The organism is Pseudomonas sp. MIACH (assembly GCF_001269925.1).
In the GTDB taxonomy this organism is placed as follows: Bacteria; Pseudomonadota; Gammaproteobacteria; order Pseudomonadales; family Pseudomonadaceae; genus Aquipseudomonas.
The window spans coordinates 1-44,155 of sequence record NZ_LHVO01000041.1 but is presented as its reverse complement, the minus strand read 5'-3'; the positions used below and the strand labels follow the sequence as shown (position 1 = coordinate 44,155).

Sequence of the window (44,155 nt, the reverse complement as noted above, 5' to 3'; positions counted from 1 at the left end):
TGGCACAGGGAGTGCTAAAGGGACCTGTCGACACCCGCTCGACTGCGTCTACCCTAAGGAAAAAAAACATGAATATCCCTATTGAAGCCTTAGCTAACCTCGTTGGCAGCTCGCCTCAATTCATGCTTCACCTGACAGACGACCAGCATAAAAAACTCAAGCGCTTCATCCAAAAACGCGTACTCAACCCGGAAGATGCGGATGATCTTCTGCAAGTGACGTACCTGGAAGCCTGGCGCAACCGCGAGCGCTTCTGCGGTAACGCCTCGCCCAGCACCTGGATGTGTGGCATTGCACAGAACCTGATCCGCAATCACTTCAGGCGCATGTATGCCAAACCCGTGCATTGTGAATTTGATGAGTCGTTGTGGCATGGCCAGGAAGAAAACAACAACCTGGATTGGGAGTTTGAGATCAACCGCCGCCTGGAGAACACCCTGAGCGCCATCGACCACCTGCCGACGGAAATGCGCAAGACCATGTACGCCTCGCTGGAAACCGACGGTAGCTACCAGGACACCGCCGACGTATTGGACATCCCCATCGGCACCGTTCGCTCAAGGCTGTCGCGAGCACGCGAACAACTCAAGCGCGCCACTCATAACCCATTTCAACCGTAAATCTGGCTGACGAGCCAAGTGTTGGGCGACAGGGATATCCGCCCAACCGGTATCAGTCCTTCTTCGTGGATGGCAGCAAGATCGCCAATAACCCCACCCGCAAAACCACACATCCGCTCGAAACACCACGGGCGATCAATCCAGCGCCAGCAGGATCAACGGGCAGGTTCGCCCGGTGGTTGAGGGATTGCTTGAAGCCATGGGCATCACTTCACAGGAGAAGTGAATCAGCCACCACTCGTCGCCCAACCCACTCGTTTCCGTTAAACAATTGAAAGCGTAGATAAAAATTCAAAATAAATGCTTGACGCATTCCCGTTCTACGCGAATAATGCGCGCCACTTGGCTACATAGCTCAGTTGGTTAGAGCATAGCATTCATAATGCTGGGGTCCGGGGTTCAAGTCCCTGTGTAGCCACCAAGTACTAAAAACGGCTTACCGAAAGGTAGGCCGTTTTTTTATGCCTCGAAAAAAGTACCTGGGGCATACTCGCAGCCCCCACTCCCTTGATACAGAACCGAGCCCCATAGGACATCCCTTCATGAGCCTTGATGTGTTCGCAATCATCATGCTGGGCGCTGCGCTGCATGCCACTTGGAATGCCGTGGTCAAGGGTGGTGACGACAAGCTGCTGACCACGTGCATGATCGCGCTCATGGCATCGCTGATCGCATCGACGGTCATTCCGTTTCTGGAACTGCCGGCCAAGGAAAGTTGGCCCTTCATCGGCGCGTCGGTGATTTTGCAGGTGGTGTATTTCGTGCTGGTCGCCTCGACTTACCGCATTGCCGACATGAGCCAGACCTACCCGATCATGCGGGGCACCGCGCCGTTGCTGGTGGCGACGGCGAGCGTGGGGCTGTTGTCCGAATCCCTGTCCTCATTTGCCTGGCTCGGCATTGCCGTCATCTGCATTGGCATTCTGAGCATGGCTGCAACCCCTGGTGCCGGTCAGCGAAAAGGAACGTTCCTTGCGCTGGTCAACGCCGCTGTCATCGCCGGCTACACCCTGATCGATGGCGTGGGCGTACGCAAATCCGACGCCCCGGCGGCGTATACGTTGTGGATATTCCTGCTCACCGGCATTGCGCTTGCCGCATGGGCATTTGCCGCCAGACGGCGCGAGTTTTACCGCTATCTGGCGCGCCACTGGCGCCCTGGCGTGATCGGCGGCTTCGGCACCGTCGTGTCCTACGGCCTGGCGCTTTGGGCAATGACGGCGGCACCGATCGCCACGGTTTCAGCGCTCCGGGAAACGTCGATTCTGTTTGGCGTGGTGATCTCGGCGCTGGTGCTCAAAGAGCAACTGACCCGTCGCCGTATCGTAGCGGCGTGCATCATTGCCGGCGGGGCGATGGTGTTGCGACTGGGCTGATGCGCCGGTCGAGCCCATGACATGCCCGGCAGGACTGCTCTCCAAACAAATCCCCCGCCACCCTATCAAATGAGAGCATTTCTCATTAGTATGCCTGCTATTCGCGCAATGCCGCATCAGGGTATCGGGGCCATGGAGACAGGGACGCCAGGGGATCAGGAAAAACTCAGCGCCGTTTTTATCGGGCAGCGCAGTGCGTTAATCCGTATGCTGTCGCGCGTCGTCGGCTGTTCGAGCCAGGCGGAGGACCTGGCCCAGGAAACCTACCTGAAGGTGGCGAAAGCGCTGTACACCCGCCCTATCGAACACCTGAAGCCGTTTCTTTATCAAACCGCGCAGTACCTGGCCTTTGATCATCTGCGCAGTGTGCGCAGTAAAAGGCGCTATGAGTGCCATCTGGCCGAAAGCCTGGTTGTCGAGGTGCCCACCACGGCCCCCGGACCGGAGAGCCAGGCCCAGGACCAACAGCAACTGCTGCAGTTTCAACAGGTGCTCGCTACCTTGCCCAAACGCCAGCAACAAATCCTGGTACTGCATCGACTGCATGACCTGTCCCAAAGCGAGATCGCCCAACGCCTGCAGGTGTCGTTGAGCACGGTGGAAAAAGATCTGCGCCACGCCCTCACTGCCTGCGTCAAGCAAACGACCTACCATGATTGATCGTGCCGACACCCCCGATGCCATACGTAAGCAGGCGACCGACTGGTTCGCCCAGCGCGATGAGACGGTGCGCAACCCCATCACCCGCCAGCGCTTTGAGCAGTGGCGCGATGCGGATCCCCGGCACGCCACGGCGTATGCGGAACTGGCCGCGATGTGGGAAAGCCGCGCCTTCGAGCAAGCCTTGAAAAACCTCGCCGGCGACCTGGAATTGCCCCCTGCCCCGCAAGCCGTCACGCACCGCAAGACACGCTTTATGGCCGCCGCCGCTGCCGTGCTGATCACGCTGGGCATCGGCTGGATGGCTGATGTGCCGATACGCCTGCAGGCTGACCACATGACCGACGTCGCACAGCTGGAACGCTTTGACCTGGAGGACGGCTCGCACATCGTGCTGGGCAGCCACAGCGCAATCAGCATCGCCTTCGACGGCGCCCATCGCCGCATCAAGCTGCTGCGCGGCGAGCTCTACGTCGAAGCCGCCCATGACTCAGAGCGCCCTCTTAGCATCGAAACCGCCGAGGCCAGCGTCACCGTGGTCGGCACACAATTCAGCGTCAGCCAGCGCGACGCGGGCGTCACCGTCGCCGTGCGCCAAGGTCAGGTGCGATTCGCCAACCGCAAGGGTGAACAGAGCCTGTTGCAGGCGGGCAACTGGCAACAGCTGCTGGGTGGGCATCTGCAACCGCTGTCCTTGGACGGCGGTGAACGACAGATGGCCTGGATCAACGGACGGCTGTCGTTCCAGAACGCGCCGCTGGCGCAGGTATTGGCAGAGATCCGCCGCTATTACCCCGCACCGATCCTGCTCTTGAACGATACCGCCGCCGGTGAGCGGGTCAGCGGCAATTACCAACTGGATAACCCCCAGGCGATTGTGCAGGCATTGAGTAAAGTTACTTCCACACGGGTCCAGCGCCTGCCTGGCGGCATCCTGGTGATTCGCTGACACAGAGCCCCTGACACCGTCGAAAAAAGTTTTACGGCTTTCGAAGCTTCAACCCGTCAAGAATTTTGCCTTTGCAAATCATTCCTATTTCTAACGGGGCTCACATGCACTTTCCAGCACTCAATCCGACCCATGCCCGTAGCATTCTTGCGCTCGCCATCTGCCTGGCGTGCAGCACTGCGGTTGCCGTGGAACCGGCGGACAAGCCGGCCACTCGTGAAGCCGCCGATACCCGCAGCTTTGCCATTGCGCGTCAGTCGCTGGTCAATGCCCTGGATCAATTGAGTGTGCAGAGCGGGCTGCAAATTGCCTATGCGGCTGACCTGGCCCAAGGCGTCGAATCGCCTGGCGTCAGCGGCCGCATGACCGCCCTGGAGGCGCTGGCCCGGTTGCTCAAAGGCACGCCCCTGAGCTTCGAGCGCAATGGCCCTGATGCAGTCATGCTGACCCGCACCGAACAACCCGGCGCGGCCTTGCAACTGGGCACCACCACCGTCATCAGCAACCAGTTGGGCACCGTCACCGAAGGCACCGGCTCCTACACCCCGGGCACCATCGCCACGGCCACGCGCCTGGTGCTGACCCCGCGCGAAACGCCGCAGTCCATCAGCGTCGTCACGCGCCAGCACATGGATGACTTCGCCCTCGACAGTGTCGACGACGTGATGCGCCATACCCCTGGCATTACCGTGTCGGCCTACGACACCGACCGCAGCAATTACTACTCGCGTGGTTTTTCGATCAACAATTTCCAGTACGACGGTATCCCCTCGGCCGTGCGCAACGTGGCCTATTCGGCGGGCAACACCCTGAGCGACATGGCGATCTACGACCGGGTCGAAGTGCTCAAGGGCGCCTCCGGCCTGCTCAGCGGCGCCGGTTCCCTGGGCGGCACCATCAACTTGGTGCGCAAGAAACCTACGTCGGAATTTCTCGGACATATCACTACGGCGGCGGGCACCTGGGATCACTACCGCACGGAAGTGGACGTCAGCGGCCCGCTGACCGAAACCGGCAATGTGCGTGGGCGTGCCGTGGCGGCCTATCAGGACAACAAATCGTGGGTCGATCGCTACTCGAACAAAAGCTCAGTGTTCTACGGCATTCTCGAGTTCGACCTGTCACCCGACACCTTGCTCACCGTGGGCGCCGATTATCAGGACAGCAAACCCAAAGGCTCCACCTGGTCCGGCAGCTTCCCGCTGTTCAACTATGCCGGCGAATTGAACGATGCCAAGCGCTCCTTCAGCAATGCCACTGACTGGAGCAGTTGGCAGCAATACACCCGCACGGTGTTCGCCAACCTGGAGCACGACCTCGGCAACGGCTGGGTGACCAAACTGCAACTGGACCACAAGCTCAACGGCTACGACGCCCAGATGGGTGCGATCCAGTTCTACCAGCCGGCGGCGGACGGCACTGCCAATATCAACGCCCAGCGCTACAAGGGCGAAACCACCAGCGACTCGGCCGACCTGTATATCAGCGGCCCGTTCAACGTTCTCGGCCGTGAACATGACCTGGTGGTCGGTGGGTCCATCAGCACCGCCCACTGGAAGGGCAAGGGTTATTGGGACGAAACCTTCCCCACGGCCAACCTGGTCGACTACTTCAACTGGCACGGCAACCTGGCCAAGCCCGACTGGGGCGTAGCCTCCCAAGTCACCGACGACACCATTCGCCAGACCGGCATGTACGTCACCACCCGCTGGAACCTCACCGACGACCTGAAACTGTTGCTCGGCGGGCGCGTGGTCGACTACACCCTGACCGGCAGCACCGACACCTACCGTGAAACCGGACGCTTCATTCCCTATGCCGGGGCCATCTATGACCTCACGGACAACTTGTCGGCGTATGTCAGCTACACCGATGTCTTCATGCCCCAGGAAAGCTACAACCTCGACCGTAACCGCAAGCTGATTGACCCGGACGAAGGCGAGAACTATGAAGTGGGCCTCAAGGGTGAGTTCCTCGACGGGCGCCTGAACGCCAGTCTGGCGTACTTCGAGGTCAAGGAAAGCAACCGCTCCCTGCCCGACGATGCGTACAACAACCAGACCCCGACGCCGCCCAACTTTGCCTTCAAGGGCACCGACGCGACGACCAAGGGCTACGAACTGGAACTGTCCGGCGAAATCGCCCCCGGCTGGCAGTTGCAGGGTGGCTACACCCACAAAGTGGTGCGCGACGATGCTGGCAAAAAAGTCTCCACCTTCGAGCCCGAGGATCAGGTGAGCATGTTCACGATCTACAAGCTCAAGGGCGAGCTGGACAAAGTCAGCGTCGGCGGTGGCCTGCGCTGGCAGAACACGGTGTGGCAGGACATCTACAACAGCCCCAGGAACACGACCGAGAAATTCTCCCAGGAGGCCTACTGGGTGGTGGACTTGATGACGCGCTACCAATTCACGAAAAACCTGTCGACCACGCTGAACCTCAATAACGTGTTCGATAAGCCCTATTACACCAACGTGGGTTTCTACAACTCCGCCATCTACGGCGCACCGCGTCACTTCATGCTGACCACGCGTTGGGACTTCTGATTGCCTGAGTCACACGGCCTATCCTGGGGTAGGCCGCTTTTGACGCCCTCCCTTGCCACTGTTAGTGTCCAGCCTCCCCCACGCACGGAGTGCTTCACGGTGAAACTGGACATCTACCAAGTCGACGCCTTCAGCCAACATGCCTTCGGTGGCAACCCTGCCGCGGTGTGCCCGCTCACCGAGTGGCTGCCCGACGAGCAACTGCAGCATATCGCTGCCGAAAACAACCTCTCCGAAACCGCCTACTTCGTGCCCCGCGATGGGTTCTACGAGTTGCGCTGGTTTACCCCGCAAGTCGAAGTCGACCTGTGCGGCCATGCCACGCTGGCGACGGCCTGGGTGCTGATTCACGCGCTGGCGGACGCACCGCAGGTGCTGCGCTTTGCCACCCGCAGCGGCGAGCTACGGGTGACGCGCAATGGCGATGAACTGGCGATGGATTTCCCCGCCCGGCAACCACAGCGCTGCGAACCGCCCGCCGGAATGTTGAGTGCCCTGGGGATCGAGAGCGCCGACGTGTTCAGCACCGATGACTACATCGTGCTGGTGGATGACGAAGCCCAGGTCGCCGCGCTGACGCCTGACTTTGCGCGGCTCAAGGGCCTGCCCAAACGCGGGATTGCAGTCACCGCCAAGAGCACCCGGTTTGATTTTATTTCACGCTGGTTCGGGCCGAATGTGGGGGTCGATGAAGACCCGGTCACCGGCTCGGCACACACCTCGCTGGCACCGTTCTGGGCCGAGCGCCTGGGCAAATCGCACTTGTCGGCTGAGCAAGGGGGCCAGCGCAAGGGCCAGTTGCACTGCGAACTGCAGGGCGACCGCGTGATTATTTCCGGCAAGGCAGTGCTGTACATGCAAGGCACGATTTACCTGTAAACCGCAGTGCCCCAAGGACAACAGATCATTCGCAAAATGAACGGAGTTCAGCACGTGTTTTCGATTTCCCGTCGCCAACTGTCGCTCGTGGCGGCAGCCCTGACCCTGGCTGCCTGCCATACCCCGGCCACCCAACAACCACCGGCACCGGAGCTGGGCTCGGGCTATCGCACCGACCTCAGCACCCGCCATGCCGAGCGCCATATGGCCGCCGCCGCCAACCCGCTGGCGGCCGAAGCCGGGCGCGAGATGTTGCGCCAAGGCGGGTCGGCGATTGACGCCGCGATTGCGATGCAGGCGGTGTTGACCCTGGTGGAACCGCAATCCTCCGGCATTGGCGGCGGCGCGTTCATCATGCTCTGGGATGGGAAAAACGTGCACGCCTATGACGGCCGCGAAACGGCGCCAGCGGGGGCGACCGAGCGATTGTTCCTGAACCCCAACGGCACGCCGATGGCCTTTACCGACGCGCAGATCGGCGGGCGCTCGGTGGGCACGCCAGGGGTGCTGCGGGCCTTGGAAATGGCTCATAAAAACACCGGCCGCCTGCAATGGGCCAAGCTGTTTGAGCCCGCGATTCGCTTGTCGGAGCAGGGCTTCGCGATTTCACCGCGCTTGCACAGCCTGATCGCCGCTGACCGCTTTATCGCGCAATCGCCGGAGATGGCGGCCTACTTTCTGAATGCCGATGGCACGCCCAAAGCCACCGGTACACGGCTGAAAAACCCGGCGCTGGCCGCTGTATTCAAACGCATTGCCAAGGAAGGGCCGGACGCCCTGTACCACGGGCCGATTGCCGATGAGATTGCGCGCAAGGTACAGGGCAACCGCAATGCCGGCAGCCTGACTCAAGCCGACCTCAAGGACTACGCCGCCAAGGAGCGCACGCCGCTGTGCACCGATTACAAACGCTGGAAAGTCTGCGGCATGCCGCCGCCGTCCTCAGGCGGGATTGCGGTCGCGCAGATTCTCGGCACATTGCAGGCCTTGGAAGCCCGCGACCCGCACCTGGCCATCGCGCCGATGACACCGATAAAAAGCGCCTCGCCTGCCGGGCTTGAGCCCACGCCCGAGGCCGTGCACCTGCTCGCCGAAGCCGGTCGCCTGGCTTTTGCCGACCGCGCGCTGTACGTGGCCGATGCGGACTTCACACCGGTGCCGGTGGCCGGCCTCGTGGCCCCGAACTACCTGGCACAGCGTGCCACGCTGATCGGCGAGCGCAGCCTGGGCATCGCTAAGCCAGGCCGACCGGCCGGTATTCAAGTCGCGTACGCACCGGACCGTTCGCCGCTGCGAATCTCCACGTCACAAGTCGTGGCCGTAGATGACTTGGGCGGCGCCGTGTCGATGACCACCACGGTAGAAGCCGCGTTTGGCGCCCATGTGATGGTCCAGGGCTTTTTGCTCAATAACCAGATGACCGACTTCTCATTCATCCCCGAAGAAAACGGCCAGCCGGTCGCCAACCGCGTGCAACCCGGCAAACGCCCGCGCTCGGCCATGGCGCCGACCCTGGTGTTCGACCGCGAGAGCGGTGAGTTGCTGGCCACGGTCGGTTCGCCGGGCGGCTCGCAAATCATCGAGTACGTGAGCAAATCTTTGGTGGCGATGCTCGATTGGAACCTCGACCCGCAAGCCGCCATCAACCTGCCCAACTTCGGCAGCCGCAATGGGGCTACCGAGTTGGAAGCCGGCTTGTTCAGCCCGGGTCTGAAACAGGCGCTGCAGGACAAGGGCCATGAGCTGAGCGAGATCGACATGACCAGCGGCGTCCAGGCGATTGTTCTCAAACGGGACGCCCAGGGTAAGGTGTCGCTGAGCGGCGGCGCCGACCCTCGGCGTGAAGGCGAAGCGCTCGGCGACTGACTTTATTGAACGGAGGTGATCCCTTGCATCAGGCTGAAAATCTCGCTGCCATTCCTGGCATCGACCACGGTTTCTGTTCGATCAATGACCCGCTGCGCCCGGATGAGCCGTTCATCTGCAAGCAAGTGCACAGCGCCTCGGTGATTGAATGGCAGGCGGGACAGGTGACCAATACGATCGAGGCCGATGCAGTGTCGACGCATCGCGCTCACCCGATTGCGGTGATCACCGCAGATTGCCTGCCCATTCTGTTCGCGTCGAAAACCGGCGAACGGGTAGCCGCAGTCCATGGCGGCTGGAAGGGGCTGCAACGCGGGATTATCGCCAACGTCATGCAGCACTTTGCCGCCGAGGGGATTGCAGCCGACCAACTGCAAGTGGCTATCGGCCCATCGATCAAGCCGTGCTGTTATGAAGTGAGCGAAGGGTTTATCGCCGACTTCCAGAGTGACCAAGGGCACCTGTGGCAACACGCCCAGGCACCGTGGAGCTTCGTGCAACCGGCACCGCTGCGGTCCCCCGAAATTACTCCGCCCCATGCACGACAAGCAGGCAGTGCGTGGCTTGACTTGAGCGGGTATGGGTTGTTGCTGCTGCAAGCGGCGGGTGTCAAGCGTGAGCAGATCGAAGTGAGCGAGGTGTGCACCTACTGCACGTCGCCGACGTTTGCCAGCTACCGCAGAAGGACGCATCAGCCGGAGGAAGCGAAGACGTTGATTTATTCGTGGATTGCTCGCACAGACTAATAGGAGAAGGCCTACAACACTCTTTCTCAAATCCTCTACATGTCTTCAGATCGCAAAATGCCATGTCATTTTTTGCGATAAACCCCTTCTTGAGCGGCGCCTTTTCACCTGCGATTTTCTGGCCCGCACTTTCTTGCCAGGGGCTACGTCAAAGACGTAGAATTTCTCGTGTTAACGATCATAGAATCTCCATTGTTCAGCAAACTATGGCCTGACTATTGGAGCGAAGATGAAAAGGGTATTTTCGTGGCGTTTCTTGCCAGCCATCCCGATGCCGGAAATGTTATTCCTGGCTCGGGCGGTTGCCGAAAAGTACGCTGGTGCTTGGAGGGCCAGGGCAAAAGAGGGGCTGTGCGAATCATCTATACCACTCAGTTGGCTTGCGGAGAAGTAGTAGTCCTACTGATTTACGGCAAGGGCGCTACGGAGAATATTCCAGCGCACATCCTGTACAAAATTGCGAAGGAGATGAACCATGCCTCTCACTGATAAACAACTGCAGGAACGTGACGCCAAACGCAATATCGGCGAAGAATTACTGAGCGCTATTCAGGATGTTAAAGCAGGACGCTATGGCGCCGTGCAACAGATCGAAATCACTCAAGCTGCCGAAGCAAGAAGCAAGACAGGACTGTCGCAACCCAAATTTGCCGAGCTTTTGGGGGTTTCGGTAAGAACCCTTCAAGAGTGGGAACAGGGGCGTCGTTCCCCCTCCGGCGCAGCACGCTCACTGCTGCATATTGCGGCCATAAGACCAGACGTTTTTCGGGAAGTCCTCAGTAACGCCTGATGGCGTTACTGGCCACTCCCTGAGGATCAACGGCTGATCTTCAACCCCTTCCGCCCCGCATGCCGCTCCAACGCCAGCTCAATCAACCGGCTCACCAGCTCGCTGTAGCTCATGCCCGCTGCCTGCCACAGCTTTGGGTACATGCTGATGCGAGTGAAGCCGGGCAGTGAGTTGATTTCGTTGATCAGCACTTCGCCGTCGTCGGTCAAGAACACATCGACCCGCGCCAACCCTGCGCAGCCCAACACCTCAAACGCCTCAAGGGCCAAGCGGCGAATCCGCTCACTGGCTTCATGGCTGATATCAGCCGGCACCACCACTTGAGCCGCCTGGCCGTCGATGTATTTGCTGTCGTAGGAGTAGAAACCGCTGCTCACCACGATCTCGCCGCAGCCGCTGGCGACCGGGTTTTCGTTACCCAGCACGGCGCATTCTATTTCGCGGCCGCGCACGGCGGATTCCACCAGTACCTTTTGATCAAACCCCAGGGCCAGTTCAACCGCGGCGTGGTACTCAGCCTCGTTGCTAACCTTGCTCACACCCACCGAAGAACCCTGGTTGGCCGGTTTGACGAACATCGGCAGGCCGAGTTTATTCACCGCTGTTTCAAAGGAAGTACGCGCGGCGTTGTTGCGGGTCAGGGTGATGAACGGGGTCACGGCAATACCGGCATCACGCAGCAGGCGTTTGCTGATGTCCTTGTCCATGCACACTGCCGAGCCGAGCACGTCGGAGCCGACGAAAGGCAGGTCAGCCATGCGCAGCAGGCCTTGCAGGCAGCCGTCTTCGCCGAGGGTGCCGTGGACGATGGGGAAGATCACATCGATGTGTGCCAGCAGGCCGTTGCCGGAGGTTTCCACCACCTGCTGGCTGGCCTTGCCGGGCACCACCGCCAGTTCGCGATTGGATTGGTTAAGGGCGATGAGTGCCGGGTTTTCCTGGTTGATCAGGAAGTTCGAGGTGTCATTGAGGTGCCAGTGGCCGGCCTTGTCGATGCCGATCAGGACTGGCTCGAAGCGTGTGCGGTCGAGTGCATCGACAATATTGCGCGCCGACTGCAACGAGACTTCGTGCTCAGCCGAACGACCACCAAAAATAATCCCTATCCGCACCTTGCTCATGACTCGGCCTCACTGTTGAAAGTAAGGCTTCTTACCACGGGCGGTCAGCGATTCGCTACCAGGTGTGCGCCGAACAACACGTAGCAACCGCCGGCAAAACGGTCGAGCCATTTGCGCGAGCGGCTGTAGAGGTTGGCCATGTGCGCACTGGAAAACACCAGGGCCACGCAGGAATACCAGCTGAACGACAGGGTGGCCATGGTGATCACCGCCAGGGTCAGCAGCATCGGCGACGGCGACGGCGGCATGGTGGAGGCGAAGATGGTGGCGACGAACAACGCGGCCTTGGGGTTGGACAGGTTGCCCAGCAACCCCAGGCGCCAGGCGGAAAACAACGAGCGGCGCGCTTCGTCCGGCAACAGGCTCTGGCCCATCGCCGGTGCCGAGCGCTTGAACAGTTTCAGCCCCAGGTAAATCAGGTAGCAGCCGCCGATGATCTTGAACGCCAGGTACAACATGGGGGCGGCGGTAAACAGCGATTTGATGCCCAGGCCACCCGCCAGCCCCCACATGATCGTGCCAGTGGACACGCCCGCCGAAGCCACCACGCCATGGCGGCGCGAACAACTGGCAGCCAACTGTGCCGTGTTGAAGAAGTTAGGCCCAGGCGTCACCACTGCCACCGTCCACAGCAGGGCCAGCGAGATCAGGGGAGCCACGTAGGCGGGGTTGATAAATTCCATTAGGAAACTCCATCAGCGCGGGGCACGAGCCAGGAGCATAGACCTCGCCCACCGCCTGCACAATCGTACAAGACCCCGGCAGACAAGGGATGCAGACTGGGTTAACGTATTTCCCTCTCTTCTTGTGACAAGCCGCCATGGGCAAACCGACCCGCAACTTCGACTGGCTGCACCGTGCCCCGCATGCCAGCGGCCTGGACCGTATCGAGGCGTACTTTGCAGGCTTTGCCTTCGACCCGCATCGCCATGACACCTACGCCATCGGGCGTACCTTGTCTGGCGTGCAGAGTTTTCACTATCGCGGCGACATGATCCACAGCCTGCCCGGCACGACCATGGTGCTTCATCCCGATGAGACCCACGACGGCCACGCCGGCAGTGACGAAGGTTTCAAGTACCGGATGATTTACGTGGAGCCGGCGCTGATCCAGCAGATTATCGGCGGCAAGCCGTTGCCGTTTATCCCCGGTGGCTTATCCACTGACCCAAGGCTGTTCCGCGCCAGCGAAGTACTGCTGCAGAACCTCGATCATCCGATTGACCCGTTGCAGGAGCAGGACGCGATGTTCGACCTGGCCCACGCGCTGAGCAACGCCGCGGGCGCCATCGTCAGCCGCAAGGCTTTCGATTACGTCGCCGCCGAGCGCGCCCGTGAATTTATCCACAGCGCCCTGGGCCGCAGCATCACCCTGGACGAAATCGCTGAGCACGCCGGCCGTGACCGCTGGGCCTTGTCGCGGGATTTTCGTCTGCTGTTCGGCACCAGCCCCTACCGCTACCTGACGATGCGCCGTCTGGACCTGGTGCGCAGCCTGTTGGCGCAGGGACAGTCGCTGGTGGACGCGGCGCTGATCGCCGGCTTCACCGACCAGAGCCATATGACCCGGCAGTTTCGCAGCACCTACGGCATGCCGCCGTCGCGTTGGGTGAAGATGCTCGGGCGTTGAGTACGCTTATAGCAAGCGCCCATCAATGGGCTCGCCGATGGTGAGGAAATGCCCTCCCGCCACATGGTGCAAAGTCCGTAACTCATCATGCCCTTCGAAGTGCCAGTGGCCTTCGCTGAACACGCGCTCGTCGGCATAGGCCGCGACGACTTCGCCGAGGAACAGGTCATAAGTCTGCTGGTTGTGGGGCTCGGGCAGCAGGCGGCATTCCAGCCAGGCTACGCAGTCTTCCAGCAAGGGCGCGTCTGTGTGTTCACCGTTGAAGGTTTGCAGGCCATACGCAGCGAACTTGTCACGCTCGGTGCCGGTGGTATTGCCGACCGTCTGCACCAGGTCGGCCTGGGCCGCACAGGGCACCTGCAGCACGAAGGTGCCGGCACCTTCCAGCAATTGGCGCGTCCAGGTGGACTTGTCCAGCACCACCGCGACTTTGGGCGGTTCGAAATCCAGTGGCATGGCCCAGGCGGCGGCCATGATATTGCGTTGGCCGTTGTGGGCTGCGCTGACCAGCACAGTTGGACCGTGATTGAGCAAACGGTAGGCCTTTGGCAGCGGGACGGGGCGACAGTGGGCTGGATTCATGGAGGATAGGCTCTTCAAACGAAAAACCTACGATACCTCAAGCATGAGTCCTATGGATCAGCTCGACAGTTGGTTAACGAATCGCCCTACGCGTTGAGCACCAGCACATTTAACCGCCGTTATTTCGACACACGCCCATGACTTGGTACTCCAAGGTAGTGAGCTTGCCGCTGGAGTCTTCATAGGTCATGCGCGAAGGCACGGTATTGCACGCGCGGATCGGCGGCGTCACGTTGACCACCTTGGCAATGTCCAGCTTCATCCCATAGCGATACGCCTGCACTTGGGGCACCGGCTTGCCGTTTCTCACGGCGTAATCGGCCATGGCCTTTTCATTGCGCTCCATCATCAGGGCAAAGGTGCGATCACCGCCGCCTTCGGCCAATGCACCGAAAGACAGGACGGCCGTTAATACACCCAGAGCGGTTTTATAAAAGTTCATCAACTATTCCTCGACTGAAAGTTCAGTGCCGAGACTAACGAACGAACCCTGACGCGATGTTCACCAGAACATTACTTATTTGTTAGGTGGCCGTAAGTTTCCAAAATTGTAATGTTCACGCCACCCAATCGTTATCCACGGTTTGCAACTATCAGCCCGGGCCAGATCAATAAGAACGCTCACTTCCATAAGAAGCTGATAACTGCCAATACCGAGGAGCGAAATATGCATATCCGTTATTACACCCTTCCCCTTTCTCTGATCGCCACATTGCCCCTGGCAGCCGTGGCCACGGAAGACAAACCTGAAGGGTTTATCGAAGGCAGCAGCCTGAACGTGCTGGCACGCAATTTTTACTTCAATCGCGATGACCGCAAGGGCCAATCCAGCCCTACCGGTAATGGCTATTCCGAAGCCTGGGTCCAGGGGCTGATCGGCAAATTCGAATCCGGCTTTACCCAGGGCACCGTGGGGTTTGGCCTGGACGCCTTCGCCATGGTCGGCGTGAAGCTCGACTCGGGCACCGGCCGCAGCGGCGGCAAGGGCTCGTTCGGCGTGCTGCCGGTGGACAGCAACAATCATCCCGAAGACAACTACAGCAAGGTCGGCGGCGCGGCGAAACTGCGCGTATTGGACACGGTAATCAAGGCCGGCGACGTGTTCCCAGTGACGCCTGTGGTGGCCTACGGCGATTCGCGAGTGTTGCCGGAAAGCTTCCGTGGCGTGACCCTGCAGAACACCAGCCTGGAGGGCCTGACCTTGCAGGGCGGGCGTTTGAGCGGCATGAGCCAACCCAACGAAAGCGGCATGAACAAAGGGTTCGCAACGTTTTACGCCGGCCCGGTCGATTCACCTTGGATCGGCTACTTCGGCGGCGACTACACCGTGAACAAACACCTCAGCCTGAGCCTGTACAGCAGCCGTCTCAAGGACGCCTGGAACCAGTACTACGTCGGCAGCGCCGCCAGTTACCCGCTGAACGAAGACGTCTCGCTGTTCGGCGACGTCAACTACTACAAGGCTGTGGACGAAGGCAAAAAACTGCTGGGTGAATTCGATAACAACATCTGGAGCGCCCGGCTCGGCGTGAAGGTCGGCGCCCACAGCCTGGCGGTGTCGCACCAGCGCAACAACGGCGATGACGACTTCGATTACCTGCGTCAGTCGGACTCGATCTTTCTCAACAACTCGATCCAGTACAACGACTTCAACTCGCCCAAGGAGCGCTCATGGATGCTGCGCTACGACCTCGACATGCAGCCGTTCGGCATTCCCGGCCTGTCATTCATGACTCGCTACGGCAAGGGCACCGGCGCCGACTACAGCAATGCCAACGCGGTGTATATGCGCCGCGATGCCGCCGGCGATCCGCTCACCGACCAGCGCCGCTGGGAACGGGATATCGAAGCCAAGTACGTGGTGCAAAGTGGCAACTTGAAGGATTTATCGCTGCGACTGCGCCAGGCTACCGTGCGCTCAAGTGCGTTTGAGTCCGACCTTGACGAAGTTCGCGTCATTATCGAATACCCCTTGGCGATTCTTTAACACGTACTGACATTTACTTGCCGATACCGTACATCTCTTCACAGGTTGAAGTCTGTCAGAACTGTAATATCGGCCTCACCTTCTCGTTAAGTTGTCTTTTTTATACTGCACATCGAACACATCTCATCTCTGCAGCTGTTGTGTAGCTCCTTTGGAACAGAGATGAATTTTTACGCCCCAGCCGGGGCGTTTTTTTTGTGTGCACGGTCAGTGACGAATCGTCGCACCGGCCTGACGCGGCTTGACCCTAAAGCTACTTCAGGATTCAGAGTTTTCCTACAGCCTACCCAAGCCTCTATGAGGCCCTCTCCTTTCGTTTTTCTTGAAGGTAAATCCCCATGCGTATCCTTGTGGTTGAGGACGAGCAGAAAACCGCCGATTACTTGCAGCAAGGCCTGACCGAAAGTGGCTACGTCGTCGATTGCGCCGCCAGCGGTATCGATGGCCTGCACCTGGCCCGGCAGCACACCTACGAACTGGTGATCCTCGACGTGAACCTGCCCAACACCGACGGCTGGGAAGTACTGGAACAACTGCGCCGGGACGGCAACCAGCGCGTGATGATGCTGACCGCACGCGGCCGCCTGGCCGACAAGATCAAGGGCCTGGACATGGGCGCCGATGATTACCTGGTCAAGCCATTCGAATTCCCCGAGCTACTGGCCCGCGTGCGCACCTTGCTGCGGCGCAGCGAACATATCCCGCTGCCGGACGTGCTGCGCGTCTCGGACCTGGAGTTGGACCCGCGTCGTCATCGCGCCTATCGCGGCAACCGACGTATCGACTTGACCACCAAGGAGTTCGCCCTGCTGCACGTGTTGATGCGCCAGGCCGGCGAGGTGATGACCCGCACGCAGATCATCTCGCTGGTGTGGGACATGAATTTCGACTGCGACACCAACGTGGTGGAAGTCTCCATCAGCCGCCTGCGCGGCAAGGTCGATGACCAGAGCGAGGTCAAGCTGATCCACACCATTCGCGGCGTGGGTTATGTGCTGGAGGCGCGCCAATGAGGACCAGCAGCCTGTCGATGCGCCTGGGGCTGACGGTCAGCCTGATGGGCGCCGGGCTGGTCGTGCTGTTGGCGACCCTGGCCTACCTGGCCTTGACCCATGAGCTGGAAAAACTCGCGCGCAAAGGCCTGGAAAGCAAGATGGAACAGATCCAGCACAGCCTGGCGCTGGGCCTGGACACACACGGAATCAAAGCCCGCCCGCACTCGTTGCTGGACCTGGTGATGGGCCATGACAACTTCTACCTGACCATCGTCGGCACCGCGCCCGATAACGCCGTGCTGCTCAGTGTCGGCGCCAAACCCCAGGAACCGTTACTGACCGACTTTTCCCCCCGGGAAACCCTCGGTTACCTCAACTGGGAAGACCAGGACGGCAACCAGGTACTCAGCGCCTCCAGCCTGATGCGCCTGGCCAGCGGCGAGCGCGTGCGCGTGTTGCTGTCGCTGGATCGCCAGGATGACCAGGCGCTGCTCAGTGCCTACCTGCGCGCCACCCTCATCGCCCTGCCGATGCTGTTGATCCTGATCGGCATGGGCGCCTGGTGGCTGGTACAACGCGGGTTGGCGCCGTTGAAGCAGTTCAGCCATGTCGCGGCCCAAGTGACGACCCAGGACCTGACCCACCGCTTATCCATCGACAACCTGCCCAAGGAGCTGGGCGAGTTGGCGCAAGGCATCAACGTCATGCTGAATCGCCTGGACGCCGGGGTGCAGCAGTTGTCGCAGTTCTCCGACGACCTCGCCCACGAACTGCGCGCGCCGTTGACCAACCTGATGGGCAAGGCCCAGGTGACCCTGTCCCGCGAACGGCCCTCGGAGGAATACAAGGCAGGGCTGGAATCCTGCACCGAGGAAATGGAGCGCCTGTCACGCATCGTTTCCGACATGTTGTTCCTGGCCCAGGTCAGCCATCCGGCGGCACGGGCCGGGTTTGACGCGGTGTCGCTGGGCGCGGAAGCACAACGGGTGATGGAACTGTTTGCGCTGAGCGCCGAAGACAAACACGTGAACCTCAACCTGCGCGGCGACGCCTGGGTGACGGGTGATCGCCTGATGATCCAGCGGGCCATTTCCAATTTGCTGTCCAATGCCATCCGCCACACGCCCGAAGGCTCCAGCGTGCTGCTGCTGGTGGAGACCTACGACCAGAGCGTGGCGTTGTCGGTGGGCAACCCCGGGCGTGGCATCGAAGCGCACCACCTGCCGCACCTGTTCGAACGTTTCTACCGCGCCGACAGCAGCCGTACCCGCGCCGAAGGTGGCACCGGGCTGGGGCTGGCCATTGTGCAGTCGATCATGCACCTGCATCAGGGGCACGCCGACGTCAGCAGCCAGCCAGGCCGGTTTACACGGTTCAGCCTGGTATTTCCTCTTCCTTGCGATGGGCCCACTGGTACAGCGCCGGCAGCACCAGCAAGGTCAGCAACGTAGAAGAAATGATCCCGCCGATCACCACCGTCGCCAACGGACGCTGCACTTCGGCGCCGGTGCCGGTGGCCAGGGCCATGGGGATAAAACCGAGGGAGGCCACCAGTGCGGTCATCAATACCGGGCGCAAACGGGTCAGCGCGCCTTCGTGGATGGCTACCGACAGTGAACGCCCTTCCTCGCGCAGGTTGCGGATGAACGCAATCATCACCAGGCCGTTGAGCACCGCCACGCCGGACAAGGCGATAAAGCCTACGCCTGCGGAGATCGACAGCGGAATATCGCGCAGCCACAGCGCCATGATCCCACCCGTCAACGCGAACGGAATCCCGGTAAACACCAGCAGCCCGTCCTTGAGGTTGTTGAACATCATGAACAACAACCCGAACACCAGCAGCAAGGCCACCGGCACCACGATTTGCAAACGCTCGGAGGCTTCCTTCAGTTGTTCGAACTGGCCGCCCCACGTGGTCCAGTAACCCGCTGGCACTTTCACTTGCGCCGTGAGCGCAGCCTCGGCCTCTTCCACGAACGAACCAATATCCCGCCCGCGCACGTTGGCACTGACGATCACCAGGCGCTTGCCGTTCTCGCGGCTGATCTGGTTCGGACCGAGCACCAGGTCCAGGCTGGCGACCTGGGACAAGGCAATAAACCCCAACTGCCCCGCCGCATTCCCGGCCAGCGCCGGCACCGGAATCAACAGCCGCGACAAGCCGTCGATGTCAGTACGCAGCGCGTCGGACAAGCGCACGACCATGTCGAAACGGCGGTCACCTTCATACAGCGTACCGGCCTGGCGCCCACCGACGGCGACGGCAATGGTGTCCTGCACATCGCCGACATTCAGGCCAAAGCGCGCGGCCTTGTCACGGTCGATATTGATGGTCAGCACCGGCAGGCCGGACGTCTGTTCGACCTTGACTTCCGAAGCGCCATCGAGGCCTTGCAGGGTCTCGGCAATTTCTGCGGCGGTGGTGTTGAGCACCGCCATGTCGTCACCAAATACCTTCACCGCCACATCACTGCGCACCCCGGAAATCAGCTCGTTGAAACGCAGCTGGATCGGTTGCGACAACTCGTACGCACTGCCCGGCACAATCGCACTGGCGCGCTGGATATCGGCGATCAGGGTGTCGCGGGATTTGTTCGGATCCGGCCATTGCGCCTTCGGTTTGAGCATCACGTAGCTGTCGGAAATATTCGGCGGCATCGGGTCGGAGGCGATTTCCGCCGTGCCGGTACGTGCAAATACCCGCTCGATTTCCGGCACCTGGGCCATCAAGGTTTTTTCCAGTTGCTGCTGCATCTGCACCGATTGCGTCAGGCTGGTGCCGGGCACGCGCAGGGCCTGTTGGGCGAAGTCGCCCTCGCTGAGGCTGGGGATAAACTCACTGCCCATGCGGCTGGCCACCACGCCCGAGGCGACAATGGTCAGCACGGCCAGACCGAACACCAGCGGCCGGCGGGTCATCACCCAATCCAGCACCGGCGCGTAGGCTCGGCGCGCGGTGCGCATCACCAGGTTTTCTTCTTCCTTGACCTTGCCGGTGACGAACAGCGCAATCGCCGCCGGCACGAAGGTCACCGACAGAATCATCGCCCCCAGCAGCGCGATCACCACGGTAAAGGCCATGGGGTGGAACATCTTCCCGGCTACACCGGTGAGGGCGAAGATCGGCAGGTACACGACCATGATGATCAACTGCCCGAAGATCAGTGCACGCCGCGCTTCCTTGGCCGCCGCGAACACCTCGTGCAGGCGCTCGCTGCGGGTCAGCAAGCGACCATAGCGCTGCTGCGCATGGGCCAGGCGGCGGATAGCGTTCTCGACGATCACCACCGCGCCGTCGACGATAATGCCAAAGTCCAGCGCGCCGAGGCTCATCAGGTTGGCGCTGACTTTGTTGGTGAACATGCCGGTAAAGGTGAACAACATCGCCAGGGGAATCACCATCGCGGTGATCAGCGCCGCGCGGATATTGCCGAGGAACAGGAACAACACCGCGACCACCAGCAGCGCACCTTCGAAGAGGTTTTTCTTCACGGTGGCAATGGCTTTTTCGACGAGGTTGGTGCGGTCGTAGACGGTAACCGCCACCACGCCTTCGGGCAGCGAGCGGTTGATTTGCTCAAGCCGGGAAGCCACCGCCTGGGACACGGTGCGGCTGTTTTCTCCGATCAACATAAACACCGTACCCAGCACCACTTCGCGGCCGTTTTCCGTGGCGGCGCCGGTCCGCAACTCTCGGCCGATCTCGACCTGGGCGACATTGCGCACGCGGATCGGCGTGCCGTCGGACGTGGTGATGACGATATTGGCGATGTCGTCGATGGACGCCACCTGGCCCGGCGCGCGGATCAATAATTGCTCGCCGCTGCGCTCGATGTACCCGGCGCCGACGTTGGCGTTGTTGCGCTCCAGCGCCGTGACCAGATCGTTCAAGGTCAGGTTGTAGGCCGCCAAGCGTTTGGGGTCGGGGGCGATCTGGTATTCCTTGGCGAAGCCGCCGATGGTGTTGATCTCGGCCACACCGGGCACGTTGCGCAGTTGCGGCTTGATGATCCAGTCCTGGATCACCCGCAGGTCGGTCGGCGTGTAGGGCGTTCCGTCGTCCTTGCGTGCGCCCTCTTCGGCCTCCACGGTCCACAGGAAAATTTCCCCGAGGCCGGTGGAAATCGGCCCCATCGCGGTTTCGATCCCCGTCGGCAATTGCTCGCGGGCCACCTGCAGGCGCTCGTTGACCAACTGGCGGGCGAAGAACAGGTCGGTGCCGTCCTTGAAGATCACCGTCACCTGGGACAAGCCGGAGCGCGACAGTGAGCGGGTCTGCTGCAGGCCGGGCAAGCCGGCCATCGCGGTTTCGATGGGAAAGGTGATGCGCTGCTCGGTTTCCAGCGGCGAAAAACCGGCCGCCGCCGAGTTGATCTGCACCTGCACATTGGTGATGTCGGGCACCGCGTCGATGGGCAGTTTCTGATAGCTGGCAATGCCGACACCGGCCATCAACAGCACCGCCAGCAGCACGATGATGCGCTGCTCAATGGCGAATTGGATAAGGCGCTCAAACATGAGAAATCACTCGCAGGATCAATGGGCGTGCTCGGCCGAGCCCTTGCCCAACTCGGACTTGAGGATGAAGCTGCCGGTGGTGGCCACCTGGGCACCGGCCTCCAGGCCTTGGCGCACTTCGACGTAGCCGTTTTCACTGGCGCCCAGTTCGAGATGGCGGGTGATAAAACCGTCTGGGGTGCGTACGAATACCGACGGTTTTTCCTCGACGGTCTGGATCGCCGTGTGCGGCACGGTGACCTTGGCCTGGTAGGTGTCGGTGGCCAGTTGCACGGTGACAAACAGCCCAGGGCGCCAGGCGTCGTCAGGGTTGGGCACGGTCACGCGTACGGTGGCGGTGCGCGTTTGCTCGCCGAGCAAATTGCCAACATAGGCCACGGTGCCCTGCACGTCGGTGCCCATTTCCGTGGAGCTGACTTTCACCGGTTTGCCGAGGCGGACCTTGTTCAAATCCTTGGGGAATACGCCGAAGGTGACCCACACCTGTGACAGGTCAGAAAGCGTGAAAGCATTGCTGGTCTCGCTCACTACCTCGCCGACACCGAGGTGTTTTTCCACCACCACGCCGGCAAACGGCGCTCGCAGTTCGTAACGATTGCCGCCGACCAGCACGGTGTTGCCACTGATAGCTGTCATCTTTTGGCGGGCATTGTTCAGCGCGATTTCGGCTTCTTGCAGGGTTTGGCGCGCCAGCAGGTAATCCTGTTCGGCGGAGATCTTGTCCTGCCACAACTGGCGTTCACGCTGGAAGGTGATACGCGCCAGTTCAACCCGACGCTCGCTGGCCGCCAGCTCACTGCGCTGGTCAGAAATCTGCTGGCTGGCGATCACGGCGAGCAGTTCGCCCTTCTTCACGGCCTGGCCAAGATTGACCTTCACCGACTCCACCACACCGGCCGCGCGCGGGACGATATGCGAGGTGCGGTCTTCGTCGAAACGCACCTCCCCCGGCAGCGTCAGCAATGTACTGATCGACCGGGGTTGAGCCTCGGCGAGTTCGATGCCGGCGGCCTGGATTTGTTGTTCAGTCAGCTCGAGCGTGCCTTCTTCTTCCTCGGCGTTGGCCACGCCGGACAGCATCAGGCCCAAGGCGACGGCAAGCGCCACGCCGTGTCGTTTGTTCATAAGGCACTCCAGAAAAAATCAAAATCGGGCGAGGTCGCCGTAAATCCGTTCGATGCGCAGCCAGGCGTCGGTGGCCTGGGCGGTGGCTGCGAGGTATTGGGTGCGCGCCGCGATCAGGGTGCGCTGGGCGTCGAGCACGTCGAGGAAGTTGAACTTGCCCATCTCGAAGCCGCGAGTGGCGCTGTCCACCGCGCTTTGGGCGGCGGGCAGGATCTGCTGGTTGAATGCGCGCACTTCGGTATTCGCGGTTTGCCACAGGTCCAGGGCCTGGCGCGTTTCGGTACGCAGGCGCAATTCGGCAGCGTTGCGCTGGTCGCGGGCCTGATCGGCACGGCGCGTGGCGGCAAGTACGTTGCCCTGGTTGCGGTTGAACAACGGAATCGGCATCGATACGCCGACCAGGTTCACCCGCTCGCGCACACTGGCGTCGTACTGACTGCCAATCGACACATCCAGGTCGGGAATACGCTGGGCTTTTTCCAGGCCCACGCTGGCTTCGTTCTGCGCGATCTGCAGTTCGGCCAGGCGCAGTTCGACGGTCTGTTCAAGGCGCGCCAACAGTTGCGTGGCGGACGGCAACGGCGGTGTGGAGTGGCTTGGCGTGGCGACGGCCTGGAAGTCGGTCGCCGCGCTGCCGGTACTGGCGGCCAGGCGGCGATAGGCGTCGGTGAGGCCCATTTGCGCGCGGTTGAATTCGAGGCGGATCTCCGAGAGCTGCACCTGGGCCCGCGTGGCTTCCACTGGTGAGGATTTGCCGGCAGTGACACGACCGTTGGCGACCACCAGCCCGCGCTCGGCCAAGGCCAGGGAGCGCTGGGCCAGGTCGAGACGTTCCTGGGCGCGCAGGGCACCGTAGTAGCCGTCGATCACCTCGGCGCGCAACGTGTTGCGGCGCTGTTCCAGGGTCAGTGCCGCGGCGTCCTGGGCCCGCGTCGCCACGTCAATGCGGGCTCCACGCTTGCCACCCAGTTCCAGGGTCTGGCTTAGCTTGAGGGTGGTGGTGCGCGTATCGCGACGTGTGTCTTCGGCATCCCAGGACGCCACCGGATTGGGGATCAGCCCGGCCTGCTGCCGACCGCCCTCGGCGATCTCGATTTCCCATTGCGCCGCCGCCAGGTCGGGATTGTGGGCGAAGGCAGTTTGCAGGGCAGCGTCGAGGGTAAGGGTTTGCACCTGGGCAACGCTGGCGGCGCTCCACAACAGCGTCACCCCCAGCAGCGTTCTAACGGAAATTGCCATAACGAGAGTTCCACGCCCATAAAGTAAAAGCCGGGAGAATGTAGCGTTCGCGACTTATCAGAGCGGTGGAGCAAAGATTACAAATCCGACAGCAATGGCTCTGCGGCGGGCGTTATCAGGTATGCTTTTGGGCTAGGAAACAAAAAGAAACAATTTCCCCAACCTGTTCGATAAGGAGTCCCGCCTTGGCGTTATCGACTGCCGCGTGGATGGTTCACGACACCCGCCTCATGCTCTGCGTACTGCTGGCCATCGCCAGCATCATTGTGCTGATCAGCGCGACCAAGTTGCCGCCATTCCTGTCGATCCTGATCGGCACCTTTATCGCCGGGGTCGGCGCCGGGCTGCCAGCGGAAGAGGTGGCCAAGGCCTTCAGCAAGGGCGCCGGGGCGATCCTCGGTGAAGCCGGGATCATCATTGCCCTGGGCTCGATGCTGGGTGCGCTGATGGCGGAATCCGGCGCGGCCGACCGCATCGCCACCACCCTGCTCGGGCTGGGCAAGGGCAAGTCGTTGCCATGGGTGATGGCGCTGGTGGCGATGGTGATCGGCCTGCCGCTGTTCTTCGAAGTGGGCCTGGTGATGATGGTGCCGATCATCTTTGTGATGGCCAAACGTTCGAACCAGCCGCTGTTGAAAATCGCCATCCCGGCGCTGGCGGGCATGACCACCTTGCACGCCTTGATGCCACCGCACCCAGGGCCGCTGATTGCGGTGGGCGCGTTGCACGCCGACCTGGGCCTGACCATGTTGCTGGGCTTTTGCCTGGCGGTGCCGGCGGTGATACTCGCCGGGCCGCTCTATGGCAACTGGCTGTCCAAGCGCCTGCATGTGGATGAGCCGGCCGACATCGGCGCGCTGTTCAGCGCCCCGCCCAAGGCCCCGCGCCAGCCGAGCTTTGGCGTGTCATTGCTGATCATTCTGTTGCCGGTGATTCTGATGCTCGGCAGCACCTTGGCCAAAGTCGCGCTGCCAGCGGAAAGCAGCGTGGGCCTGACCCTGAGATTCCTCGGCGAACCGCTGATCGCCCTGGGCCTGGCGGTGATCGCCGCCGTGATCTGCCTGGGCTGGGCCGCCGGCATGCCACGCGCCGAAGTCGGCAACACCCTGCGCAAGGCCCTCGCGCCCATCGCCGTGTTGCTGCTGACCATCGGCGCCGGCGGCGGCCTCAAGCAAACCCTGCTCGACGCTGGCGTCAGCCAGACCATCAGCAAAGTCGCCGAAGGCGCGCACATGCCGTACCTGCTGCTGGCCTGGTTGATCGCCGTGGCGCTGCGCCAAGCCACGGGCTCGGCCACGGTCGCCACCACCACGACCGCCGGCATCCTCGCGCCCATGATGGCCGGGTTGGCGGCGACGCAAAGCTCACTGGTGGCGCTGGCGATCGGCGCCGGCTCGGTGTTCTTCTGCCACGTCAATGATGCGGGGTTCTGGATGGTGCGCGAGTACTTTGGCTTGCAGCTGAAGCAGACGATTTGGGTGTGGTCGGTGTTGCAGACGATTGTTTCGGTGGTCGGGTTGGTCGGTACGCTGGTGCTGTGGCACTTCTTGACCTGATCTTCAGGCGGCCAAGGTGTGGCGCTTACCAAACAGCGCCACACTCGCCACCCCCACCGCGCCCATTACCACGCAATAGCCCACGCAAATCCAGGGGCTGGTCGGCATCAGCGCGATCAGCATCAGCGGCGTGGTACTTGCCCACAGTGCATAGGCGATGTTGTAGGTGAAGGAAATGCCCGACACCCGCACCTGCGCCGGAAACAGGCCGACCATCACCGACGGCACCGCGCCCACCACCCCGCAACTCAAGCCCGCCACCGCATACGCCGCGCCGAGCCAGATGCCGCCGCTGATCAGGCTGGCGTACAGCAGGAAAATACCCACCGGCAGCAGCAGGCTATAGACCAGCACCGCGCGCCAGGCGCCGATGCGGTCCACCAGCAGGCCGGCGAGGACGCAGCCGATATTCAGGAAGACGATGCCCAGGGCGCTCAAGGCAAAGGTGTGGCTGGGGCTCATGCCGAAGGTTTTCTGCATCATGGTCGGGGTGATGACCACCAGCACCACCACGGCGGAGGTGAGCACGCAGGTGAGGATCATCGCCGGCAGCAGCACGGCGCGATGGTCACGCAGTACGGTGCGCAGCGGCATCTCGGCGGCGGCCTGGCGTCGGGCCTGCATTTCGAGGAATACCGGGGTCTCGCTGAGCCAGCGCCGCAGCCACACACCGATCACGCCGAACACACCGCCGAGCAGGAAGGGCAAGCGCCAGGCGTAGTCGAGGATTTCGGCCGGGGTGAAGACTTGCGCCAGCAGCGTGGCGGTGAGGGCACCGAGCAGGTAGCCGAAGGTCAGGCCCGCTTGCAGGAAGCCCAAGGCGTAGCCACGGTGATTGCGTGGCGCGTGTTCGGCGACGAAGGTCCAGGCGCTGGGCACTTCACCGCCCACCGCCGCACCTTGCAGCACGCGCAGCGCCAGCAGGATCAGCGGTGCGAAATAACCGATCTGTGCGTAGGTGGGCATGATCCCGATCAGCAGGCAGGGTAAGGCCATCATCAGGATGCTCAGGCTGAACACGCGCTTGCGCCCCAGGTGATCGGCGAAGTGCGCCATGAGGATGCCGCCCAGCGGGCGCGCGAGGTAACCGGTGACGAAGATGCCGAAGCTTTGCAGCAGGCGCAGCCACTCGGGCATTTCCGGCGGGAAGAACAGTTGGCTGAGGGTCAGCGCGAAGAACACGAAGATAATGAAGTCGTAGATTTCCAAGGCTCCGCCCAAGGCGGCCAGACCCAGGGTTTTATAGTCGGAACGGGAAAAACGCTGCGCCTGTGGAACAGAGGTGGCAGTCATGTTGAGGCTCGGCAGACAAACAAAATGGCATGCAGGTTATGAGCTGAGCCGGTTGATGGCAATCGCGGCAGATATATTTGTTTTCCTCATGGATCGATGAAGATAACTGCATTCCCATATCAATGGCCGTAGCGGAACATGCCGGAAAATTGCCGACACCATAATAAATACAAGAGGAAAGACTCGTGGCCGATGCTATCGAAGAAAGCCGCTATGCCCGATTTGCCCTGCGCTGCTCGAACTTTGCCGAGCGTTGGTTCCCCGACTCCTGGGTGTTCGCCGCCCTCGCCGTGATCATCGTCGCCGTGGCGACCCTGGGCATGGGCGCCGCGCCGACCGAATCCGCCAAGGCATTTGGCGACGGTTTCTGGAGCCTGATCCCGTTCACCATGCAGATGGCCTTTGTGGTGATCGGTGGTTATGTGGTCGCCAGCTCGCCGCCGGCGGTCAAGCTGATCGACCGCCTGGCGCGTATCCCGAAGAACGGCCGCTCCGCCGTGGCGTGGGTCGCATTGATCTCCATGTTGGCGTCATTGCTCAACTGGGGCTTGTCCCTGGTGTTCGGCGGCTTGCTGGTGCGTGCGCTGGCCCGTCGTACGGATTTGCGCATGGACTACCGTGCTGCGGGTGCGGCGGCCTACCTGGGACTGGGCGCGGTGTGGGCGCTGGGGTTGTCGTCATCAGCCGCACAATTGCAGGCCAACCCAGCCAGCTTGCCGCCGTCGATCCTGTCGATCACCGGGGTGATCCCGTTTACCGACACCATCTTCCTGTGGCAATCCGGCGTGCTGTTGCTGGCGCTGATCGTGGTGTCTCTGATCATCGCCTACGCCACCGCGCCCGGCCCCAACAGCGCCCGTGACGCCAAGGCCTGTGGCGTCGACCCGGCCTTCAACCTGCCCAAGCTGCAAGCACCGAGCCGCCCCGGCGAATGGCTGGAACACAGCCCGTTGCTGACCATTCTGCTGGCATTGCTGGCGGCGGGCTGGTTGTTCCATGAGTTCTCGACCAAGCCGGCGATCAGCGCGATTTCGGGACTGAACACCTACAACTTCCTGTTCATCATGGTCGGCGCCCTGCTGCACTGGCGCCCGCGCAGCTTCCTCGATGCGGTGGCCCGTGCAGTGCCGACCACCACCGGCGTGCTGATCCAGTTCCCGCTTTACGGCTCGATTGCGGCACTGATGACCGTGGTCAAGGGCGGCGACGGCCAGACCCTGGCGCACCATATCTCGACCTTCTTTACGTCCATCGCCTCCCACGACACGTATGCACTGCTGATGGGTGTGTACTCGGCGGTGCTGGGCTTCTTTATCCCGTCGGGCGGCGGCAAGTGGATTATCGAAGCGCCTTATGTGATGCAAGTGGCCAATGACCTGCAATACCACCTGGGCTGGGCGGTGCAGATCTACAACGCGGCCGAGGCGCTGCCGAACCTGATCAACCCGTTCTATATGCTGCCGTTGCTGGGCGTGTTGGGGTTGAAGGCGCGGGATTTGATCGGGTTTTCGTTTGTGCAGCTGCTGGTGCACACGCCGCTGGTGTTGTTCCTGCTGTGGGCGTTGGGGACGACGTTGAAGTATTTACCGCCCGTCATGCCTTGAATAACTGATGACTGCACCTGTTGTTGCAACAGGTGCAGTCACACTGCGGTTACAGGAAGACGCGCCAATAGATCAGGCAGCGCGCTCTGGATGGTGTCCCAAACCACATCGAGGTTGATATCGAAGTAACCGTGAGCAATGCGGTTACGCATTCCCCGCATGCTGCGCCAAGGAATGTGTGAATGAGCCTCAGCGAAGTGCGGATGCAGATCCATGATTTTCGTCGACGCCTCACCAATGATGATCAGACTCATGACCACCGCTTGTTGAGTACGCCTGTCTTCCAGAAACTCTTCTTTGCTAAGGCCCTCTACAAAACTGATCGCATCAGCAGTGGCCTGCCTTATGTGATCCAGGTAATCCCCAAGGCGATTTGCTGTCATACAGGCCGTGCCTCAGCCAACACTTTTGCGCGGAACTTCAACGGCAAATCGGCTGGCGTCAGTAGATCCACATTGACCCCCAGCAGGTCCTCAAGCTCGACTTGCAGCCCGCCAAGATCAAACAAAGTGGTTCCCGGCGGCGCATCGACCAGCAAATCAAGGTCGCTGCCTTCTTGGTCGGTACCCAGCAATACAGACCCAAATACCCTTGGGTTTGAGATGCGAAATCGGCCCACCACTTCTCTGACGGCTGCACGTTTTAGATCAAGGGCGGTTGAAGGCTTCACGGTTCACCTCAGTGATGTCCATTATCGGGCAAGTCTAGCAGCGCTGACCGCGCGTAAACATGCCTTACTCATCACACCGATGTCTTCGTTCCGTCACATTGCATTGCTACCGTCCTGCGAAATATCTTGCAACATCTCGCCAGCAAGGACTCCCCGCAATGAGTGATGATCACGAAGACCGCCCTTCCCCCGATTCCATAGCCCAACCGCCGGTAGACACCGGCCGTCGGCGCTTCCTGGGGGGCGCGGCGGTGTTGGGGGTTGGCGCGACGTTGAGTGCCTGCGGCAATAGCAGTGAGGCGCCCGGCAAGCCAGTGGCGCGGCCGCTCACGCCGCAGGAGCTGGACAAGGCGTTGCACGACCAGGTGAAAACGGTGGTGGTGATCTATGCCGAGAACCGCAGCTTCAACAACCTGTTTGCGGACTTTCCAGGCGTTGAGAAACCGCTGTCGGCGCTTTCTGCCGCCGACACGCAACAACGCGACCGCGACGGCAGCCTATTGACCACCCTGCCCCCGGCCTGGGGCGGTGTGCTGCAAGTGGGCCCGCAAAGCGTGGACGGGGTGACTTACCCCAGCGAAGTGCAATTCCAGGAGAACCTGCCCAACGCGCCGTTCGCTCTCAAGGGCCCGAACTCGGAAGACCTGCCTTTGAGCCTGGTCACCCGCGACTTGTGGCACGTGTTCTACCAGAACCAGATGCAGATCAACGGCGGCAAGAACGACGGTTTCGTCGCCTGGGCCGACTCCGGTGGCCTGGTGATGGGGCATTACGCCCAGAGCCGCTATTCCCTGCGCCTGTGGGATGTGGCCAAGGAGTTTGTGCTCTGCGATAACTTCTTCCAGGGTGCGTTCGGTGGCTCGTTCCTCAACCATCAATACCTGATCAGCGCCACCGCGCCGTTTTACCCGAATGCGGCGCAGTCGGTGGCCAAGGCGCAGATCGCCACGCTGCAAAGCGATGACCCGACCGACCCGCGTCTCAAGCCCCTGGATAAATCCCCGGCCAGTGCCATGACCGGCCCGCCGCAGTTCGGCCCCAGCGCGCTGACCCCGGACGGCTACGGTGTGAACACCCTGGCGCCGCCTTACTGGCCGACCTGGATTCGTGACCCGGAAAACCCGGATTACGCAAAGGCCGACCTGCCTAACGTGCTGGTGCCGCAAACCCACGAACATATCGGCGACAAGCTGTCGAAAAAGAACGTCGACTGGGCGTGGTACGCCGGGGCGTGGCAGGCGACGCTGGATCAATTCAAGGATTCGGGCGGCATTCCGAAGATCCCTAACTTCCAGTACCACCACCAGCCGTTCAACTATTTCAAGCAGCAGGGCCCCGAGAACCGTGCGGAGCGTGACAAGCGCCTGCGCGATGGCGGTTTGGGCGATGAGGCGAGCACCAACAAGTTCTTCGCCGATGCCCAGGCCGGCAAGCTGCCAGCCGTGAGTTTCTACAAGCCCCAGGGCAACCTGAACATGCACGCCGGTTACGCCGACGTGGCCTCGGGCGACCGCCATATCGCCCGCGCCTTGAAGGTACTGCAGGAAAGCCCGCAGTGGAAAAACATGGTGGTCGTGGTGACCGTCGATGAAAACGGCGGCTGGTGGGACCACGTCGCCCCGCCAAAAGGCGACCGCTGGGGCCCAGGCACGCGAGTTCCGGCGCTGGTGGTCTCGCCCTTCGCGCGCAAAGGCACCGTGGACCATACGGTGTACGACACCGCGTCGATCCTGCGTTTGATTACGCGGGTCTTCCAACTCGAGACCCTGGACGGGCTCAAGCAACGCGATGACGCGATGATTGCCCGAGGCCAGAAACCCATGGGGGACTTGAGCAACGCCTTGCAATTCAACGTGTAGGACGCTTATCCAATAACGACATGCCTGGCGATTTAGTCCACGGTTTTCCTGGTCAGCCGCTACTGTGAGGAGATGGGATTTGATCCCGCACAGACGGGCTTTTGCTGACAAGGAATCGAGTATGTTCAAACCGACCAGGCTGTCCTTCACCCTGGCCGCACTGATGGCCAGTGCGGTCGTCCACGCCGACATCGAAGTCCCACTGGGCAGCACGCAACGGGTTACCCAGTTGTTCGCTTACCCCAATAACTGCAACGTGATCTGCTTTCGGCCATGGACGCTGGAGCAGACCGCCGAGCATTACCTGAACCAAAGCCTGCAGCGCGACGGCTACAGCCGAGCCAAGGTCAGCGTGAAGTCCCACGACGGACAGGTCTCAGCCACCTTCAGCGGCGTGCCCGAGCACTACGGCCAGCCCTTGACCACGTTGCTCAACACCGCCGACCTGGCCTACCAAGGCGCCAGCAAACTCAACAGCGACGGCAAATGGGCCTACAACTGGTACCTGTTCCTGCCGCTCGGCATGGCCCTGGAAAACCGCAAGAGCATCGAGTTGCTGCATTTTCCGCCGGATTACTCGTTGACCCAGGCCCAGGATTACCTCGAATCGGCCACCACCGACCGCTGGGCCACACTGCTCACCGATAACGGCGTGCCGGCCACCGAAACCCCGGCCTACCAGACCATCATCGATATCGCGCCCATCGCTGCACCTTCCAATGCGGGCAAGGACTTGGAGAACGTCTACAGCTACTTTACCGACTACCAGACCCGCATGGTCAGTGAACTGAGCCTGCGCCCCAACGGTTCGCTGCCAATGGTTGCGTTCGGCGCGCCGGTGCGCAACTGGATCAAACAGCAATACGGGCAATCCGTGGGCGTACTGGGCCTGGCGCAGATCAGCCCGGCTGCGGGCAAAACCGTTTCGGTGCTTGGCTCCAACCACCCCAGCTACATCTGGTACGCGGCAGACCCGGCCACCTATGACGGCAATGAGCAGAAGGCCGATGACGCCGGCCTGAAAGTGATGGGCCAGGACTTGAGCGCCGCCTGCTGGCAGGCCGGCATGGGCCAGAAACCGGCGAGCGATGCGAATGTGCTGCTCAAGGCCTGCATGAATACCTGGCAGGTCACGCGCAAGGAACAGACCTGCGAGCTGTTCTACACCTCGGTGCGCAACCTGAGCCCGGAACAGGCGAATGCCAAATGCGCCACGCCCGTCATCAAGACCCAGCTCAAACAGCTGAGAAATCCAGCGCCAGCGCCCACGATGGCCGCTCCGGCACTTTAAAGGCACACAATGGACAGCCTATTTCTACTGTCAGATTTCACAGTAGAAATAGGCTGCAACTTCAGCGAGTCTTGAGCCGCGCCCATCCGCTGCAAGACTGGTAGTCAGACTCCACCCGCAGGTCGATGCAGCCTCACCAAGGAGAGTTATGAAAACTCAGGCCATGGATAAGGCTAAAACGGCTACGAATGACTGCCTGTACCCCTTCAAGACGCTGCTCGTTGAGCAGGGCTATCCGTCGTATCGGCATTTCCAGGTCATGCAGGGCACTGGCAGTACCGCGAGCGGGATCAAGGCACGCGTCGCGCTGGAAGGCCGCGTGCGTATCGCCAAGGTGTCCGGTTACGCCGTGAGCGAACGGCGCCCGCACACGTTGCAGCTGTCGCCGCGCATCCATTTGTACGACTGCTGGTTCTGCGGCCTGCTGAGGCACTCGTGTAATCCGAACGTGTTTTTTGACACGACGTACCTGGAACTCTGGACCGTACAGCCCATCCGGGCCGGCACCCCGTTGACCATGGATTACGCCAGCACCGAGGATGCGTTGTTCCGGCAGTTCGAGTGCCAATGCGGCGAACTGAACTGCCGGGGCTGGATCACCGGACGCGACGAACCCCTGAATGCCGAGGGACAGCAGTTCATGGCGCAGTGGCGCGAGCGCAAACGACCTTAGACTTCGCCCAACGGGCGCAGGCGATATTGCGGCGGCAACTGCTCAAAGCCACTGATGGTGGTGTTCAAGCTTTTCCAGCGTCCATCCTTGATGCCATAGATGCAGCCGTGGATCGACAGGCTCTGCCCTCGGTGCCAGGCGTTTTGCACAATGCTGGTGTGGCCGACGTTGGCCACTTGCTGGATCACGTTCAGCTCGCACATACGGTCGACACGCTCTTCCTCGGTCGGCAGTTGCGCCAGCACGTCACGGTTTTCGTAGTAGAGGTCGCGAATGGTGCGCAGCCAGCCGTCGATCAGGCCGAACTGGCGGTCCTGCATCGAGGCGCGCACACCGCCACAGCCATAGTGGCCGGTGACGAGGATATGTTTGACCTTGAGCACATCGACCGCGTACTGGATCACCGACAGGCAATTGAGGTCGGTGTGCAGCACCACATTCGCCACGTTACGGTGTACGAACAGGTCACCGGGCAGCATGCCGACGATCTCGTTGGCCGGTACGCGGGCGTCGGAACAACCGATCCACAGGTATTCAGGGGTCTGCTGGCGGGCAAGCTTGGCGAAGAATTCGGGATCTTCCTGTTTGATCGCATCCGCCCAGCGTTCGTTGTTATCAAGCAGGTCTTGTAGTTCGTTCATCAGGGAAAGCCTCAGGAATGATGCGCAGCTTTGACAGACGACCGCCCGTCCGGGTCACGCCGATGATAAAGATAGCCGGCGGGCAATTACTTGAATCTTGGGGGGCCATGCCTGTCCACACACTATAAGCCCCACAGTATGAGGATTGGCCATGACTGAATCACGACGTCCCTACGGCGCTACCGAGCCGGAACCGATTGATGATAACGAAGACCGCATGGGTCAGGTGCGGGAGCTGGATTTTGACGAAGAGACGCCGACGGCGGAGATCGGCGATGAGATCCCGCGTCGCGAGCGTGAGCATCTGATGCCCGACGAACGGGTGCGCGAAGCCGGCATGACCGGGGCTTCAACGGCTGATCATGAGTCGACCGATGATGATATGAGCCCGGAAACGCTGATCCATGAAGATGGTGCGCGGGATGCTCGGGAGGCGGGCGAAGACAACCCGGCGGATTTTGACCTGAGCATTGTGGATGAAGATGACATTGGCGGCGGCAATGGCCTGGATGAAGCGGAACTGGCTGATCTCGACCCGGTAGACGGAAACCGCTGACACTGCACAAGTCCAAATATGGGAGGGGCGGTGCGACGATTCGACTTCTCCCTCCCACATTGGTTCGCGTGTTCAGTCGACCAGGGTGCAGGCCATGACGACTGCATCTTCGCGACCACCGACAGCCGGGTAGTAGTCCCTGCGACGGCCGATCTCGTTGAAGCCATAGCGCTCGTAGAGGCGGAACGCGCCGGTATTGCTGTCGCGCACCTCCAGGAAGCACTCCCGAGCCTTGGCCGCGTAGGCGCGCGACATCAGGTGTTCGAGCAGCGCCAGGCCCAGGCCACGGCCCTGGTTTTCCGGCTTGACGGTGATATTGAGCAAGTGCGCTTCGTCGAGGATGATCTGCACCACGCCGTGGCCCACCTGCTGCTCGCCCTCAAACATCAGCCAGATCTGGTACTTGCCCAGCCCGTCGAGAAAGATCCCGCGGGTCCAGGGGTGGCTGAACGCCGCGTATTCGATTTTCAGCACGGCGTCGAGGTCGGCCTCGGTCATCGGGCGGAAGGATAAAGCCTCACTCATCGGTTGTTTTCCAGCGCGCCATCAGCCGGCGCATGGCTTGCCAGACATCAGCCTTACGCTGTGGCTCTTCCATTAATAATTCCAGGCCCGGCAGGGCCCATACAGAACCCAGGCCTTCGACCTGCAGTTCGCGGTACCAGGACTCGGCATTCGCTTCCCCAGCAAACCGTACGGCGGGCAGGCCGATCAACCACAGGCACACACAAGGTTCGTCTTCCAGGCGTGCCGAGACGAAGCCTTGCACAAAATCCCGCGCCGCTTCCGGGCCCTGGTCCATGGTGCCGCGCACCAGCAGTGGCCAACGTACCGGGTCGCCGACGATTTGCGGGCTGTCGGGCAGGCCAGCGGCGCGCAGCATGTCCTTGAGCAGCATGTAGGCAGGATCGCGGGTCTGGAAGCGCTCGCCGGTGGGTAACTCCACCAATAGCAGGCAACGCCCGGCCCGCAGCAGTTGCAGGGCGAAACGCGGTGGCGGCACTACCGGGGCCTTGACCACCGGGGCAGCCTCTTCGGCCACAACCGGCTTAGCCATGGGCGACGGGCGTGGCACTTCGATCTTGGCCCGCTCGACCGCCGGCCGCGCTTGCGGCACGGGCTTGACCACCACCACCGGGGCAGCGGCCTCCTCGCCCGAGGTCTCGAACGCCTCATAGGGCTCAAGCGCCTCTAACAGCTCGGGCCGCGATGGCGCGGCAAACGGCAGTTCGGTGCGGGGCAGCCAGTTGACCACCTGCATGGCGGTCAAGTAAGCGCGACGTCGGGACTCGATAAGCACAGCTCGGCCACTTGTGGATAAGTAAAGAGCGGGGATTCTACCGCTGTTCGGTAACAATCGCCCACTGTGCACTGACCGGCTGTGGATAAATCCCACGTCTGATGCAGTACAATCGCGACTTTTAATTGCCAACCAGCCGGCCATTCCCATGATCGAACCCAAGCGCGTCCTGCGCGCCCTCGCCGAACACTGGGCCTTACTTGAGCCACTGTGCGAACACTTCGACCAAGGCACCCTGAGCCTGAGCGAGTTGCGCGCACAACTGGCCGCCCAACAACTGGACAGCACGCCCCAGGACATCACCAGCCTGCTGGACGTGTGGATTCGCCTGGACATCCTGGTGCCTGTCGCCAAGAGCCCGAACCGTTTCGAGCTCAATGCGCAGATCCACGACTTCCTGGCTTATCTTCGCAAGGAGCACCGGCTTGGCCTGTGCCTGGAAATCGAAGCCTACCTGCGCCATCTGGAGCGCTTGGCCGGTTATATCCAGGACGCCTTCGACATCCGTGATGGCCACGACCTGGCCCGGCAACTGCGCCTGCTCGATATGCGCGTACGCGATGTGCTGAAAAAACTCGCCAACGACGAACAAGCCCTGGCTGCCGTGGCCGATCGCGCCAAGACCAGCGACCGGCAGATCCCGCTGCGCCAGCGCTACGCCGAAGTCCTGGCGACCTGGGACGAATACGTCGAACCAATGATTCAACTGGTGAACGCCGACGGCGCCTTCGAACAAGGCGTGCGCAAGGTGGAAAACGTGCTGTTGCGCATGCTCACCGAGCAACAGCGCCTCGGCCACCTGGTGGACGACGACATGCTGCTGCGCACCCACGCACGCATCCTCGAAATGCAGACCAGTGCCCAACTGACCTTGCGCCATGCCCGCGAGCTGCTGTTGCCGCTGCGCGAAGAAGCACGCCGGCACAACGCCGTGACCCGTGGCGCGGCGCTCGCGCTGTCGGCCATCCGCCGTAAAGGCCTGGACGCGGTGCCACAGGCGGCGATGCCGATGTTCACCCGACCGCAAAGCACCTTCCTCGGCAGTGCCAGCCAGGTCGAGGCCTATGTGTACGCCCTGGCGAATTTCGAGCCGAAACCGGCACGCTTCCCCAAGGCACACAAGTCCCACAAGGGCGAAGCCCAGCGCGCGCCGCGTACGGTCAAGGAGATGCTCGAACGCTGCGAAGACGCGCTGCCGATGCCGGACCTGATGACCTGGCTGCTGGAGCAGGAACCGGACGGTGCCACCGACGAATTGCTGTACTGGTTCTCGCGACTCTCGCGGGAAAAACGCTTCAAGCGCGAGCGCCTGGAACGCCGCGACTATCACACACACGAGCACCAGGTCAGCCTGCGCTCATTCGCCCTGCTCCCGGCCGGCACCGACGCCGCCGAGCATCCTGCGAGTACACCTTATGCATCTTGATCTATCCGAACTGTCCCAGCTGGCGCCGATCTTTCGCGAGCTGTTCAAGGGTTACCACGTCAGCCGCCGCGACCCAGAGCTGTATGCGCAGCTGTCGAACTTCCAGGACCAGTACCGCACGTTGTTCAAGGCCCTGGGCTTTGAGTTGGTCTGTGACACACGCGGTTTCTACTACTTCGTGCCGGACTCCGCGATTGCCAGTGCGCAGGTGAACAAGACTGCCCAGCGCCTGGCGTTGTTCACGTTCATCATCGTCGAGCACCTGGCCGACCAGGGCCGCGACCCGATCGCCGTGCTCGACGGTGGCAGCCTGGGCCGCGATGAACTGCCCTCCCTGCTGGAAAAATACCGCGACCTGTTTATCCAGGCCGAAGTGCAGACCCAGGAAGAACTCGAAGAAAAAATCATGCGCCGCATGACCCAACTGGGGTTTGCCAGCGAGGACAACGGTATTTACCGCTTCCTGCCGCCGATGCACCGCTTCCTCGACGTGTGCCTGTCGGTGCAGCAGGACCGTGACCTCGCCGCCAGCGTGCACAGCGTGTTGCCGTTGCCAGCGCCAGTGATCATCGACGAAGACAGCGACGAGAAACTGCTGAAGACCGATGACCCGCTGGACTTGAGTGACTTCGCTGAAGAAAGCGAAGAAGACGCCCTGGCGCGCGCCATTGCCGAAGAACAGGAGACCGACGCATGAGTAAGGAACGCTACGGCATCCGCCGCTTCGCCCTATTGAACACCGCCGGTTACAGCTTGGGCTTGTTCCCGCTGGAAGAGCCGCTGTCGGTGTATGGCGCGAACAACCTGGGTAAATCCGCGTCGATCAACGCCTTGCAGTTCCCGATCCTGGCGCGCATGTCGGACATGAGTTTCGGCAAGTACACCCTGGAGCAATCGCGGCGCTTCTACTTCGCCACCGACACCAGCTACATCCTGGTGGAAGTCTCCCTGCCCCACGGCCCGCACGTAATCGGCGTGGTCGGGCGCGGTCCGGGCGGCGGTTTTGGTCACCAGTTCTTTGCCTATGCCGGCAAGCTGGACCTGGCCCACTACCAGAAAAACGACACCTGCCTGCGCCAGAAAGAGCTGTTCACCAACCTTGAGCGCGAGGGCCTCAAGGCCTACGAACTCAAGCCGGATGAACTGCGGCGCTTACTGGTGGGTGGCCACACTTCGATTCCGCTGGACCTGACGTTGATCCCGCTGCGCTCCACCAGCGAGCAGAGCCTGAAGACCTTCCGCGCGCTGTTTATCAACCTGCTGCACATGCGCGAAATCACCGCCGCCAAGCTCAAGCAGCTGTTCCTCGATGCGTTCGAACACAGCCTGCGTTCGGGTAGCGTGGATTACATCGCCGCGTGCGAAGAAGCCTTCCGCGATGTACGCCGCATGGAGCAGGACTACAACTCCCTGGTCGCTGCCGGCCCGCTGGTGGAAGCCTTGGCCAATGGCGTTCGGCAGCGCGATGCCCTGCGCGGCAAGCTGCATCGCCTGTCGCCGCTGTTGGATTCGCTGCTGGGCACCTGGTCGGACTACGCCAGTGCGCGCAAGGAAGAGCTGACCATCCAGGCCGAGCACTACCGCAACGAGCAGGATGCGCTGCAGAACGATCAGCGTGGCGGCACCCAGGAGCTGATGCGCCTGGAGCGGGAAATCAGTGGTATCCAGCGTTGGCTGGGCGAGCTGTCGGTGCTCAAGCATCGCTTTGCCCTGGTGGATGACGTCAAGGTGCTGGAGCAGCAACTGCTGGCGGCCAAGGATGCTCACGATGAACTGGCGGGCGCCCTGGCGCAGTCACGGCAGTTCAGCGCCGAGGATTTGGACGAGCGTTTGCGCGACCTGGAAAAACGCTTGAAGTCGGTCAGGCAGCAGCTTGATCACGCGGATAACAACAGCTACGCCAAGCTGCGCGAAGAGTTTTCGCAGCAGGATGTCGAGCGTCTGATGCGCCTGTTCAACAGCTCGTTGTTCAGCCTGCCATTGGGTGAACACGGCATCACGCTGGACGAGGACGGCCAGTGGGTCAAATCCCTGGAGCAGATCCTGGATGGCTTCAAGGGCGAGCGTTTTGAAGTGCCGGGGCTGTCCATCGACATCTCGCACATCGAACCACCGGCGCTGCAGGCCCTGGCGGATCGCGCGGCGTTGCGCGACCAGAAAGAGCGCCTGGAAAAAGAACTCAAGCAGCTGAAAACCCAGCAAGCCGTGGCCTCCGACCGCGCTGCGAGCAAGACCCAGACCGAAGCGCTGTACCAGCAAGTGCTGGATGCGCAAAAAGCTCTTGAAGACTTCCGCCGCGCGCAAGCCCTGAGTGCCGAGGAAGGCGAAAAACTGGAAAACCTGGCGCAGATGGAAGCAGCCCAGGATGAGTTGAAGCGTTCCAGTGACGCCTTTACCGAACGCGTCCAGCAACTGTCCGCCAAGCTGCAACTGGTAGGCCGGCAGATCGGCGATATGGAAGCCAAGCAACGCACGCTGGATGACGCATTGCGCCGTCGCCAACTGTTGCCGGCGGACCTGCCGTTCGGCACGCCGTTCATGGACCCGGTCGATGACTCCATGGACAACCTGCTGCCGCTGCTCAATGACTATCAGGACAGCTGGCAGGGTTTGCTGCGTGCCGATGGGCAGATCGAGGCGTTGTACGCGCAGGTACGCCTCAAGGGCGTGGCCAAATTCGACAGCGAGGATGACGTCGAACGTCGCCTGCAATTGTTGATCAACGCCTATGCGCACCGCACTGATGAGGCGCTGACACTGGGCAAGGCACGCCGTGCGGCGGTCACCGATATCGCGCGGACCCTGCGCAATATCCGCAGCGACTACGACAGCCTCGAACACCAGTTGGCGCTGTTCAACCGCGAGATCAACAAGCGTCAGGTGTCCAACCTGCAGAGTTTCCGCATCGTGCTCGCGCCGAACAAGGAAGCCCTCAAGCATATCGACCAGATCATCCACAGTGCTGGCCAGTACGAAGAAGGCGAAACCCTGTCGGTGTTCGACCTCAGCCAAAGTGCCGAGCAGGACAATAAGAACGAAGAGGCCAAGGAATACCTGGCCCGCCTGGTGGCCGCCAACCATAACCAGTTGGGTCTCAAGGACCTGTTCGAGCTGGCTTTCGAGATCACCAAGGTGCATGGCCAGCCGGTGATCCACACCGATATCGACGGTGCGGCGTCCAACGGCACCACCATGACCATCAAGGCGCTGACCAACATGTATTTGTTGCTGCACTTGATGGACCGCGACCAGGCCGGGCGCGTGCGCTTGCCGTACTACCTCGACGAAGCGGCCGACATCGATGAGAAGAACCAGGCGGCGCTGCTGGAAACCAGTTTGCAGCTGGGCTTCGTGCCGATCCTGGCCAGTGTGAAGCCTCAGGTTTCCGCGCAGGTGGCGATCGACCTGGAAGGCGGCAGCGGGCCGAACGGGATCTATATCGATGAGGCGGACTGGAAGTACATCCGTCGCCACGATGTGGTGAAGGCAACGGTGAATGTGCAGGCGGATGAACCGGAGCTGGATGAGGTCTGACGTTTTGCACTGAAATGTAAAAAGGCCGCGATCCATTGGATCGCGGCCTTTTTTGTAGCTTTATTTGCCGAGTGGAATTTTAGGCGCCCACGTCAGCCATTCGTCTTCGAATTTGTCGAACAGCGGGAAGGTTTGCTGCGGCCGAGCCGCGTTCCCCATACGCTCGCCGTCCGGCGTAGCGAAGGCGATACCACCGGCAACCAGCGTCTCCAGGGACTCGGTACGCACCGTCGCGCCTTTGAACAGGCCGAAGTCGAGGCCGAAGCCGCTGGTGTTCCAGAAGCGGCTGCCACTGCGTACCAACGGCGCGTATTTGGGCTCGATCAGAATGTGGACCAGCACGCGGTCGGCAGTCTGGCCCAGTTCATAGCCGGTTACTTTGCCCACGGTGACTTCGCGGTAGGTCACCGGCACGCCTTCTTTCAACGAGCCACGGCGGGCGGCGCTGAGTGTCAGGCTCAGGCCGGCCTCTTGGCGGACAGCTTCAGGGGGCTGGTCCAGCGCGACAAAACTTTTTTGTGGCCCGGCGTTTTTCGCTGCCGGTTGCACTTCGATGTATTGCCCGGTGACCAGGGTTTCCAGGTTGGAGGTTTTCATCAAGCCCAACTCAGGCTTGACCACCCAGAACTGGCTGCCGGCACGCGCGATGCGGTCCGCTACTTGGGTAATACGCGCGCTGAGCAGCACCGATTGCATATCGGCACTGAGGTCGACGCTCTCGATCTTACCGACATCAAGTCCTTTGAAACGTACCGGTGTGCCTGGACGCATGCCATCCGCGCGATCGACCTTGATGGTCACCAGGGTGCCGTGTTGATTGGCCGCCTCACGGTCGGCAAACAAGCGGAAACGTGGAATGCGTTTTTTCAGCGGTACGTTCGGCTGCGGCGTTTCGAAGGCAATACCGCCGGCCATCAGGCTGGCCAGGGATTCACTCTTCACCTGGATACCACCGGTGAGGCCGCCGGTCAGGGTGACGCCGCTGGCATTCCAGAATCGCGTCGAGCCGTTGACCAGGTTTTCGTATTCCTTCTCGATATGAACGCCGATCACCAACTGCTTGTTCTTGCGCGAGAACTGGTAGCTCTGCACCGAACCCACCTTGACCTGCTTGTAAAGGATAGGACTGCCGACATCCAGGGAGCCGAGGTTGTCAGTAAACAACACCATGTGCAGGCCCGGGGAGCGCAGATCCAATGGCGGAGCCTTGGCGCGCGCAACGAATTCGCGTTGTGGGGCGCTGCCTTTGTCGCCAGGACGGATGGCGATGTAGTTACCTTTGACCAAGGCTTCCAGGCCGGTAATACCGGCCAGCGAGATGGAGGGTTTGACCACCCAGAATTGGGTGTCCTGCACCAGATAATCTTCGGCCAATGGATCGAGGGTCAACTCTGCGTTGGCGCTGGACAGGTCCGGGTCGATCTTCAAGGTCTTCAGGCTACCGACCTGGATGCCTTTGTACATCACCGGCGTTCGCCCGGCCTGCAGGCCTTCGAAGTCCGTGAGTTTGACCTTGGCCTTGATACCGGCTGCGGCGGCGTCGAAATCTTCGTACAGGCGGAACGGCAGGCTCGGATCAGTGGGCGGACTGTCCTTGCGGTTCTCTGGGGTGGCGAAGGCAATGCCACCGGCGACGATGCTGGAAAGAGATTCGCTGCGCACTTTCACACCGGAGAGGTTGGCGTCGATGCTGATGCCGCTGGCGTTCCAGAAGCGCGTGTGTTTGCGCACCAGGCTGGCGTAGGTCGGCTCGATGTAGACCTTGATCTCGACGGTGCTCTGGTCCTCTGAGAGCAAGTAGCTTTTGACCTGGCCGACTTGTATCTGCTTGTAGAAGACCGGGCTGCCACGGTTGAGCGAACCGAGGCGGTCGGCCTTGATGGTCAGGTGCAGACCGGGCTTGGCGTCAGATAACGGAGGCTCTTCGGAGAGCGCCTTGAATTTACGGGTAGGTTCACCATCACCAGGGCTCGCGGCGATGTAGTTACCGGAGACCAAGGTTTCCAGGCCGGTAATACCGGCAAGGCTGACGCTGGGCTTGACCAGCCAGAAACGGGTGTTGGTCTTGAGGTATTGATCAACATCCTTGTTCATCTCGATGGTGGCGATCACCCCTCGATTATTACCCTCGTCGTCAAGGGCCAGGGTCTTGACCTTGCCCACGGACATACCTTTGTAGACTACTTCGGTTTTGTTGGCCTGGATGCCTTCGCCGCTTTCAAAGCGCACTTGGATCTCAATGCCCTGCTGGGAATACGCACGCCACCCCAACCAACCACCGATGAGCAGGGCAATCAGGGGAAGAACCCAGATGGCCGACCAATTGGAGGCCGGGCGGGTTTTAGCTTTAGGCAAATCACTCATGGTCGTCGTCCGACTCCGTGTTATCCCAAATCAGTCGGGGATCAAAAGTTACAGCGGCAAGCATCGTCAAAATCACCACGCTGGCGAACGCCGCCGCGCCGAGGTTGGCCTCAACACTGGCAAGCCGTCCAAAATTTACAACCGCCACCAGGATGGCGATCACGAAGATATCCAGCATGGACCAGCGGCCAATGAATTCGATAAAGCGGTACATGATAATGCGTTGCTGCGCGGAAAGCGGTTGGTGACGCTGTACCGAGAACAGTAGCAGGCCAATGCCCACCAGCTTGAACGTCGGTACCAGGATGCTGGCGATGAACACTACCGCCGCAATCGGGAACATACCGTGCTGAACCAGTTGGATCACACCGGCCATGATAGTGCTGGGCTCGCCCTGGCCGAGAGAATTAACGGTCATGATCGGCAACAGATTAGCGGGGATATACAAAATTGCTGCGGTGATCAGCAATGCCCAGGTACGTACAAGGCTGTTTGGGCGACGGGCGTGGATCAGCGCACCGCATCGAGTGCAGGTTTGCTCATCGGTATCAGCTTCCTGCTTGTTCAACTCGTGACATTCGGTACAAATCAGAATGCCTGCGTCAATCGCCCGCATGATCATCTTCTCCTGACAGTGCTTGCCAGATCTGGTGCGGCGACATCACCACCTCAAGCAGAACCTGAACCATTAATAGGCTGATAAAGCAGACCAGACCCAGGCCGATCGTGATCGAGGCCATGTCGGCGAGCTTTACGATCGCCACCAATACGCCCATCAAATAGACCTCCAACATCCCCCAGTCTTTCATGTGATGGTAGATGCGGTACAACAGCAGTCCGTAACTGCGGCCTATCTTCCAGCGAATACTGAGCAGCACCGCCAGTTGGCAGAGCAGCTTGAGCAGGGGAATCCCCATGCTGCACAAGAACACGACGGCAGCGACACCTTGCATGCCGGTGTCGAATAGCCCGACAACGCCGCTCCATACGGTGTCCTCCGAAGTCTGCCCGAGTAGATTGAGCTGCATGATGGGCAAAAAGTTCGCGGGAATGTAAAGGAGCAGTGCCGCAAGCACCAAGGCAAGGCTGCGCTCAACGACGTTGTGGCGGTGAGCGTACAGCTCGTAACCGCATCGCGGGCATTGGGCTTTTTCACCGAGAGCGAGTACGGGTTTACGCATCAGCAAATCGCACTCATGGCATGCCACCAGGTCGTCCAGTGGTAAATCCGATGCCTCGAGGGCATCAACCGGATCCGGCATAGATAGGGCTCTGACTCTAAAAAAGGTTAGGTGCCTATTCTAGTGGTGTGGTTCAGAAATAACTGTGCAAATTTGTCGGCGGGGGCATGGTTGCGGAATGAGGGAGTGAGAGAGTGCGCTTTATTGCCAGTTTTTTCGCGTGCAAGCCCACAGCACTGGATGTGATGTTCGGGCAAATCACGCAAGACACTTTTCGACCGCGCAAAACAAAACCCCATCTGCTTTCGCAAATGGGGCTTCGGAATTTAATCTTGACGATGACCTACTCTCACATGGGGAAACCCCACACTACCATCGGCGATGCATCGTTTCACTGCTGAGTTCGGGATGGGATCAGGTGGTTCCAATGCTCTATGGTCGTCAAGAAATTCGGGTACTGAGTCGCGGCCAGTTGGCCTCGCTTCAGCAAATTGGGTATGTGACAGCTGTCGGTGTTTTGTGAGCATCGAACTTTCGGTTCATTGCGTCTTCACACACCGCAATCTGATGCTCTT

39 protein-coding genes, 1 tRNA gene and 1 rRNA gene are annotated in these 44,155 nt (G+C 61.0%); 24 read left to right on the top strand and 17 right to left on the bottom strand.

Going from position 1 to position 44,155, the window contains the following annotated elements; translation table 11 throughout:
* Positions 1-68 precede the first annotated feature (68 nt).
* The 11 genes from AD670_RS16025 (at position 69) to AD670_RS15975 (ending at position 10,432) form a co-directional block, all read left to right on the top strand.
* Entirely contained in the window at positions 69-620 is a 552-nt protein-coding gene (locus AD670_RS16025) for an RNA polymerase sigma factor (RefSeq protein WP_053134179.1), read from the top strand.
* A 344-nt stretch (positions 621-964) separates the two neighbouring features.
* Positions 965-1,041 (top strand) — tRNA-Met (locus tag AD670_RS16020).
* Positions 1,042-1,162: 121 nt separating this feature from the next.
* Positions 1,163-1,996, top strand: coding sequence for an EamA family transporter (locus AD670_RS16015; RefSeq protein ID WP_053134177.1), 834 nt, complete (start codon positions 1,163-1,165; stop codon positions 1,994-1,996).
* A gap of 132 nt (positions 1,997-2,128) precedes the next feature.
* Positions 2,129-2,656, top strand: coding sequence for an RNA polymerase sigma factor (locus AD670_RS16010; RefSeq protein ID WP_053134181.1), 528 nt, complete (start codon positions 2,129-2,131; stop codon positions 2,654-2,656).
* On the top strand, positions 2,649-3,605 hold the full coding sequence (locus AD670_RS16005; protein ID WP_053134174.1) for a FecR family protein: 957 nt from the start codon (positions 2,649-2,651) through the stop codon (positions 3,603-3,605). The genes AD670_RS16010 and AD670_RS16005 overlap by 8 nt, the downstream gene beginning before the upstream one ends.
* Positions 3,606-3,709: 104 nt before the next feature.
* A complete protein-coding gene (locus AD670_RS16000) occupies positions 3,710-6,151 on the top strand; it encodes a TonB-dependent siderophore receptor (RefSeq protein WP_053134170.1) in 2,442 nt (813 codons plus the stop codon).
* Positions 6,152-6,250: 99 nt separating this feature from the next.
* Positions 6,251-7,030 (top strand): PhzF family phenazine biosynthesis protein, encoded by a 780-nt coding sequence (locus tag AD670_RS15995; protein WP_053134167.1) that lies wholly within the window; start codon positions 6,251-6,253, stop codon positions 7,028-7,030.
* Between the two features lie 36 nt (positions 7,031-7,066).
* On the top strand, positions 7,067-8,896 hold the full coding sequence (ggt, locus tag AD670_RS15990) for a gamma-glutamyltransferase (RefSeq protein WP_053134163.1): 1,830 nt from the start codon (positions 7,067-7,069) through the stop codon (positions 8,894-8,896).
* 23 nt (positions 8,897-8,919) lie between these two features.
* Positions 8,920-9,642: a peptidoglycan editing factor PgeF gene (gene pgeF, locus AD670_RS15985; protein ID WP_053134160.1), complete on the top strand. Its 723-nt coding sequence runs from the start codon at positions 8,920-8,922 to the stop codon at positions 9,640-9,642.
* A gap of 192 nt (positions 9,643-9,834) precedes the next feature.
* On the top strand, positions 9,835-10,131 hold the full coding sequence (locus AD670_RS15980; protein WP_256243912.1) for a transcriptional regulator: 297 nt from the start codon (positions 9,835-9,837) through the stop codon (positions 10,129-10,131).
* A complete protein-coding gene (locus tag AD670_RS15975) occupies positions 10,118-10,432 on the top strand; it encodes a DNA-binding transcriptional regulator (protein ID WP_053134155.1) in 315 nt (104 codons plus the stop codon). Before AD670_RS15980 ends, AD670_RS15975 begins: the two co-directional genes overlap by 14 nt.
* 26 nt (positions 10,433-10,458) lie before the next feature.
* Here the strand turns inward: AD670_RS15975 and ddlA are convergent, their stop codons facing one another.
* Both ddlA and AD670_RS15965 read right to left on the bottom strand, forming a co-directional pair.
* Positions 10,459-11,553: a D-alanine--D-alanine ligase gene (gene ddlA, locus AD670_RS15970; RefSeq protein WP_053134152.1), complete on the bottom strand. Its 1,095-nt coding sequence runs from the start codon at positions 11,551-11,553 to the stop codon at positions 10,459-10,461.
* Positions 11,554-11,597: 44 nt separating this feature from the next.
* Positions 11,598-12,236: a LysE family transporter gene (locus AD670_RS15965; RefSeq protein WP_053134146.1), complete on the bottom strand. Its 639-nt coding sequence runs from the start codon at positions 12,234-12,236 to the stop codon at positions 11,598-11,600.
* 137 nt (positions 12,237-12,373) lie between these two features.
* Between AD670_RS15965 and AD670_RS15960 the strand changes: the two genes are divergently transcribed.
* A complete protein-coding gene (locus AD670_RS15960; RefSeq protein ID WP_053134144.1) occupies positions 12,374-13,183 on the top strand; it encodes an AraC family transcriptional regulator in 810 nt (269 codons plus the stop codon).
* Positions 13,184-13,189: 6 nt separating this feature from the next.
* Here the strand turns inward: AD670_RS15960 and AD670_RS15955 are convergent, their stop codons facing one another.
* Together AD670_RS15955 and AD670_RS15950 are read right to left on the bottom strand one after the other, a co-directional pair.
* Positions 13,190-13,765 carry a flavin reductase family protein gene (locus AD670_RS15955; protein ID WP_053134141.1) on the bottom strand — a complete coding sequence of 192 codons (576 nt, stop codon included), beginning with the start codon at positions 13,763-13,765 and terminating at the stop codon, positions 13,190-13,192.
* A 109-nt stretch (positions 13,766-13,874) separates the two neighbouring features.
* Positions 13,875-14,207, bottom strand: coding sequence for a DUF2790 domain-containing protein (locus AD670_RS15950; RefSeq protein WP_053134138.1), 333 nt, complete (start codon positions 14,205-14,207; stop codon positions 13,875-13,877).
* 225 nt (positions 14,208-14,432) lie between these two features.
* Here AD670_RS15950 and AD670_RS15945 point away from each other — a divergent pair, with 225 nt between their 5' ends.
* The 3 genes from AD670_RS15945 to AD670_RS15935 all read left to right on the top strand — a co-directional run bounded on the left by AD670_RS15945 (position 14,433) and on the right by AD670_RS15935 (position 18,198).
* Positions 14,433-15,752, top strand: coding sequence for an OprD family porin (locus AD670_RS15945; RefSeq protein WP_053134135.1), 1,320 nt, complete (start codon positions 14,433-14,435; stop codon positions 15,750-15,752).
* A 338-nt stretch (positions 15,753-16,090) separates the two neighbouring features.
* Positions 16,091-16,765 carry a heavy metal response regulator transcription factor gene (locus AD670_RS15940; RefSeq protein WP_053134132.1) on the top strand — a complete coding sequence of 225 codons (675 nt, stop codon included), beginning with the start codon at positions 16,091-16,093 and terminating at the stop codon, positions 16,763-16,765.
* Complete coding sequence (locus tag AD670_RS15935; protein ID WP_053134129.1) at positions 16,762-18,198, top strand: heavy metal sensor histidine kinase; 1,437 nt, start codon at positions 16,762-16,764, stop codon at positions 18,196-18,198. Before AD670_RS15940 ends, AD670_RS15935 begins: the two co-directional genes overlap by 4 nt.
* Here the strand turns inward: AD670_RS15935 and AD670_RS15930 are convergent.
* The 3 genes from AD670_RS15930 to AD670_RS15920 are packed head-to-tail and all read right to left on the bottom strand — an operon-like array spanning position 18,122 to position 23,632.
* Positions 18,122-21,268 carry a CusA/CzcA family heavy metal efflux RND transporter gene (locus AD670_RS15930; protein WP_053134126.1) on the bottom strand — a complete coding sequence of 1,049 codons (3,147 nt, stop codon included), beginning with the start codon at positions 21,266-21,268 and terminating at the stop codon, positions 18,122-18,124. The two genes, AD670_RS15935 and AD670_RS15930, sit on opposite strands and share 77 nt — an antisense overlap.
* Before the next feature lie 18 nt (positions 21,269-21,286).
* Positions 21,287-22,393, bottom strand: a complete 1,107-nt coding sequence (locus AD670_RS15925) for an efflux RND transporter periplasmic adaptor subunit (protein WP_053134123.1) — start codon at positions 22,391-22,393, stop codon at positions 21,287-21,289.
* Positions 22,394-22,411: 18 nt separating this feature from the next.
* On the bottom strand, positions 22,412-23,632 hold the full coding sequence (locus tag AD670_RS15920) for a TolC family protein (protein WP_053134120.1): 1,221 nt from the start codon (positions 23,630-23,632) through the stop codon (positions 22,412-22,414).
* 185 nt (positions 23,633-23,817) lie between these two features.
* On the opposite strand from AD670_RS15920, the gene AD670_RS15915 reads away from it, so the two are divergent.
* On the top strand, positions 23,818-25,188 hold the full coding sequence (locus AD670_RS15915; RefSeq protein ID WP_053134117.1) for a gluconate:H+ symporter: 1,371 nt from the start codon (positions 23,818-23,820) through the stop codon (positions 25,186-25,188).
* Between the two features lie 3 nt (positions 25,189-25,191).
* Here AD670_RS15915 and AD670_RS15910 read toward each other — a convergent pair whose 3' ends face one another.
* Positions 25,192-26,481, bottom strand: a complete 1,290-nt coding sequence (locus tag AD670_RS15910) for an MFS transporter (RefSeq protein ID WP_053134114.1) — start codon at positions 26,479-26,481, stop codon at positions 25,192-25,194.
* A 185-nt stretch (positions 26,482-26,666) separates the two neighbouring features.
* On the opposite strand from AD670_RS15910, the gene AD670_RS15905 reads away from it, so the two are divergent.
* Positions 26,667-28,085: a short-chain fatty acid transporter gene (locus AD670_RS15905; protein WP_053134111.1), complete on the top strand. Its 1,419-nt coding sequence runs from the start codon at positions 26,667-26,669 to the stop codon at positions 28,083-28,085.
* Between the two features lie 38 nt (positions 28,086-28,123).
* Here AD670_RS15905 and AD670_RS15900 read toward each other — a convergent pair whose 3' ends face one another.
* Both AD670_RS15900 and AD670_RS15895 read right to left on the bottom strand, forming a co-directional pair.
* Positions 28,124-28,468: a DUF86 domain-containing protein gene (locus AD670_RS15900; protein ID WP_053134107.1), complete on the bottom strand. Its 345-nt coding sequence runs from the start codon at positions 28,466-28,468 to the stop codon at positions 28,124-28,126.
* Positions 28,465-28,755 carry a nucleotidyltransferase family protein gene (locus tag AD670_RS15895; RefSeq protein WP_053134104.1) on the bottom strand — a complete coding sequence of 97 codons (291 nt, stop codon included), beginning with the start codon at positions 28,753-28,755 and terminating at the stop codon, positions 28,465-28,467. Before AD670_RS15895 ends, AD670_RS15900 begins: the two co-directional genes overlap by 4 nt.
* Positions 28,756-28,913: 158 nt before the next feature.
* Here AD670_RS15895 and AD670_RS15890 point away from each other — a divergent pair, with 158 nt between their 5' ends.
* From AD670_RS15890 to AD670_RS15880, 3 genes are all read left to right on the top strand, one after another.
* Entirely contained in the window at positions 28,914-30,614 is a 1,701-nt protein-coding gene (locus tag AD670_RS15890; protein WP_053134102.1) for an acid phosphatase, read from the top strand.
* Between the two features lie 121 nt (positions 30,615-30,735).
* Positions 30,736-31,905, top strand: a complete 1,170-nt coding sequence (locus AD670_RS15885; RefSeq protein WP_053134099.1) for a hypothetical protein — start codon at positions 30,736-30,738, stop codon at positions 31,903-31,905.
* Positions 31,906-32,053: 148 nt separating this feature from the next.
* On the top strand, positions 32,054-32,578 hold the full coding sequence (locus AD670_RS15880) for an SET domain-containing protein-lysine N-methyltransferase (RefSeq protein ID WP_053134096.1): 525 nt from the start codon (positions 32,054-32,056) through the stop codon (positions 32,576-32,578).
* Here AD670_RS15880 and can read toward each other — a convergent pair.
* Positions 32,575-33,219, bottom strand: coding sequence for a carbonate dehydratase (gene can / locus AD670_RS15875; RefSeq protein WP_053134092.1), 645 nt, complete (start codon positions 33,217-33,219; stop codon positions 32,575-32,577). The two genes, AD670_RS15880 and can, sit on opposite strands and share 4 nt — an antisense overlap.
* Before the next feature lie 151 nt (positions 33,220-33,370).
* Between can and AD670_RS15870 the strand changes: the two genes are divergently transcribed.
* A complete protein-coding gene (locus tag AD670_RS15870; protein ID WP_053134090.1) occupies positions 33,371-33,775 on the top strand; it encodes a hypothetical protein in 405 nt (134 codons plus the stop codon).
* Between the two features lie 72 nt (positions 33,776-33,847).
* Here AD670_RS15870 and rimI read toward each other — a convergent pair whose 3' ends face one another.
* Together rimI and AD670_RS15860 are read right to left on the bottom strand one after the other, a co-directional pair.
* Positions 33,848-34,300: a ribosomal protein S18-alanine N-acetyltransferase gene (gene rimI, locus AD670_RS15865; protein ID WP_032886035.1), complete on the bottom strand. Its 453-nt coding sequence runs from the start codon at positions 34,298-34,300 to the stop codon at positions 33,848-33,850.
* Positions 34,293-35,036 (bottom strand): hypothetical protein, encoded by a 744-nt coding sequence (locus tag AD670_RS15860; RefSeq protein WP_053134088.1) that lies wholly within the window; start codon positions 35,034-35,036, stop codon positions 34,293-34,295. The genes rimI and AD670_RS15860 overlap by 8 nt, the downstream gene beginning before the upstream one ends.
* A gap of 187 nt (positions 35,037-35,223) precedes the next feature.
* Here AD670_RS15860 and mksB point away from each other — a divergent pair, with 187 nt between their 5' ends.
* The 3 genes from mksB to mksF are packed head-to-tail and all read left to right on the top strand — an operon-like array spanning position 35,224 to position 40,035.
* Positions 35,224-36,501 carry an Mks condensin complex protein MksB gene (gene mksB / locus AD670_RS15855; RefSeq protein WP_053134085.1) on the top strand — a complete coding sequence of 426 codons (1,278 nt, stop codon included), beginning with the start codon at positions 35,224-35,226 and terminating at the stop codon, positions 36,499-36,501.
* Positions 36,491-37,198 carry an Mks condensin complex protein MksE gene (gene mksE / locus AD670_RS15850; RefSeq protein ID WP_027606956.1) on the top strand — a complete coding sequence of 236 codons (708 nt, stop codon included), beginning with the start codon at positions 36,491-36,493 and terminating at the stop codon, positions 37,196-37,198. The genes mksB and mksE overlap by 11 nt, the downstream gene beginning before the upstream one ends.
* Positions 37,195-40,035, top strand: coding sequence for an Mks condensin complex protein MksF (mksF, locus tag AD670_RS15845; protein WP_053134082.1), 2,841 nt, complete (start codon positions 37,195-37,197; stop codon positions 40,033-40,035). Before mksE ends, mksF begins: the two co-directional genes overlap by 4 nt.
* A gap of 60 nt (positions 40,036-40,095) precedes the next feature.
* Here the strand turns inward: mksF and AD670_RS15840 are convergent, their stop codons facing one another.
* The 4 genes from AD670_RS15840 to rrf form a co-directional block, all read right to left on the bottom strand.
* Positions 40,096-42,399: a PqiB family protein gene (locus AD670_RS15840; protein WP_053134079.1), complete on the bottom strand. Its 2,304-nt coding sequence runs from the start codon at positions 42,397-42,399 to the stop codon at positions 40,096-40,098.
* Positions 42,392-43,015 (bottom strand): paraquat-inducible protein A, encoded by a 624-nt coding sequence (locus AD670_RS15835; RefSeq protein WP_053134076.1) that lies wholly within the window; start codon positions 43,013-43,015, stop codon positions 42,392-42,394. Before AD670_RS15835 ends, AD670_RS15840 begins: the two co-directional genes overlap by 8 nt.
* Positions 43,002-43,661 carry a paraquat-inducible protein A gene (locus AD670_RS15830; RefSeq protein WP_053134073.1) on the bottom strand — a complete coding sequence of 220 codons (660 nt, stop codon included), beginning with the start codon at positions 43,659-43,661 and terminating at the stop codon, positions 43,002-43,004. Before AD670_RS15830 ends, AD670_RS15835 begins: the two co-directional genes overlap by 14 nt.
* A 249-nt stretch (positions 43,662-43,910) precedes the next feature.
* Positions 43,911-44,026, bottom strand: a 5S ribosomal RNA gene (rrf, locus tag AD670_RS15825).
* Positions 44,027-44,155: the final 129 nt, after the last annotated feature.

Excerpts from the sequence above, each read along its gene's own strand:
- AD670_RS16025 (WP_053134179.1), top strand. The coding sequence starts at position 69 with ATGAATATCCCTATTGAAGCCTTAGCTAACCTCGTTGGCAGCTCGCCT.
- AD670_RS16015 (WP_053134177.1), top strand. The coding sequence starts at position 1,163 with ATGAGCCTTGATGTGTTCGCAATCATCATGCTGGGCGCTGCGCTGCAT.
- AD670_RS16010 (WP_053134181.1), top strand. The coding sequence starts at position 2,129 with ATGGAGACAGGGACGCCAGGGGATCAGGAAAAACTCAGCGCCGTTTTT.
- AD670_RS16005 (WP_053134174.1), top strand. The coding sequence starts at position 2,649 with ATGATTGATCGTGCCGACACCCCCGATGCCATACGTAAGCAGGCGACC.
- AD670_RS16000 (WP_053134170.1), top strand. The coding sequence starts at position 3,710 with ATGCACTTTCCAGCACTCAATCCGACCCATGCCCGTAGCATTCTTGCG.
- ggt (WP_053134163.1), top strand. The coding sequence starts at position 7,067 with ATGAACGGAGTTCAGCACGTGTTTTCGATTTCCCGTCGCCAACTGTCG.
- AD670_RS15975 (WP_053134155.1), top strand. The coding sequence starts at position 10,118 with ATGCCTCTCACTGATAAACAACTGCAGGAACGTGACGCCAAACGCAAT.
- ddlA (WP_053134152.1), bottom strand. The coding sequence starts at position 11,553 with ATGAGCAAGGTGCGGATAGGGATTATTTTTGGTGGTCGTTCGGCTGAG.
- AD670_RS15965 (WP_053134146.1), bottom strand. The coding sequence starts at position 12,236 with ATGGAATTTATCAACCCCGCCTACGTGGCTCCCCTGATCTCGCTGGCC.
- AD670_RS15960 (WP_053134144.1), top strand. The coding sequence starts at position 12,374 with ATGGGCAAACCGACCCGCAACTTCGACTGGCTGCACCGTGCCCCGCAT.
- AD670_RS15955 (WP_053134141.1), bottom strand. The coding sequence starts at position 13,765 with ATGAATCCAGCCCACTGTCGCCCCGTCCCGCTGCCAAAGGCCTACCGT.
- AD670_RS15950 (WP_053134138.1), bottom strand. The coding sequence starts at position 14,207 with ATGAACTTTTATAAAACCGCTCTGGGTGTATTAACGGCCGTCCTGTCT.
- AD670_RS15945 (WP_053134135.1), top strand. The coding sequence starts at position 14,433 with ATGCATATCCGTTATTACACCCTTCCCCTTTCTCTGATCGCCACATTG.
- AD670_RS15940 (WP_053134132.1), top strand. The coding sequence starts at position 16,091 with ATGCGTATCCTTGTGGTTGAGGACGAGCAGAAAACCGCCGATTACTTG.
- AD670_RS15935 (WP_053134129.1), top strand. The coding sequence starts at position 16,762 with ATGAGGACCAGCAGCCTGTCGATGCGCCTGGGGCTGACGGTCAGCCTG.
- AD670_RS15930 (WP_053134126.1), bottom strand. The coding sequence starts at position 21,268 with ATGTTTGAGCGCCTTATCCAATTCGCCATTGAGCAGCGCATCATCGTG.
- AD670_RS15925 (WP_053134123.1), bottom strand. The coding sequence starts at position 22,393 with ATGAACAAACGACACGGCGTGGCGCTTGCCGTCGCCTTGGGCCTGATG.
- AD670_RS15920 (WP_053134120.1), bottom strand. The coding sequence starts at position 23,632 with ATGGCAATTTCCGTTAGAACGCTGCTGGGGGTGACGCTGTTGTGGAGC.
- AD670_RS15910 (WP_053134114.1), bottom strand. The coding sequence starts at position 26,481 with ATGACTGCCACCTCTGTTCCACAGGCGCAGCGTTTTTCCCGTTCCGAC.
- AD670_RS15900 (WP_053134107.1), bottom strand. The coding sequence starts at position 28,468 with ATGACAGCAAATCGCCTTGGGGATTACCTGGATCACATAAGGCAGGCC.
- AD670_RS15890 (WP_053134102.1), top strand. The coding sequence starts at position 28,914 with ATGAGTGATGATCACGAAGACCGCCCTTCCCCCGATTCCATAGCCCAA.
- AD670_RS15885 (WP_053134099.1), top strand. The coding sequence starts at position 30,736 with ATGTTCAAACCGACCAGGCTGTCCTTCACCCTGGCCGCACTGATGGCC.
- AD670_RS15880 (WP_053134096.1), top strand. The coding sequence starts at position 32,054 with ATGAAAACTCAGGCCATGGATAAGGCTAAAACGGCTACGAATGACTGC.
- can (WP_053134092.1), bottom strand. The coding sequence starts at position 33,219 with ATGAACGAACTACAAGACCTGCTTGATAACAACGAACGCTGGGCGGAT.
- AD670_RS15870 (WP_053134090.1), top strand. The coding sequence starts at position 33,371 with ATGACTGAATCACGACGTCCCTACGGCGCTACCGAGCCGGAACCGATT.
- rimI (WP_032886035.1), bottom strand. The coding sequence starts at position 34,300 with ATGAGTGAGGCTTTATCCTTCCGCCCGATGACCGAGGCCGACCTCGAC.
- AD670_RS15860 (WP_053134088.1), bottom strand. The coding sequence starts at position 35,036 with ATGCAGGTGGTCAACTGGCTGCCCCGCACCGAACTGCCGTTTGCCGCG.
- mksB (WP_053134085.1), top strand. The coding sequence starts at position 35,224 with ATGATCGAACCCAAGCGCGTCCTGCGCGCCCTCGCCGAACACTGGGCC.
- mksE (WP_027606956.1), top strand. The coding sequence starts at position 36,491 with ATGCATCTTGATCTATCCGAACTGTCCCAGCTGGCGCCGATCTTTCGC.
- mksF (WP_053134082.1), top strand. The coding sequence starts at position 37,195 with ATGAGTAAGGAACGCTACGGCATCCGCCGCTTCGCCCTATTGAACACC.
- AD670_RS15840 (WP_053134079.1), bottom strand. The coding sequence starts at position 42,399 with ATGAGTGATTTGCCTAAAGCTAAAACCCGCCCGGCCTCCAATTGGTCG.
- AD670_RS15835 (WP_053134076.1), bottom strand. The coding sequence starts at position 43,015 with ATGCGGGCGATTGACGCAGGCATTCTGATTTGTACCGAATGTCACGAG.
- AD670_RS15830 (WP_053134073.1), bottom strand. The coding sequence starts at position 43,661 with ATGCCGGATCCGGTTGATGCCCTCGAGGCATCGGATTTACCACTGGAC.